The sequence below is a fragment of the Actinocrispum sp. NPDC049592 genome (assembly GCF_040675465.1).
In the GTDB taxonomy this organism is placed as follows: domain Bacteria; phylum Actinomycetota; class Actinomycetes; order Mycobacteriales; family Pseudonocardiaceae; genus Kibdelosporangium.
On the sequence record NZ_JBFAPA010000001.1, the window covers coordinates 57,672 to 111,358 of the forward strand.

The window sequence follows — 53,687 nt, forward strand, 5'->3', positions numbered from 1 at the left end:
GCACGAGTTCCGTCGAGCCACCACCGACGTCCATCACGAGGAACGGGCCGTCCTCGGGCTCCAGGTCGCCCACCGCGCCGGTGAACGACAGCCGCGCCTCCTCGTCGCCGGTGATCACCTCGGCGGGCTGGCCGAGCACGGCCGTCGTCATGCCGAAGAAGTCGTCCCGGTTGCTGGCGTCCCGGGTCGCCGACGTGGCCACCATCCGCACGCTCTCCGCGCCCTTGCGGCGCAGGATCGCGGTGTAGTCGACCAGCGCGACCCTCGTGCGCTCCAACGCCTCGGGCGCCAGCCGGCCGGTCGCGTCCACGCCCTGGCCGAGCCGCACGACCCGCTGTTCGCGGTGCACGTCCCGCAACCAGGACGTGCCATCGTCGCGTTTGGTCACATCCGCCACGAGCAGGCGGATGGAGTTCGTTCCACAGTCGATCGCGGCAACCCTTGGCATGCCGTCAATCTACTTGCAGTCGCCCTCGCCCACCGCTGCCGCGTTCGCACCCGCACCTGATGGGGTGTTGCCCGCCGACGCACCGCTCGAACCGGTCCCCGAGCCCGACGGCTGGTCGCTCGCCGGCGGGGCCGGCGTGGTCGTCGTCGGAGTGCACGACGGGGACGGCGGCGTTGTCGTGGTTGTCGTCGTCGTGGTGGTAGTCGTCGTTGTCGTCGTGGTGGTGCTCGTGGGCGGGCTACCGGGAATCGTCACCGTTGTGCTCGTCGTGGCACCGCCACCGCCGCCAGGGGTCTGCTGTGGCTGCGTCGTCGTCGTTGTCGTCGGCGTCACCGGGAACGACGGGTTGTTGTTCACCGGGGTCTGGCCCGCGTACGGGTCCGGGTTCGTCGTGCCGGTGCCCGGCGGGATCGACGTCACGTTGCCGGACGCGTAGGCCTCGGCCCAGATCAGCACGGTCCGCACGTAGCTCTCGGAGTGGTTGTAGCGGAACACAGCGATCCCGCGCTGCTGCGCGTTGCTCATGTCCAGGCCACCCGAGCACAGGTACTTCGCCGCGGTCGCCGTCGAGTCGTAGAAGTTGTTCGGGTTGGTGGCGCCATCGTGGTTGCCGTCGGTGGCGTACTGCTTGAACGTCGCCGGGATGAACTGCATCGGGCCGACCGCACGGTCCCACTGGGTGTCGCCGTCCATCGCACCACCGTCGGAGTCCGGCACCGCGGCGAACCCGGCGCCGTTGAGCACCGGCCCGAGGATCTTGTTGATCGTGTCGCCCCGGCTGTTCACCTGGCCGCCGTGGCCGTGGTTGGACTCGATCCGGCCGATACTCGCCAGCAGCGACCAGTGCATGTGGCAGTTCGGCATGAGCGCGTTGATGACGTCCGCGCCCTTCTTGTAGGCGTCCATCGCCGTACTGGGGATGTCGAGCACACCGCTCGGGGTGAGGATCGGGTCGCCGGTCGAGGCCAGCGCGTTCGGGTCGCCCGCGATCCGCAGCAGCTCGTCGGACAGCTGGTCGACGTCGGGCATCTGCCCGGTCGCGCCCAGGTCGTCCAGCTCGATGCCGAAGAACCCGCGGCCGAGGCCGTTGTTCACCGGGACGAGGGGCTTGGCCTCAGCGGTGATCCAGCCGAACGCGGTGTCGCCGGCCAGCGCGGCCGGCACCAGCAAGAGCGCGGCGATGACCGCCGCCACGCCTCGCTTGCGCCGTAAGAAGCGCAACACCTTACGTCGGGCAGCCCTGTTCAGCGGTGCTGACAACGACACGGACCCGGCCTCCCCGGCTCTCTCGGCTGTGCTCGTCCTGCATCCTGCGACCTGTGGTGGTCCGGTTCCCTAGCGTGCCCTATCGGCGCGTACTTTTCACGGGTCTTTAGTCCGTTCATCGCAACATCTCAGGAACCTGACAGTTACGGTTCACCCCTTGTCAGCCGCGTGACAATCTCCGGCGGGCCACTCGTCCGCGATCATCGCCAGGGTCTCGTCGCCGAACGGGTTCACCCCAGGTCCGCAGGCCAGGGCATGTGCCAGGTGGACGTGCAGGCACTTCACCCGGCCCGGCATGCCACCCGCGCTGACCTCGGTGCCGAGTGACTCGATTTCGTCACGCTGCGCAAGGTACGTGACGTGCGCCTTCCGGTACGCCTCGGCCAGATCCGGATCGGTTTCCAGCCGGGCGGTCATCTCTTTCATCACTCCACGTGCTTCGAGGGTACTGCAGAGTGACGTCAGGCGGGGACAGGTGAGGTAGTAGAGGGTCGGGAACGGGGTGCCGTCCTCCAGCCGCGGCGAGGTCTGCACGACCGCGGGGTGACCACTGGGGCAACGGGCGGCGACGGCGCGCAAAGCGCGCGGCGGGCGGCCCAGCTGGGCGGCGATGACCTCGCGGTCCTCGTCGGTGACTGCTTCGAACTCCACTAGCGACTTTCCACGACAGAGTCCCAGAGGCTCTGGAACCACGGCTGCTCCGGCCCCGGGGCCTGGGCCTGCTGGCGGCCCGGCTGCGTGCCGGCGTCCCCGGGCAGCTGCACCATATAAGGCGTCTCCCCCGGCATGACGTACCGCAGGCGGCGGCGGGCCTCGGCCTGGATCTGGGCTGGGTCGGCGAGCTGGGCCTTGCGCTCCTCCAGCTGCTGGACCTGCGCACGCAGCTCGGCCTGGCGCTTCTCCTGGTTGGCCACGTCGTCCCGCTGCGAGAGGTAGGTCTGCAGCGGGACGGCGATGGACAACGCGAGCGCAGTCACCACGGTGGCGAGCACCGCGGCCCGCCTCGTGGTGGTGATACCGGCGAGCCTGGCCATGAACCGGCCACGCCGGGACGCGGGCCGCCTGCGTGGGGCTGCCCGCTCCGGGCGGTCTTCGTCGCCGGTATCAGTCATCAGCTCTCAGGGTTGAACCGCGGGAACGCGAGGTCCCCGGCGTAGCGGGCCGCGTCGCCGAGGGTCTCCTCGATGCGCAGCAGCTGGTTGTACTTGGCGACCCGCTCGCTGCGGGCCGGCGCGCCGGTCTTGATCTGGCCGACACCGGTGGCCACCGCCAGGTCGGCGATGGTGGTGTCCTCCGTCTCACCCGACCTGTGGCTCATCATGCTCTTGTAGCCGAAGGAAGTCGCGAGCGACACGGCGTCGAGGGTCTCGGAGAGCGTGCCGATCTGGTTCACCTTGACCAGCAGCGCGTTGGCCGCGCGGCGGGAGATGCCCTCCTCCAGGCGCTCCGGGTTGGTGACGAACAGGTCGTCGCCGACCAGCTGCACCCGCTCGCCCAGCTCGGCGGTCATCCGCACCCAGCCGTCCCAGTCGTCCTCGGACAGCGGGTCCTCGATCGACACCAGCGGGTAGGCGTCGACCAGCTCCTTGTAGTACGCCGACATCTGCTCGGCGCTGCGCTTCTGGCCCTCGAAGGTGTAGGCGCCGTCGTCGAAGAACTCGGTCGCGGCCACGTCCAGGGCGAGCGCGATCTCCCGGCCGGGGCGGTACCCGGCCTTCTCGATCGCGACCAGGATCAGGTCCAGCGCCTCGCGGTTGTTGCCCAGGCTCGGGGCGAACCCGCCCTCGTCACCGAGGCCGGTGGCCAGGCCGCGGCTCTTGAGCACCGACTTCAGCGAGTGGTAGACCTCCGCGCCCCAGCGCAGCGCCTCCCGGAAGGAGTCCGCGCCGATCGGGGCGATCATGAACTCCTGGATGTCCACGTCGGTGTCGGCGTGCGCGCCACCGTTGAGGATGTTGAGCATCGGCACCGGCAGCACGTGCGCGTTCGGCCCGCCGATGTAGCGGAACAGCTCCAGCCCGCTGGACTCCGCGGCCGCCTTGGCCACCGCGAGCGACACGCCCAGGATGGCGTTCGCGCCCAGCCGGGACTTGTCCGGCGTGCCGTCCAGGTCGACCAGCTTCTGGTCGACCACCCGCTGCTCGACGGCCTCGATACCGGTCAGCTCCGGGCCGATCGTGTCGAGGACCGCGGTCACCGCCTTCTCGACACCCTTGCCGAGGTACCGGTTGGTGTCACCGTCCCGCAGCTCAACCGCCTCGTGCTCACCCGTCGACGCGCCCGACGGGACGGCCGCGCGGGCCAAGGTGCCGTCGTCCAGCGCGACTTCCACCTCCACGGTGGGGTTGCCGCGCGAGTCCAGGATCTCGCGTGCGCCGACCTGCTCGATGACCGCCACTGGTTTCCCTCCCAGCTCATGCTCTAGTCCGCGCCCAGCCTAGCCGTGCCCCGCTGAGCACCCGCTGAAAGGCACGCGGTCGCCCGGCCCGGCCCAACACCAGGCAAACCGCAGGTGACGGCTTTCTCCGAATCTTGATCAGTGAGAATGGCCGCTCGGCCCCGGCGCTGTCGTAAAGTGGAGTGTCTATGAGCGACATGGTCCAGGCGTTCCGGCAGGCAGAGCTGCTCGTCGCCATGCGCAGGCCGCTGGACGCGCTGGCGGCCCTCGCCCCGGTCCTCGAAGCCGAACCGGACAAACCAAGTGTCCAGCTGCTGGCCGGTCGTGCGTACCTCGGCTCGGCCCAGCTGCGCCGCGCGGAGGCGGCCTTCCGGCGGGTGATCGAACTCGACCCCACGGACCACTACGCGCACTTCGCTCTGGGGCGGGCGTTGCAGCGGCAGAGCAGGTTCGTCGAGGCACGCCTTCAGCTGAAGCTCGCCACGGCGATGAACCCCGTGCCCGAGTACCACGAAGCCCTCAGCGAAGTGAACGCCCGCATCGCCCTCAACGGCGACTCCTGACCCGCGTGTCCCCCGTTCCTCCAGGCCGTGTCCCCCGTTCGTCCGCGGTGTGTCCCCCGTTCCTCCGGGGATCCGTTGGGGTGTCGAACATCTGCGCGGTGGTCCGCCCCACAGTCCATAAACGACATTCGGCACCGCCGCCAACAGGATCGTGCCCAGCAGCGCGCCGATGCCGATCACGTCGCGTTCCGGGTTCCACTGCGGCTCGGTCAGGAATGCCCAGCCGTACCAGTCGAACGTGCGGCTGGAGTCAGACTGGGCGGGCCAGGCAATAACGTATGCGCATGATCGAGGACGAGTTCGACGAGGACGTGTTGGCCGAGCGCTTCGGCCCCACTCCGACGGCTGACCAGCTGCCGGAAATCCGTGCCCTGCTGGCGGCTGAGACCGCTCGCGGCATGGCGGCCAACACGCTGGCCATGAAGCTGTGGTGCACGTACCTGTTCCTGAACGGCTCCCCCGCGGACACGCTGCTCGTCTGGCAGGCCAAGGAGTCCGGGTTCGACGCGAGCATCTCCATCGACGGGCAACTGTTGCTGGGGGCGGGAATCGACGCGACGGTCGAGTACCTGACGGCGAGCGGCGACGAAGCGGCCCCCGCCGCACTGGCCTACATCCGGGAGTTCGCGGCCTCCGCGGACAGCGAGGACTTCACGCCAGAGCAGCAAGCCCAGTGGTACCGCGGCTACTACGGCTGGCGGGCGTAGGCGTCCTGGCCGTCGAACACGGCCTGCGCGTACTCCACTGAACTGTTGTATTTCAGGACCGCGGCCCACCAGCCCGCCGGGCTGCTCAGGTCTCCGCCGGTGGCACAGAGGTACCGGGCCGCCGTGAGGGCCGAGTCGTCCATGTTCTGCGGGTCCGGCGGCGCGCCGTCACCGTTGGCCCGCACGGCCCACTTCTTCCACGTGGCCGGCAGGAACTGCATCGGGCCCACCGCGCGGTCCCAGGTGTTGTCACCGTCCATCGCGCCCTTGTCGGTGTCCTGGATGGCCCGCACCCGCGCGGACCCGTCCAGCGGCACGCCGATGATCGGCTTGGACAGGGTGCCGTCGTCCAGCACCGTGGCGCCGCCGTAGCGGCCGTGCCTGGACTCCTTGCGGCCGATCCCGGCCAGCATGGTCCACGAGATCTTGCACTTGGGCGTGGTCGCCCGTGTCTTGACTTCGGCCTGCGCGTACGCCTGCAGGGCTCGTTGCGGGATGTCCATCTTGTCGGCCATCGCCGGAATCGCGTTGAGGTCCACGGGTTTCGCGGCGAACGGCACCCCGGCCCTCGGCTCCGCGCTGAGCGCCGGGATCGGGAAGTCCGGCTTGCGCGGCGGGGTGCCGCTCGTGTTGCGCAACACGAGGAAGACCGCCACGACCGCGCCACAGAGCAACCCGATGATCAACACCATGGCTCGGCCACGGCGGCGGGGCGGGGCGGGCGAGGGCGGCGATGGTGCGACTGGCGGCGAGGAAGACATCACGGCCAGGTTACGCATCTTCGCCGGGCGACGGCGGAAACGGGACTTATCCGGCCATCTGAGGGACCCGACTGGACATCAGAGGGGAGGCTTACCTAAATTCAATCGAGCCTAACCTAAGTAGCCGATGCGTGTAAGGACCTGCCGTGCTCTTCAGTAACGCCCTGTTGGGGCTCCGCGAAGGATTCGAAGCGGCACTGGTCGTCAGCATTCTGGTCGCGTTCCTGGTCAAGACCGGGAAACGGGACGCGCTGAAATGGGTCTGGACCGGCGTCGGCGCCGCCGTGCTGCTCTCCGTGACGATCGGAGCAGTGCTCACCTACGGCACCGAGAGCCTGACGTTCGAGACGCAGGAACTGGTCGGCGGCTCGCTTTCCATCCTGGCGGTCGCCCTGGTGACCGGAATGATCTTCTGGATGCGCGCCACGGCCCGCACGATCGCCGCCGAGCTGCGCGGCAAGCTGTCCGACGCGGTCGGCCTCGGCCCGCTCGCTGTGATCGTCGTCGCATTCCTGTCCGTCGGCCGTGAGGGCCTGGAGACCGCGGTGTTCTTCTACGCCGCCGTACAAACCGCGGGCGGCGGCACGACCCAGCCACTGATCGGGTTCGTCACCGGCATCCTGGTCGCCGTCATCCTCGGTTTCCTGCTGTACAAGGGCGCGGTCCGGCTCAACCTGACCAAGTTCTTCAAGATCACCGGCGTGCTGCTGATCCTCGTCGCCGCCGGGGTGCTCGGCTACGGGCTGCACGACCTGCAGGAGGCCCGGTTCCTGCCCGGTCTGACCACGCTGGCGTTCGACCTGTCCGGGCCGGTCCCCGAGGACTCGTGGTACGGCACGTTGCTCAAGGGGATCTTCAACTACTCCCAGCAGACCACCGTGCTGCAGGCGATCGCCTGGGTCGCCTACGTCGCCGTGGTGCTGACGTTGTTCCTGTGGCCCCGCAAGGGGGCACCGGTCGAGAAAAACACTGTCAAGCCGATTCCCGTGAGGTCCTCGTGAAGGTTCGCGCCGCACTCTATGTGGCTCCGTTAGTCCTGCTCGCCGCCTGCAGCGGGTCCAAGGACACCCCCGCCGCGGCGGGCGGGCCGATCACGGTGGAGGCCAGCGACGACGCCTGCAAGGTGGCGCGCAACACCGCGGACGCCGGCAACATCACCTTCGAGGTGTCCAACAAGGGCTCCAAGGTCACCGAGTTCTACCTCTACGGCGAGGGCGACCGGATCATGGGCGAGGTGGAGAACATCGGCCCCGGCCTGACCCGGCGGCTGATCGTCGAGGTGGCCGAGGCGGGCAAGTTCCAGACCGCGTGCAAGCCGGGCATGAAGGGCGACGGCATCCGCGGTGACTTCACCGTCGCGGGCGGCGCGGCCAAGGCCGCCGACGCGAACGCGCAGCTCGGCGAGGCCACCAAGAGCTACCAGCGGTACGTCAACTCGCAGGTGGACTCGCTGGAGACCAAGACGACCGAGTTCGTCAACGCGGTCAAGGCGGGCAAGGTCGACGAGGCCAAGGCGCTCTACCCGGTGGCGCGGATCTACTGGGAGCGCATCGAACCGGTGGCCGAGAGCTTCGGCGACATCGACCCGAAGATCGACTCGCGCGAGCCGGACCTGGAGCCGGGCCAGCAGTTCACCGGGTTCCACCGGCTGGAGAAGGACCTGTGGGTGTCCGGCCTGCAGGCCGACTCGCCGCAGATCGCCGACCAGCTGCTGGCCGACGTGAAGGACCTGGTGGGCAAGGCCAAGGCGGTCGAGCTGACCCCGGTGCAGCTGGCCAACGGCGCCAAGGAGCTGCTCGACGAGGTGGCCACCGGCAAGATCACCGGCGAGGAGGACCAGTACTCGCACACCGACCTGTACGACTTCCGCTCCAATGTGGACGGCTCGCAGGCGGCGGTGGCGGCGCTGCGGCCGGTGATCGACGGCAAGGACAAGGCACTGGGCACCACCCTGGACCAGAAGTTCGCCGCGGTCGACGCCCTGCTGGAGAAGCAGCGCAAGGGTGACGGGTTCAAGGCCTACACCGAGCTGACCCAGGACGAGATCAAGGAACTGGCCGCCGCGGTCGACGCGCTGGGCGAGCCGGTGAGCAAGGTCGCCGAAGTGGTGTCGGCGAAATGACCGTCTCACGGCGTGGCCTGCTCGGACTGGCCGGCGCGGGCGCGGCCGGGGTGGCCGCCGGTGTCGTCGGCGACCGGCTGCTTGCCCCGGGCCCGCAGATCGAGACCGTTTCCGCTGCGGCCCAGTCGGTTCCGTTCTATGGGGCACAGCAGGCCGGGATCATCACACCCGCCCAGGACCGGATGCACTTCGTCGCGTTCGATGTGACCACAAAGGACCGTGGCGAGCTGGTCTCGTTGCTGCGCCAGTGGTCCGACGCGGCAGCGCGGATGACCGACGGCATGGAGGCCGCCGACCGGGGCGCGGTCGGCGGACACCCGGACGCGCCGCCGGCCGACACCGGTGAGGCACTCGGCCTGCCCGCGTCGGCGCTGACGTTGACCATCGGGTTCGGACCGTCGCTGTTCGACTCGCGGTTCGGGCTCAGCTCGTTGCGGCCACCGGCGTTGATCGACCTGCCCGCGTTCCCCGGGGACAACCTCGACCCGCGCCGGACCGGCGGGGACATCTGCGTTCAGGCCTGTGCCAACGATCCGCAGGTGGCCGTGCACGCGATCCGCAACCTGGTGCGGATCGGGTTCGGCAAGGTCGCGGTTCGCTGGTCCCAGCTGGGTTTCGGGCGCACCTCGTCGACATCCCGGTCGCAGGCAACGCCTCGCAACCTGTTCGGGTTCAAGGACGGCACCCGCAACCTCAAAGCCGAGGACACCCAACTGCTGCAGGACCACGTCTGGGTCGCGCCCGGCGACGGCCCGGACTGGATGACCGGCGGCACGTACATGGTGGCCCGCCGGATCCGGATGCACATCGAGATCTGGGACCGGACCTCGCTGGCCGAGCAGGAAGGCATCGTCGGCCGCACCAAGGGCGTCGGCGCCCCGCTGGGCCAGGTGGACGAGTTCGACGAGCCCGACCTGCACGTCCGCGGCGCCGGTGGCCTGCCCACCATCCCGGACGACAGCCACATCCGGCTGGCGTCAGCGGAAAACCTGAACGGGGTGCGCATCCTGCGGCGTGGCTACAACTTCACGGACGGTTCGGATGGTCTGGGCCACCTGGACGCCGGGCTGTTCTTCATCGGTTTCAACCGGGACACCCGGTCGCACTTCGTCCCGATGCAACACGCCCTGTCCAGCAAGGACAAGATGATGGAGTACCTCGAGCACACCGGCTCGGGCCACTTCGCCGTCCCGCCGGGCCTCAAGCAGGGCGAGCACTGGGGCGAGGCACTGTTCGCGTAGTGCTTGATCGACAGCTCGACCCGCTGCCAAGATCGATGGCACGTGGGGGACTTTCCAACTCTGGGTCTCCCGCGTGCCAACCGATCGACCAAAAGGAGCAGCGTGGTAACGCGAAGAGGCTTACTTGTCGGCGCGGGTGGAACACTTCTGGGGCTGGGACTGGGGACCACACGGGCTTTCGCCGCCGACGAGCTCGGCGTCACGGAGATAGCCAGGCTTACCGCCGGTAAAGGCGCTTTGAACCCCACCGACACCCGCTGGGGCGTGTTCGGTGCCGATCTGGGGCACACTTTCTTACACCGCGGGAAGATCGCCATGGTGTTCGGCGACACCCTGGGCGGGCCGGCGGCGGACGACTTCTGGTCCGTCCCGCACGAGGACTGGCGCAGCAACACCATGGGCTGGATCACCCCGCCGTACTCGCCGGCTCGCGGCCTGGTGTTATCCAGCATGGTGACCGACAAACCCGGTCACGCCAAGGAGTTACTGGCGTCCAAGAAGGTCGACAACGACGAGCAGACCGTCATCCCGACCTTCGGCGCGTCGGTCAACGACACGATGTACCTGCACTACATGTCGGTGAAGCACTGGGGCCAGCCGGGCCACTGGGACCTGAACCACTCGGGTCTGGCCTACTCAGACGACCAAGGCCAGACCTGGACCAAGGATCCGGGCCTGATGTGGCCGGCGGACAGCAACTTCGGCCAGGTGGCCATCGTCGAATCCTTTGGACACCAGTATTTCTTCGGGATTCCCGGTGGCCGCTACGGCGGTGTCCAGCTGGCCCGCGTGCGTTCGTACCGCTTCTCGGACTTCTCGGCCTACGAGTACTGGAACGGAACCCGCTGGACGCCGTCCCGCGCGGACGCGGCGACCATCGTGCCGCCGAACGTCGGTGAGCTGTCCGTGCGGTGGAACTCCTACTACCGCCGCTGGGTGATGATGTACCTGGACGACCCCAACGGGTTGATCCTGCTGCGCACGGCGTCCCAGCTGACCGGCCCGTGGTCGGAGCCGCAGGTGGTCACCACCTCGAAGACGTACCCGTCGCTCTACGCGCCCTACATCCTTCCCTTGTGGAACGACGGGCCGGACATCTACTTCACGATGTCGGTCTTCTCCACCTACGGCGTCTTCCTGCTCAAGACCCGGCTATAGCGGTTTCATAGCGGCGGCAGGGCAGGCGGGGTAGCCGCGGGCTTCTCCGTCAACGCCGCCAGGGCCAATCGGATGGCGGTGTCGAGTTGCGGGTCGTTGCCCGCGGCGTCGTCCTGCGGTGTCAGCGGGACCTCGACGTCGGGGTCGACGCCGTGGTTCTCGACACCCCATTCGAAGCCCTGGATCCAGGTGGCGTATTTCGCCTGCGTGACAAGGGTTCCGTCGACGAGGTGGTACCGGTTGTCGATGCCGATCGTGCCGCCCCAGGTGCGCATTCCCACAATGGGGCCGATTCCGAGGGCTTTGATCGCGCCCGCGACGATATCGCCGTCGGAGCCGGAGAACTCGTCGGTGACCGCCACGATCGGGCCGCGGGGAGCGTCCTGCGGATAGGACTCCGCGGGATATCCGTCGCGCCCGGTCTGCCAGCCGACAATGCGGCGGGCCAGCTTTTCCACCACCAACTGGGAAAGGTGGCCGCCGCGGTTCTCCCGGACGTCGACCACGAGCGCGTCGCGCCGCATCTCGGTGCGCAGATCCCGGTGCAGCTGGGCCCATCCGGCCGCGACCATGTCCGGCACGTGCAGGTACCCCACCTTGCCGCCGGACTGGGCATGCACGTAGGCACGCCGGTCCGCGACCCAGGCGTGGTAGCGCAGCGGCGTGTCATCAAGCAGGGGAACGACAACGACCCTTCTCGGCGCCCCGCCCGCGGCGGGGCCGATGGTCAGCTCGACGGGTTTCCCCGCGCTGCCAGCGAGAAGCGGCGCCGGACCTTCGCGTTCGACCTGATGTCCGTCCACGGCGAGGATCGCGTCACCGGCTCGCACACCAACTCCGGGGGCGCGCAACGGGGACCGCGCGTCGGGGTCGGAGGTCTCGCTCGGCAGGACGCGAGTCACCCGCCAGACGCCTTCGGCGTCCGGTGCGATGTCCGCGCCCAGGAGACCTACGCGCACGCGGGAGTCCGGCGAGTCACCGGCTTCGACGACGTAGCAGTGTGAGGTGTTGAGCTCGCCCTGGACCTCCCAGAGCAGGTCGACCAGGTCGTCGTAGGATCCCAGTCGCGGCACCAGGAACCGGTAGCGGTCGAGTTGCGCCTGCCAGTTGATGCCGCCCATGTCGCTGCGCCAGAAGTGGTCCCGCATCAACCGGCCGGCCTCGTCGTATGCCTGTCCCCACTCGGTCGCCGGGTCGACGGTGATCCGGATCCGGGACAGGTCGATGTCGACGTTGTCCGAGCTGTCGTCGTCCGCCTTGTGCTCGGACGGCAGCACTTTCAGCGAGCGTCCATCGTGGACGACGATCCGCTTGCCGTCGCCGGTGACCCAGAACGAGTCCAGACCGTCCACAAGGGACTCGGTGCGGCGCTTCTCGAAGTCGAACCGCTCCAGCGTCGGCCGGGGCGGGCTGTCGTCGGTCTCCGCGAGGTCGTGTCCCAGTTCGCCGGACAGCGGCCGGGTCATCCACAGCACGCCACCCTTGGCCGGGTACAGCGAGGAATACCGCGCCGCCGCCACCGGGAACGGCACGACCCGCTCGGCAAGCCCTTCCACGTCAACGGCTACGCGGGGCGTGTCGTCGTCGTCCGATTCCTTGTCGTCGTCGGACTCGGTGAACGGCCGCCCCTGGGACTGCGGCGCGAACGGCGAAGGAGTCGTCGCCGACAACGGCACGAGATAGGGCCGCGATCCCCCTGAGAAGTACATGTCGAACACGTGCACGTCGTAGTGCGGGTCGAAGCTGCGCGCCGACAGGAACGCCAGGTACTTGCCGTCCGCGGTGAACACCGGCTCGTGGTCGTCGAACCGCAGCGGCGTAACGTCCACAATAGACAAGCTGGTGGTGTCGGCCATCTTGATGTGCCGCAACGGGACCGGCCCGGGGTGCGACCACGCGAGCCAGCCTGAGTCGGGCGAGAACTGCAGCCCGCCGGGGTCGCCGTCCTTGGTCGAGATCACCGTCCGGATCTCGCCGGACTCCACCTCGACCAGCATGACCCGCCCGTCGTGCGTGGTGAGGCCGACGTGCCGCCCGTCGGGTGCGGCGACCAGCTCCAGCACGCGGCCGATCTGCCCGGTGCCGATCCGCCGGGGAGCGCCGCCCTGCACGGGCACGACCTCGAGTGAGTCGTCGCCCTCGACGTCGGTCACCCAGATCACGTGGTCGGTCGTCCCCAGCACTTGCGGCATCCGCGCCCGGACACCCTGGCGCGCAACCAATGCCCGCGCCGGGCCGTCCCGATGGGTCAGCCAGTGCACTGTGCCGCGGACTTCCACGACGCTCGCCCGTCCACTGTGGTCAGTGCCGACGTCACCCAGTGACCATCGCGCGGAGATCGGGTACGGCTGCTTCGAGGCGCCCGCGCCGCCGAGTTTGATGTCCAGCATGCGCGGCGCCGAGTCCAGGTCGTCCAGGATCCAGATGTCGCCGGCCTCGTGGTACACCACCCGGGTACCGTCCGTCGACGCGTTGCGCGCGTAGAACTCCTGCTCGGTGTGCCGCCTCAGGTCCGTCCCGTCCGGGAGGCACGAGTAGAGGCTGCCCACACCGTCCATATCGGACAGGAACGCGATCCGCTCCCCCACCCACATCGGCGATACCAGGCTCGCCGTCACGTCGGCGAGGATGCGGGTGAACTCGCCCTGCCCGTCCCGGTCGACCCACAGCCGCCCGGCCGTGCCGCCCCGGTAACGCTTCCACCACGCTGGTTCCACCGAGATCCGCGAGCCCAGCACGACCGCGCCACCGGGTCCATACGCGACATCCCGGACCTTGCCGAACGGCAGCAGCCGAGGCGTCCCATCCAGCGGCACGGCGTAGGCCACGGTGCGACGGGACTGCGCCTGGCCGACCGAACTCACCGCGAGGATCTCGCCGTCCGGGTTCCAGCCCACCACCGACGTGCGGACGGCGCCCCAGTGCGTCAACCGCCGGCTCGGCCCACCCTCGGCCGGAGCGACGTGCACCTCGGGCTCCACGTCCCGCGTGGACGTCCAGGCCACCCACTGGCCGTCCGGGGAGATGCGGGGACTCTTGACCGGCACCTGGTCCGCGGAGACCCGCCAGGCCCGCCCACCCGCCACGGGGGCCAGCCACACATCATCCTCGGCGGCAAAGGTGACAAAGTCCCCATTCAGATGGGGAAAACGCAAGTAGGCAGAACCAGTCACTCGTCCCAACCTACCTCCCCCCACCCCCACCAAACCCACAAATAACCGCCACCATCCCCACGATCGCGACCGATGGCCGACGCCGGATCAGGCCCGCATGGCAGGAAAAGGGCATCAGTCCTCCGGACCAACAGCGACACTGCCACCGGAAAGCCCAGGCTCATCCCGACCCGAGCAGCTTCCCGGGAAGCACCCCACACACCGACACCGCACCGCCGCGCGAGCACCTACCCAGCGGAAACCGCCCTGGGCCGATGAATCACGCCAGCACGGCAATGCAGGCATACCACGCAGGTCGCACCACACCGAGACGCGAACACCTACCCAGCGGAAACAGTACGCGTTGCGGACGTGGGTGCCCCCGGCCGCCGAATCAGATAGCAGCATGGCAATGCAGGCATGTCATCTGGGTTACCGCACCGAGGTGCGAGCAGTTTCACCCGCCGCTCCCGCATGGCAACGTGGGCCCGCTACTGATCGCCAGGAACTGCGCTGGTCATCCGCACTGCTCCGGTTCCCGCGACCCGCTCACCGACCGCCCGGCATCGACAACCCAGCCGCGCCCTGCTCAGGACCGGTAGCCGTCGGGGCGATGTCTCCACAGAGCAGCACGGGCTCCACCGTGGCCAGACCGAGTGGGTTCGCGGGAACCGCGAGGTCGATGTCCGCGTGTGGGTCAGCGGGGCCAGAAGCGGTGCCAGTCTTCTTTTGTCATGGTGGTGGGGGTGGTGCCGGCGTCGCGGGCGGCGCGCTCGGCGGTGCGGATGTCCTCGGCGAACTTGCGGGCGACGGAGCGGACGTCGGCCTCGATGTCCTCGTCGCCGTTGAGGCGGGAGGTGGCGGCGAGGGTGAAGATCCGCTCCGCGGGGCTGTCGCCGGAGGGGAGGAGGTCCGCGGGGAAGTTCGCGCGGGCGGTGCGTTGGGCGAGTTTGGCGGCGAGCGCCACCGCGGGGGCGCCCATGGGGACGCCGTCGATGGACGACTCGCGCTTCTTCTCGTCCTGCTTGAGCTCCTCCCAGCGCTTCTGCTGGGTGGAGGCGTCGCGGACCTCGGGGTCGCCACCGGCGAAGACGTGCGGGTGGCGGCTCACGAGTTTGTCGATGAGCATCGCGGCCACGTCGTCGATGGAGAACGGGTCGTCCCGGTCCTCCTGGGCGACTCGGGCGTGGAACAGGACCTGCAGCAACACGTCGCCGAGCTCCTCGCGCAGCGCGGTGCGGTCACCGTCCTCGATCGCCTCGATCAGCTCGAAGCATTCCTCGATCAGGTACTTCCGCAGCGTCTCGTGGGTCTGCTCGGCATCCCACGGGCAGCCGCCGGGTGAGCGGAGGCGGTCCATGACCGCCACCGCCTCCAGCAGCTTCTCGCCCGGCGTCACTGCTGCTTCGCGCCGGTGTTCGCGGTGAGGAACATGCTGCCGGTCGCCGCCTCCTCGGTCGGGATGACCTTGAGCAGCACCGGGTCCCAGGCGCCGTAGCGCTGGTTCGGCTGCACACCGGCCTTCCACGCGTCGGCCAGCAGCTGGGTCTGGCCCGCGGCGACGAGCTGCGCCGGGTCGGCCTGGCTCAGGTCCAGACCATTGCCGGCCGGGGCCGCAGCACGCTTCTTGATGTACACGACCGCGTAGCCGCCCTGCTGCGAGTCGGGCAGCCGCCACATCACCACGGTGCCCTCCGGCGCGCCCATGAACGGCAGCGCCGCGTTCTCCAGGATCTGGCTGGTGGCCTGGGCCATCTGCTCCGGCGGGATCTCACCGGGGATCGCGCCGATGTTCTGGTCGGTGATCGGCTCCGGGATCTCCAGCTCGCCGACCAGCTTCTGGAAGTCGGCCGGGTTGGCCGCCAGGCCCCTGGCCAGCTTGCGCGCCTTGTCGGCGTCGGTGAGCACCGCGCCGTCGATGGTGACGATGGTCTTGCCGATCGACCGGCGGCCCAGCTCGCCCATGATCAGCCGGTCGCGGGTCAGGTCGTTCGCCGGGAACGCACTGTCCACGAGCGACAGGAACGGGTCGCCGCCGGTGGCCTTCGGACCGGTGAGCGCGGGCGCCAGGGCCGGCAGCATGCTCTCGTTGACCGTGATGCCCTCGGACTTGGCCGCGGCCGCGGCCAGCACGTGCAGCACGTCCTGGGTGACGATCCCACGGGCCACCAGGTCCAGCTTGTGCTGCTTGGCCACCTCCTGGGCCTGCGGGTTCTTTGACAGCACGTCATTCAGGCGCTGCTGCACCTGTTCGACAGTGGACGCGGTCGTCGAGCCGACGGTGGCTGCCACTTTCGGGTCACCCTGGCCGGTGCTGCATCCGGCCACGAACACTGTGGTCACGGCGATCAACGCGATGGATCGGCGCATGGCGGTCGTCACAGTACTTAGCCTCTCACAAGCCTCTGAGTCACCCGACTGGGGCCGGTGCGATCACCAAGGACTCCAGGAACTTGCCACACCAGTCGAGCAGATCCTGGTCGCGCAAGGCGGGTGCGCCGATCCGCCCACCCGCCGGGCCCTCGGTCGGCCGGGGCACGACCACGGTGTTCGTGACCGCCTTGTAGTTCGCCTTGGGGTACAGCCGCTTCAACCGGACCAGCTGGGAGTCGCGCAGGTCCAGCGGGGTGAACCGGATCGAGGTGCCCTGGGTGGTGACCTCGGTGACCCCGTGGGTGCGGCAGACGTGGCGGAAGGTGGCCACGGCGAAGAGCCGCTCGACCGGCAGCGGCGGCGAGCCGTAACGGTCCTTCAGCTCCTCCCAGACGTTGTTCAGCTCGGCGGCGTCCCGGGCCGCGGCGATCTTGCGGTACGCCTCCAGCCGCAGCCGCTCGCCCGGCACGTAGTCGTGCGGGATGTGCGCGTCGACCGGGAGGTCCACCCGGACGTCGGCCAGCTCCTCCTCGCCCTCGGGCGCGTCGGCCCTGGCGTGCTTGCGGAACGCCTCCACGGCCTCGCCGACCAGCCGGACGTAGAGGTCGAAGCCGACGCCCGCGATGTGCCCGGACTGCTCCGCGCCCAGGATGTTGCCCGCGCCGCGGATCTCCAGGTCCTTCATGGCCACCGCCATGCCCGCGCCCAGCTCGGTGTTCTGCGCGATGGTGGCCAGCCGGTCGTGCGCGGTCTCGGTCAGCGGCGACTCCGGCGGGTACAGGAAGTACGCGTACCCGCGCTCACGCCCGCGGCCGACCCGGCCGCGCAGCTGGTGCAGCTGGGCCAGGCCGAGCATGTCGCCGCGCTCGACGATCAGCGTGTTGGCGTTGGAGATGTCCAGGCCGGTCTCGACGATCGTGGTGGACACCAGCACGTCGTGCTCGCGCTCCCAGAACCCCTGGATGATCTTCTCCAGCCGGTCCTCGTTCATCTGCCCGTGCGCCACCACCACCCGCGCCTCGGGCACCAGCTCGCGGATCCGCTTGGCCGCGCGCTCGATCGACGAGACCCGGTTGTGCACGTAGAACACCTGGCCGTCACGCAGCAGCTCGCGCCGGATGGCCGCGCCGACCTGCTTGTCGTCGTAGCCGCCGACATACGTGAGGATCGGGTGCCGGTCCTCGGGCGGGGTCAGGATGGTGGACATCTCCCGGATGCCGGCCAGCGACATCTCCAGCGTGCGCGGGATCGGCGTGGCCGACATGGTCAGCACGTCGACGTGCGTGCGCAGGGCCTTGATGTGTTCCTTGTGCTCGACGCCGAACCGCTGCTCCTCGTCCACGATCACCAGGCCGAGGTCCTTGTACCGGATCCCGGTCTGCAGCAGCCGGTGCGTGCCGATGACGATGTCCACCTCGCCGTCCGCCAGGCCCGCGATCACCTGCTCGGACTCGCCCGGGTCGGTGAACCGCGACAGCCCCTTGACCACCACCGGGAACGACCGCATCCGCTCGGCGAACGTGTTCAGGTGCTGCTGCGCCAGCAGGGTCGTCGGCACCAGCACGACCACCTGCTTGCCGTCCTGCACCGCCTTGAACGCCGCCCGGACCGCGATCTCGGTCTTGCCGTAGCCGACATCGCCGCAGATCACCCGGTCCATCGGGACACCGCGCTGCATGTCCGCCTTGACCTCGTCGATCGCGGCCATCTGGTCGGCGGTCTCGGTGAACGGGAACGCGTCCTCCAGCTCACGCTGCCACGGCGTGTCCGGCCCGAACGCGTACCCCGGCGCGGACTGCCGGGCCGCGTACAGCTGCACCAGCTCGGCCGCGATCTGCTTGACCGCCTTGCGCGCCTTGGCCTTGGTGTTCTTCCAGTCCGACCCGCCGAGCTTGTTCAGCGTCGGCAGCTCGCCGCCGACGTACCGGGACACCTCGTCGAGCTGGTCGGTCGGCACGAACAACCGGTCGCCGGGCTGGCCCCGCTTGGACGACGCGTACTCCAGGACGAGGTACTCGCGGGTGGCCCCGGCGACGGTCCGCTGCACCATCTCGATGTACTTGCCGATGCCGTGCTGCTCGTGCACCACGTAGTCGCCGGTCTTGAGCGCCAACGGATCCACGGCGTTGCGGCGCCGGGACGGCATCTTGGCCGACATGTCCCTTGTGGACGTTCCGTGCCGGCCGCCGGTCAGGTCGGTCTCGGTGAGCACGACCAGGGCCGAGCCGGGCGCGATGAACCCGTCCTCGAGCGCGCCCCGCACGACCGTCACCACGCCCTTGGCCGGCGCCTCGACCAGCCCGTCCTCGGCGAACCGGGCCGGGACGTCGACCTCGGACAGTTGCTCGACAGCGCGCTGACCGGTACCGGAACCCGGCACGACAAGGACCGCCGCGCCACCGGACGCGGTGTGCGCGCGCAGGTCGGCGAACGCCCGCTGGATGTCGCCGCGGTAGGTCTCCACCGGCCGGATGCCCAGCGGGACAACGCCTTCCGCGCCGGTCAGCTGGCTCAGCGTCCACCAGCGGCGGCCGGTGTCGCGCGCGTGCGTCACCACGTCGCCCAGCTCGCGGTACGCGCTCGCGCCCAGGTCGATCGGCGCGCGGCCGCCGCCGGCCGCGGCCATCCAGGACGCCTCCAGGAACTCCTGGCCGGTGCGGACCAGGTCGTGCGCGCGGGTGCGGATCTTCTCCGGGTCGATCACCAGCACGTGCGACCCGTCCGGCAGCACGTCGGTGAGCAGCTCCAGCTCCCCGTCGCAGAGCACCGGGATGAGCGCCTCCATGCCCTCGACCGGGATGCCGCCGGACAGCTTGGTGAGCATCTCGGCCAGGTGCGCGTCCGACGCGTGGTCGGTGGCCAGCTCGGCGGCGCGGCGCTTGACCTCGTCGGTGAGCAGCAGCTCCCGGCACGGCGGGGCGACCACCTCGCTGACCTTGACCGGCAGCGAACGCTGGTCGGCCACCGCGAACGGCCGGATCTCGCTAACCTCGTCGCCCCAGAACTCCACGCGGTAGGGATGCTCCGCGGTCGGCGGGAACACGTCCAGGATGCCGCCGCGCACCGCGAACTCGCCGCGCTTCTCCACCATGTCCACACGCGTGTACGCGAGGACGACCAGCCGCTCGATGAGCTCCTCGAAGTCCTGCTCACCGCCCTGCACCAGCACCACCGGCGCCAGCTCGCCCAGCCTCGGCGCCATCGGCTGGATCAGGCTGCGCACGGTCGACACGATGACCTTGACCGGCGCGCCCTCCGGGTGGGCCAGCCGGCGCAGGACGGACAACCGCTCCGCGACCGTGTCCGCGCGTGGCGACAACCGCTCGTGCGGCAACGTCTCCCAGGACGGGAAGTCGGCCACGACATCCCGGCCGAGGATGTCGCGCAGGGCGGCGGTCAGCTCGTCGGCCTCTCTGCCCGTCGCCGTCACGGCCAGCACCGTCGAGGACGCCGCCAGCGTCGCGGCCACCACCGGGCGGACCGCCGGCGGGCCCTCCAGGTCGTAGGCGGGCGCACCGGCGGCCTCGGCGACCACCCTGGTGACAGGATCGCCTGCGAGACCGGCCAACAGACCAGCTAGCGGAGCTTGTGACACAACGGCATCCCCTTGGCCGACAGATGCGGGTCCGCGGACCCACGAATTTCAATCGGCCACCAGCTTACGTCCGGGGTCTGACAATTTTCGGATCGCCTGGTCAGAGCCCACTTCTACCTGGGACGAAGGCCGCAGGGCCCCAGCAGGTCCGGTGCGCCCCGAACGACGGGTCCACCCTCTTCGCCGGTCCACTGTAGACAGTTGTGCACGCGGTGACACCGAAGGGGGACTTGTCATTTTAGTATGCGCGCTTATAGTATGCGCACATGACAACTTACGAGTACGAGCACTCCGAGGTCACTGACGCGTCGACGGATGCGGTGTACGCATTGTGGGCAGACGTAACCAGATGGGCTGAATGGGACACATCGATTGTGGGCATCACGATCGACGGACCCTTCGCGGCGGGAAGTAGGGGGACGATGACGATCGAGGGCATGCCACCGATCCCGTACACGCTTACCGAGGTCACGGTGGGCCGGAGCTTCTCGGACGAGACCGCCATCCCCGGTGCGGTGTTGCGGTTCGGCCATGTCGTGGAGACCGTTGACGGTGGGCGCACGAAGGTCACCCACAGGGTTGAGATCGAGGGTGAGAACGCCGCGGAGCTCGGGCCGATGGTCACCGGGGACGTACCGGAGGCGATGCGGGCGCTGGTGAAGCTGGCATCCTCTGCGGCATGACCCCACGAACCCGTTGGGCCGGCCCCGAGCAGAGTCCCGGGTTCCTGATGTGGCAGGTGACGCTCGCGTGGCAGCGGGCGATGCGGGCCGCGCTCGCCCCGCACGACCTGACCCACGTGCAGTTCGTGCTGCTGGCGACCGCGTGGTGGCTGGGCAGGACCGAACCGCCGACCCAGCAGGCGGTCGCCACTCAGGCGGGGACCGACACGATGATGACCAGTCAGGTGCTGCGCAAGCTCGCCGACCGGGGCCTCATCACCCGGGAGGAGGATCCGGCGGACGCACGAGTCCGCCGGATCCGCGTCACCGATCCCGGCCTCAAGGTCCTCACGCCCGCGCTGGCGGATGTGGAACGCGCCGACGAGGAGTTCTTCGCCCGGCTGGGCGAACGGAGTACCGCTTTCGTGGACGGTCTGGGACTACTCGCCGAGTAACGCCTGTTTGTCGGGCTTCCCGCTCGCGGCGATCGGGACCGACGCGACGAACCGGAAAGACACCGGGACGCTCGCCGGGCCGAGCTCCGTTTCGACCAATGTGGACAGTGCCTCGACGGAGGGTTCCCTGCCCGCCACCGGGATCACGAAGGCGTGGATCTGCTCGTCCGCGCTGCCGACGACGTAGGCCTGGTCGACGTCGGGGTGGGTGGCGAGCACGCCTTCGACCGGGCCGAGGTACACCGGGTAACCGCCGACGATCACCACGTCACGCGCTCGTCCGGTCAGATAAAGGAATCCGTCATCGAGACGACCGATGTCCCTGGTCCGCAGCCAGCCGTCCACCAGCACCGCCGCGGTCTCGCCGGCGTTGTCCCAGTACTCCCGCATCAACGCCGGGTGCCGCACCCAGATCTCGCCGTCCCGGATGTCGATCTCCACGCCCTCCACCGGGCGCCCGACCGACCGGAGAACACCCGATGAGATGTCCGATGGTGTCAGCAGAGTGAGCGATCCGGCCTCGCTCTGGCCGTACCCTTGGAACACCACTGGGCCGAACCGTTCGACCGCTTCGGCGAGCCGGTGCGGGGCCAGTGGCGAGCCCGCGACGAGCATGCCCTTGAGGCTCGATGTGTCGACCGGGTTGTCCCGCAACGAGTCCAGCATCGCGTACAGCCGAGGCACGTTCATGATCGTGAACGTGATGCGGTACTTCTCAATCACCGCAGGGAATCGCGGCTCGTCGGCGATCACGATGACGCCACCCTGCAGCAGCGCCTGCTCCATGTAGTCGTACACAACCGCGCTGGCCAGGCTGCCGAACACCAGGTGCCGGTCCATCCGCCCGGCCAGTCCCGCCGCGTCCCGCCACTTCGAGCTGGGCGTCATGGACTCGTACGTGAAGACGCATCCCTTGGGCAGCCCCGTGCTGCCGCTCGTGTAGACCAGCCGTGCCACGTCCTGGGGCCGGGAGGTGACCAGCAGCGGCTCGCTTTCCGTGGCCAGCAACGACTTGATCTCATCGTCGGTGACCATCACGGTGACCCCGGCGGACCGGATGTGCTCCAGCTGCTTGGCGCTGAACCCGGGCCGGATGCCGACCACCATCGCGCCCAGGGCATACCCGGCCAGGTAGGCCGCGATCGCCTCGGGTGTCACGGAGGTGTCCATCGCGATCCCGGTGCCCCGCTTGACGCCTCTGGCCCGCAGGCCGCCCGCGATCCGCGCGACCATGTCGAGCAGCTCGGTGGTGGTGACCTGCCGGGACTCGTGTTCGACGACGACCCGCCCGGGTTCGTCGCGCAGCGCGGCGAAGACCGCGTCGGGGAACGTCATGCGCCAAGTGTCACACGCAGCAGTTTGTCGTTGTCCCCGTCCGAAGTCGTGATGTACAGGGCGCCGTCGGGGCCTTGGCGGGCCGCGCGCAGCCGGCCGAACTTGTCGTTGAACTCCGCCGGGATGGACACCGAGACGACGTTCGCGTTGTCGTCCAGCTTCATCATCAGGACCTTCGCGCCCTTCAACGCGGTCACAACGAGTGCGCCGTCAAGAGCACCCCATTGTGTTCCGGACAAGAACGTCGCCGCGCAGACCGCTTCGGTCGTCTCGCCGGACTCCCACTTCGCCTGCACCGCGTCCGGGAACCGCTTCAGGTCCGTCATCGGCACATCTTCGTCATATGAGGTGACTCTGCCGCCCTGCGACGGGTCCCAGCCGTAGTTCTTCCCCGGCTGGATGAGGTTGACCTCGTCGTTCTTGTCCGGGCCGTGCTCGGCGGTGATCACCTGGCCGCTGCCCGGCCGGATCGCCACGCCTTGGACGTTGCGGTGACCGTAGGTGTACACACGTTGCTCGTTCGGGTTCTTTGAGGACAGGAACGGGTTACCCGAGGCCGGGCTGCCGTCGCGCAGGTTCAGCCGCAGCACCTTGCCGCCCAGGCTCGTCCGGTCCTGCGAGATCGCGGGCTTGGCGGTATCTCCAGTGCCCACCAACAAGGCGCCATCAGCGGCGATCGCCGGGCGGCAGCCGGAGTGCCGGCCGCTCTGGTTCACCGGCAGGCCGGTCAACAAAGGACCGATCTTGGTGGCGGACCTGCCGTCGTCCGAGAGCTGCCAACGAACCAGCCGGATGTCGACGGCCTTGCCGTTCTCCTGGTGGTCCTGGCAGGTGATGAACTGCCGGGTGGTCTTGAAGTCCGGCTGGATGACCATGCCCAGCAGGCCACCCTCACCGGCCACGAGAACGTCCGAGAAATCCGCCTGCACCTGCGTGACCGTGGCGCCGGGCTTGGACGACGACAACAGCGCCAGCTTGCCGGGCCGCTGCGTGACCAGCACCTGCCCGTCCGGCAGGAACCCGATGTCCCAGCCGTGCTGGAGCCCGGATGCGACCTCCTCGACCTTCAGGCCAGGCGCTTTCGCTTGGCTGGCCGGGGTGGTGGCGGTACCCGAGGGGACCGGGACCTGCCCGGTCGAGGTGCTGGAGCACCCCGCGACCGCCGCGCCGATGAGGAGGAACATCCCGATCCGTCGCATGTGCCCAGAATGCGTCACATCACGTCCAATCACTGTGTGGCCGTGGCCGACAATGACCGGCATGCATCTGACCGTGGAGACGACCGGGCCGGTGGCGACGCTGAGGATCGACCGCCCGGCCAAGCGCAACGCGATGAGCTTCGAGATGTGGTCGGCCATCCCGGGCCTGCTCGCGTCGGTCCAGGACACCGCACGGGTGCTGGTGATCCGCGGCGGCGAGCACTTCTCCGCGGGCGCCGACATCAGCGAGTTCGAGACGCTCCGGTCAGGCGCCGACGGTGCCGCGCGCTACGGCGAGGCCGTACACGCCGCGGAACGCGCGATCGCGGACTTCCCCAAGCCGACCCTCGCGGTGATCAACGGGTTCTGCATCGGCGGCGGCTGCGAGATCGCGCTGGCCTGTGACCTGCGGATCGCCGCGACCAACGCCCGGTTCGGGATCACCCCGGCCAAGCTGGGCATCGTCTACAACTTCACGTCCACCAAGCAGCTGGTCGACGCGGTCGGGCCGGCCTGGGCGCGGCAGATCCTGTTCTCCGGCGAGATCATCGACTCGGCCACCGCGCTGCGGATCGGCCTGGTCAACGAGCTGCACGCGCCGGACGAGCTGGCCGGGCGGGCCAAGGAGCTGGCCGAGGTGATCGCGAGCCGGTCGCAGGTCAGCCAGGCAGGCGCGAAGCGGATCATCAGCATGATCACCGATGGGCGGCAGGAGGACGACAGCGTCCGCGCGCTCTACGACGACGCTGTCCACAGTGCCGACTATGCCGAGGGAGTGCGCGCATTCCTGGAAAAGCGCCCGCCGAGGTTCTGATGTCCACTCGAGACTTGTGACGTAGCCGGGACTCGAGCACCCGTAACGTCTCCAGATACTGGTAATTCCCTTGTGGCGGTGACTTTTTCGCGCCAGTGCGTTGCCCTTTTTACCAGTGCGGCCGGCGTAGCCGTTCGGGTAGCGTCGCCAGCGTTCGTTCGAAGTCGAACTTATCCACAGGTTCGGATTTGTCCACAGGGGAGTACCAGTCATGTCTCGTCATGCCGTCCGCCCAGGGTTCCCGGCCTTCGAGGTCAGCGCCGAGCTGCGCGGCCGACCGGCCCAGCACCGCAAGGGTGTCGAGAAGATGCGCGGCCGCCGCCCGGAGAAACAGCCGGCCGAGGAGCAACCTGCGGCCGCAGCCTGACGTCCAACGTGTCGGGGACCTAGGGAATTCCTTGGTGCCGTGGCCTTTTCCCGCCACCAACAGCCGCCGCGCGGCGCTGTCCGGTCCGGGAGCCACGGTGTAGCGTCCCCCGCAACTCGTTCGAAGTTGAAATTTCAAACACAGGGATACGCACAGGGGAGTCGGGGAAATGGCACGTCACTCAATCCGCCCAGGAGTCAAGCCGTTCCAGGTCAGTGCCGAGCTGCGGGGCCGCGGAGCCAAGCACCGCAAGGCCGAGGAGCAGCAGCCGCAGACCGAGCCGAAGCAGGAGCAGCCGGCCTCAGCGGCGGCGTGAACGCGGCTTGTGCTCCAGATGGGACAAGCCGTTCCACGCCAGGTTGACCAGGTGCGCCGCGACCTCGTCCTTACGAGGCCGGCGCACATCCAGCCACCACTGCCCGGTCAGGGCCACCATTCCGACGAGGGCCTGCGCGTACAGCGCCGCTAGTTTCGCGTCGTAGCCGCGGCTGCTGAAGTGCAGGCCCAGGATGTGCTCCACGTGACTGGCGATGTCACCCAACAGGCTGGAGAACGTCCCGGTCGAGCTGGCCACCGGCGAGTCGCGGACCAGGATGCGGAACCCGTCGGTCGACGAGTCCACGTAGTCCAGCAGCGCGAAGGCCGCTCGTTCCAGCAGCGCCCGGGGATCCATGCCCTCGGCCAGCGAGGCCGTGATCGAGGTCAGCAGCTCGTCCATCTCGCGGTCCACGACCACCGCGTAGATGCCCTCCTTGCCGCCGAAGTGCTCGTACACCACCGGTTTGCTGACCCCGGCGCGGTGCGCGATCTCCTCGATCGAGGCCCCGTCGAAGCCCTTCTCGGCGAAGAGAGCCCGCGCCACGTCCAAGAGCTGCTGACGGCGTTGGGTCCCGGTCATCCGGACCTTGGGCGCCGCCAGCTGTCTTGAAGCGTTCGCGCTCTGGTTGCTCCGTCTCACCCGGACAAGCTAGTCCTTGCCGGCCGCGAGCCGTTCCAGCCGCTGCGGCGTGGGCCAGCGCACGTCGTACACCCAGCCGAACTTCTCGAAGATCCAGATCAGCCGGGCCGAGGTGTCGATCTGGCCGCGCTGCACGCCGTGCCGGGCGCAGGTCGGGTCGGCGTGGTGCAGGTTGTGCCACGACTCACCGAACGACAGGATCGCCAGCGGCCAGAAGTTCGCCGCCTTGTCCCGGCTCTTGAACGGCCGCTCGCCGATCATGTGGCAGATCGAGTTGGTCGACCAGGTCACGTGGTGCAAGATCGCCACCCGCACGAAGCCGGCCCAGAAGAACGCGGTCAGCGCGCCCCACCAGGACATCGTGACCAGGCCGCCGATCAGCGCGGGCAGCAGGAAGGTCAGCACGGTCAGCGGCACGAAGAGCTTGTTGACCCGGACGATGTCCTTGTCCGCGATCAGGTCCGGGGCGAACCGCTGCTTGTTGGTCACGTCCCGCTCGAAGATCCAGCCCATGTGCGCGTGCCAGAAGCCGCGCGCGATGGCCAGCGGCGAGGTGCCGAACAGCCACGGTGAGTGCGGGTCGCCCTCGCGGTCGGAGAACGCGTGGTGCCTGCGGTGGTCGGCCACCCAGGTGATCGGCGGCGACTGGACGGCCATGCTGCCCATCACGGCGAGCATGATCCGCATCGGCCGCTTGGCCTTGAACGAGTTGTGCGTGAACAGCCGGTGATAGCCGACCGTGACGCCCAGCCCGGTGAAGTAGAAGAAGAAGATCCCGAGACCCACGTCCAGCCAGCTCAACCCCCAACCCCACAGCAGGGGAACGGCCGCGATGAGCGCCGCGAACGGCAGCACTATGAACGCGTAGACCGCGATCTGGGTCGCCAGGTTCCGCTTGCCTTCGAACAGCGGTTTGGGACCCGCAGCCTGTTCCTCGGACTTGTCGAGGGTAGTTGTCATGCGCACACCTCATGTCTGACTTAGGTCAGCCTTACCTACGATCACGTAACTTACGACAGGGTAGGTTGCCGGGGGCACCACGCGCCAGCCTCTGGATTGCCTAGCACGCATGTGGGATAGCCGTTATGTGACGCTGCTAACGCCCAAACGGGTAGTCCCGGAGAACAAATTCCGCCGGGGGTCTCTCGCTGCCCCGGCAGGGTCGTGCGACGATGTCCAACCGTGAGCCGTGCGGCTCGCGGTCCGCCGTGGTGTAAAGGCAGCACCTCAGATTTTGGTTCTGATGGTCCAGGTTCGATCCCTGGCGGCGGAGCGGGTCGAAAGCGTCAACGTTTACGGGCAGGGGGTGCACCGCTGCGCCAGGAGCCGGACGAGGAGCACCCGCCCGCGCTGGATGAGAAGTCCGACGCGTGGCTGGTGGGTCGTGCCAGCGAGTTGCTGGCCATCACCCAGAGCGCGGGTCACGACGAGCAGGTCCTCAACGTCGCCGAGGTGGACCACATGCTCGCCGAGGCCCAGCACCGGGGCGAGCCGCGGATGGTCGCCCAGTTGCTGAGGTCCGCCGTGGCCGTGCGCCTGGTCACCTCCGGCCAGGCCAGTACCGCGCAGCCGCTGCTCGACGAGATGCTCCTGCACACCGAGCGGCACGGCCTGCTGGTGCTGGAGGCCGACGCGCACGCGTTGCAGGGCCGGCTGCGGCTGATGGACGGTGCCGAGGACCTGGCGCTCAGCGAGGCCGCGATCGCGCTGGCGATGCTGGACGACGACCCCAACCCGGACGTGATGATCGGCCGGCGCAAGTGGGAGCTCCTGCTGGCCTCGACGCTGATGGACATCGGCCTCGTGCTCACCCAGCTCGGCGTGTACGAAGAGGCCGACGCGGTGATGAACCGGGCCAACAGCAGCATCAAGAACAGCGGCGGCCCGCACCAGATCTCGGTGCACATGATCAACCGCATCCGGATGCTGCTGGGCTGGGGCCTGCGGCTGGAGCGGATCGGCCAGGAGGAGTTGGCCACCACCAAGTTCGAGACCGCGGCCGCGATCGCCGGCGCGGTCGAGGGCCCGTTCGTGGAGTCGCTGTTCCCGCGCCGCTCGGACCTGAGCGCGGCCGAGCAGATGCACGTCGTCGCCGCGGCGCACGCGCTGGCCAGACCGTCGTCGGACCACGTCGAGCGGCTGTTCCAGCTGAGACCCAGCGCGCTCTACGCCCGTGAGCTGATCGTCACAGCGATCGCGTTGTCCCGTTGCCTCGAGTACACCGGCCTGGTCGAGGAGGCGGTGGAGGTGCTGGCGGAGGCCCGGGTCGCGCTGGAGGGCGACCCGACCGAGCCGACCCTGCGGCTGTGCCTGATCCGGGAGTTCGCCCGGCTGTCCGGCCCGGACGGCGGCGAACGGACGATGAGCGCGCTGGAGAGCTACGCCAACGAGCTGGAGATGCAGCTCTGGGAGATGCGCGAGTCCCGCATCGCCACCCTGAACACCCGCCGGGAGCATGCGCGGCTGACCCGCAAGCACGGCGTGATAGAGAAACAGGCCCTGCTCGACCCGTTGACCGGGTTGCCCAACCGGCGTGCGCTGGACGAGCGGCTGGAGGCGTTGTCCGCCTCGGCCGGGAGCCAGCCGCTGGCCATGGCGCTGGTGGACCTGGACGGGTTCAAGGAGGTCAACGACCAGTTCTCGCACGCCGAGGGCGACGACGTGCTGCGAGTCGTGGCGAGCACGGTGCGGGATGCCTTGCGCGGCGGGGACATGGTCGCCCGCTACGGCGGTGACGAGTTCGTCGTGTTGTTGCCGGGCGCGCCTTTGCACGCGGCGGAGGCGGCGCTCAAACGGGCTGTCAACGCTGTCAGCCGGTTGCCCGAGGACCTCGCCCGCGGTGTGACGTTGTCCTGCGGCGTGGTCGCGTTGCGCCCCAGGGAAACCGCGGCGCGTGCGCTGGCCCGTGCCGACGCGGCGATGTATGAGGCGAAACGCCGTGGTGGCAACGATGTCTCCGCTGTCGTGATGAGTACCGAGACCGCGCAGACCGCGCGGGTTGTCGACAACCCCGCGTGGGTCGGCCCCGAGGCAACGTAGGATCGTCACCTGGAGTTATCCGAACGGGTTCTCGAGGGAGATCGCTGATGCCCCAGGGCACGAACGCCCAGCTCAGCACCATTGTCCTGGCCGCGGGTGAGGGCACCCGGATGCGGTCGTCGACGCCGAAGGTGATGCACCCGATCGCCGGGCGCCCGCTGGTCGAGCACGCCGTCCGCGCGGCCGCCGGTCTGGGCCCCGACCATCTGGTGGTCGTCGTGGGACACAGCCGGGCGCAGGTCGTCGCCCACCTGGAGAGCCTGACCACCGCGCTGGACCGCAAGGTCGTGACCGCGGTGCAGGCCGAGCAGAAGGGCACCGGGCACGCGGTGTCCTGTGGTCTGGCGGAGCTGCCGGACCGCCTCACCGGCACGGTGATCGTCACGTACGGTGACGTTCCGTTGCTGGAAACCGAGACTTTGCGGGCGCTGCTGGCCGAGCACAACGAGTCCGGCAACGCCGTGACCGTGCTCACCTCGGTGGTGGCCGACCCGACCGGGTACGGCCGGATCATCCGGGACGCGTCCGGCTCGGTCACCGGGATCGTCGAGCACAAGGACGCCACCCCGCAGCAGCTGGAGATCGCCGAGATCAACTCGGGCATCTACGCGTTCGACGCCGAGGTGCTGGCCGACGGGCTGTCCCGGATCACCGCGCACAACGCGCAGGGCGAGCTGTACCTGACGGACGTGCTGGGCATCGCGCGCGCCGACGGCAAGCGCGCCGGGGCGCTCGTCTGCGTGGACACCTGGCAGGTGGAAGGGGTCAACGACCGGGTCCAGCTGGCCGGGTTAGGGGCCGAGTACAACCGCAGGCTGCTCGAGCACTGGATGCGGGCCGGGGTGACGATCACCGACCCGGCCAGCGTCTGGCTGGACGCCGAGGTCACGCTGGCCAGGGACGTCCTGCTGCAGCCCGGCGTCCAACTGCAAGGGTCGACCGCGGTCGGGGAGGGAGCCATCATCGGCCCCGACACGACGCTGGCGAACGTCACCGTGGGCGAGGGGGCGAAAGTCATTCGCACGCACGGTTCCGACTCGATCATCGGCCCCGGTGCCTCGGTGGGGCCGTTCGCCTATCTGCGGCCCGGCACCGAGCTCGGCGAGGGCGGCAAGATCGGCACGTTCGTCGAGACGAAGAACTCGCAGATCGGCGCGGGCAGCAAGGTCCCGCACCTGTCCTATGTCGGCGACGCGACCATCGGTGAGCACAGCAACATCGGCGCCGCCAGCGTCTTCGTGAACTACGACGGTGTGAACAAGCACCGCACCACGGTCGGCTCGCATGTCCGGACGGGCTCGGACAACATGTTCGTGGCCCCGGTCACGGTCGGCGACGGCGCCTACAGCGGCGCCGGCACGGTGATCCGGCGGGACGTCCCGCCGGGCGCGCTCGCCGTCTCCGGCGGGCCACAGCGAAATCTCGAAGGCTGGGTGGTGCGGCGACGTCCGGGCACCCCGGCGGCCGAGGCAGCCGAGCGGGCGCTCGCAGCACAGGATCCCGATCGCGAGGAGCAGTGATGAATGCCAAGTCCGGGACACCGAAAAAGCACCTGATGCTTTTCTCCGGCCGTGCTCACCCGGAGCTGGCCGAGCAGGTGGCGAGCGAACTGAAGGTGCAGATCACCCCGCAGGCGGCCTACGACTTCGCCAACGGTGAGATCTTCGTCCGGTTCAACGAGTCGGTGCGCGGCACGGACGCCTTCGTGATCCAGAGCCACACCACGCCCATCAACCAGTGGGTGATGGAGCAGCTGCTGATGGTGGACGCGCTCAAGCGGGCGTCGGCCAAGCGGATCACCGTGATCATGCCGTTCTACCCCTATGCGCGGCAGGACAAGAAGCACAAGGGCCGCGAGCCGATCTCGGCCCGGCTGATCGCGGACATGTTCAAGACCGCGGGCGCCGACCGGATCATGACCGTGGACCTGCACACCGCGCAGATCCAGGGGTTCTTCGACGGCCCGGTGGACCACCTGTTCGCGCAGACCCTGCTGGCCGACCACATCGCGCGGACCTACGGCGACCAGTCCGACATCACCGTGGTCTCCCCGGACTCCGGCCGCGTGCGGCTGGCCGAGAAGTGGGCCAAGCAGCTGGGTGACCGGCCGATCGCGTTCATCCACAAGACCCGCGACCCGCTCAAGCCGAACGAGGCGGTGGCCAACCGGGTGGTCGGTGAGGTCGCCGGCCGGCTGTGCGTGCTGGTCGACGACATGATCGACACCGGTGGCACGATCGTGAAGGCCTGCGACGCGCTGCTGGACGCGGGCGCATCGGACGTGGTGATCGCGGCGACCCACGGCATCCTGTCCGACCCGGCCACCGAGCGGCTGGCCAACTGCAAGGCGCGCGAGGTGGTGTTCACCAACACGCTGCCGATTCCGCAGGAGAAGCGGTTCGAGAACATGACCGTGCTGTCGATCGCGCCGCTGCTGGCGCGGGCGATCCAGGAGGTCTTCGACGACGGCTCGGTGACGAGCCTGTTCGACGGCAACGCCTGAGCTTTTCCCTTGTGGCCCCGGTCTTCGCCGGGGCCACAAGCGTGTCCAGGGACCCCCGGTGATGCGGGCGCGAAGCTGACGTAAACTATCGGGGTTGTCTCGGCGAGGCCCGGCTCACTCGAGCCAGGCGTGATCGACGCGGCCGGCTGGTCAGTCGCGTCCCGTCACGCCTGCCGCCGCCGCGATGACGACCCAACTTACCTACCCGGCAGGCATCACCCCGCCTTTGTCCTGAGGAGAGCATCACCGTGTCCGAGGTCCGTCTTGCCGCCGAGTCGCGTACCGAATTCGGCAAGGGCGCCGCGCGCCGTACCCGCCGCGCCGGCAAGATCCCCGCGGTGCTCTACGGCCACGGTTCCGACCCGAAGCACCTGGCCCTGCCGGCGCTCGAGTTCGCCCGTGTCGTCCGTGAGCACGGCCAGAACGCCGTCCTGACCCTCGACGTGGACTCCAAGTCCGAGCTCGCGCTGACCAAGACGGTCACCACGCACCCCATCAAGAATTACATCGAGCACGTCGACCTGCTGCTGGTGCAGCGCGGCGAGAAGGTCAGCGTCGAGGTCCCGGTCGTGCTGACCGGCGACCCGGCCGCGTCCACCCTGGTCACCCAGGACCTCACCACGCTGGCCATCGAGGTCGAGGCCCTGCACATCCCCGAGCAGGTCGAGGTGTCCATCGAGGGCGCCGCGGCCGGTACCCAGATCCTCGCCGCCCAGGTGCCCCTGCCGCGCGGCGCGACCCTGGTGACCGACGCCGAGGCCCTGGTCGTCGCGGTGAACGCGGCGCCGACCGCCGAGCAGCTCGAGGGCGAGAGCGCCGAGGCGCCGGCCGAGGACGCCGAAGCGTCCGACGAGGCCTGAGCACCAGCATGACCGAGGGGCCGGGGACCGAGCAGCTGACCGTCGTGGTCGGGCTCGGCAACCCCGGCCCTCGCTATGCCGGCAACCGGCACAACATCGGTTCGCTCGCGGTGGACGAGCTGGCCTCCCGTGTGGGCGGGGGGAAGTTCAAGGCCCACAAGGCGGGCGCGGACGTGCTGGAGGGGCGGCTGGCCGGGCACCGGGTGGTGCTGGCCAAGCCGCGGTCGTTCATGAACGTCTCCGGCGGGCCGGTGGCCGGGATCGCGAAGTTCTTCAAGGTGCCGGCCTCGGCCATAGCGGTGATCTACGACGAGCTCGACCTGCCGTTCGGCACGGTGCGGCTCAAGCTGGGCGGCGGCGAGAACGGCCACAACGGCCTGCGGTCGATCACCAAGTCGTTGGGCACCAAGGACTACCACCGGGTGCGCGTGGGCATCGGCCGTCCCCCCGGCCGGATGGACCCCGCCGACTTCGTGTTGCGGGACTTCAGCAAGATCGAGGCCAAGGAGCTCCCCTTCATCCTCGACCGCGCCGCGGACGCCACCGAAGCCCTGATCACCCACGGCCTCGAAGCCGCCCAGAACACCTTCCACGCGCTCAACTGACCTCGTGAGTGGTTGTCGACAACCACTCACGAGGAGTGAGCTGGGCTAGGGCTTCACCTTCATCCCCAGGGACTGGGCCAGTGCCGGAGCCAGATCGACCGCCTGCGTCAGGCTGATCGTCGCGCCGGCCATCGACGTGTAACCGTCACCGATGCCAAGGGACGCAGCGGTTGTCAGGTCGACGTTCTTGAGTTTGGCGTTGCTGAAGTGGATGTCTTCGAGGGTGGAGCCGGGGAAGGTCACCTTCGTCAGTTCGGCGGCGCCGAAGTCGACGTCGCGCAACACGGAGTTGGCGAAGGTGATGTTGGTCATCCGGGTGCTGCGGAAGTTCACGGAGATGAGCTTGCAGCCGATGAAGGTCACGCGGTTCATGGTGCTGTCGAACTGTTCCACGCCGGCGAGGGCGGTGTTGACGATCTCCGCGTCCAGCCAGGTGGTCTCGACCATGTCGGTGTCCACGATGTGCGCGCCGTGGATCCAGACGTCGTTGAAGTGGGTGCGGCGCAGCCTGCCCGAGGAGAACCGCACGCCCGACAACACCGACTCGATGAACCGGGCGTTGCCGGCCACGAAGCCGGTGAACTCGTTGCCGTCGAAGCGAACCGTGGTGTAGTCGCCCTCTTCTTCCAGGTCCCCGGCGAAGTCCTCCAGGAACTTGGCGTACGGCAGATCCGCGAGTTCGCGGGCCTTCACGCGGTCTCGCTCTTGCGGATGCTCTCGGCGAGCTGCTCCCCCGCCGCGGCCCGGCGCAGCTTGCCGGACGGCGTCTTGGGCACAGTTCCCGGCGGGAGAACAACAACCGCGACCGGACGCGCTTCAACGGCCTCGAACACCCGGCTCGCGACCTCGCGCTTGATCCGCGCCTCCGCCGAGGCATCACCGGCCGACTTGGACTCCAGCACCACGGCGAACCGCTCCCGCCGAGTGCCCGCATCCAGCCGCACGGCAACAGCATTCCCCGCCCGCACACCCTCGACGGCGCCCGCGGCGCGTTCGATGTCGGTCGGGTAGATGTTGCGACCGGCCAGGATGATCACGTCCTTGTTCCGTCCACACACGACGATCTGGCCGTCGATGGTGTAGCCGATGTCGCCGGTCATCATCCAGCCGTCGGCGTCCTGCACGGACACCGGACCGTCCACAGTGAAATACCCGGGCGTGATGGCCGGGCCGCGCAACCGGATCTCGCCGACCTCACGGTCGCCGAGCACATGACCCGAACTGTCCACAACGGACGCTTCGACATCCGGCAAAGGATTGCCCAGCACGGCGAACGACCGAACGCCCTCGGCGGGAGCCACCGGAACCGCCCGCCGCTCGACCTCCAGCGCGTGCGCGTCGATGTAGTCCAACGTCAACCCGGTGAACAGCGGCGCGAAAGACACCGCCAGCGTGCACTCGGCCATGCCGTACGCGGGGAAGACACACTCCGGCGGCATCTTGAACCGAGCCCCGGCATCGGTGAAGCCCTTGACAGCAACGGCATCGATCGGCTCGGCACCGTTCAGCGCCAGCCGCAACGTCGACAGGTCGTAGGCCCCGTCATCGGCGTTGCCCATCCGCCGGCCCACCATCGCGTAGGCGAAGTTCGGCGCGGCGGTGATGGTGGCGCGGTACCGGCTGATCAGGTCCATCCACAGCAACGGCGCGCGCAGGAAGTCCGGCGGCGTGACCTTGACCAGCTCGATCCCCAGCGTCATCGGCACGGTCAGGAACCCGACCATCCCCATGTCGTGGAACAGCGGCAGCCACGACACCATCGTGTCGTTGACTGTGTCCAGCTCCGCCCGGGCGGCCATCGCCATGATGTTGGAGTACAGGTTCCTGTGGGTGATCCGCACCGCCTTGGGGTCGGCCGTCGACCCGCTTGTCAACTGCAGCAACGCATGTACGTCCTCGCCCACCACAACCGGCTCGGCCAGGGGAGCGCTGTCGAGCTCGGAGAGCAGCCGGTACGGGATGTTGTGGTCGGCCAGCACCGGGGCTAGCGCGTCGAACGGCGCACCCAGCAGCACCAGCTTCGAGTCGATCATGTTCAGCACGCGCAGGGTGTCCTCGGCCCACACCGCGAGGTCGGTGCGCGGGGTCGGCTGGTGCAGCATGGTGACGCTGCCGCCGCACAACCACACCGCCTGGATGGCCGGGGCGATCAACGCCGGGTCGGCAGCCAGCACGGCCACCGAGCTCTCCGCCGCCAGCCCGCCCTCGACCAGCGCGCCCGCGACGCGCGTGGCCTGTTGGTGCACCTCCGCCCAGGTGCGCCGGACGGGTTGCGCCGGCTCCCCGAGAATGATGCCCTTGTCGCTGGTCCGCGCGGTGTCCAGCAAGACGTCCACAAACCGACTCATAGCGCCGACTCTAAATGGTCTCCACCAACGGTCAGTAACAAAACCCGCTATTGCGCGCTGTCCGCGACCTCCAACCAGCGTTCCTCGACCTCGTCCTTCTCCTTGACCAGCGCACGCAGCTGAGCGTCCAGTTCCAGCAGCCGGTCCGGGTTGGTCGCGGCCTCGGCCAACGCGGTGTGCAGCTCGGCCTCACGCTTGGTCAGCTTGTCCAGCGCGCGCTCCAGCCGCGCCAGCTCCTTGCTGGCCGCGCGCTGGTCGACCGCGGCCGACTTGGGCTTCGCCGCCTTCGCCGGCGCGGGCGCGACCGTCGCGGCCCGGCGTGACAAGTACTCGTCGATCCCGCCGGGCAGGTGCTTCGCGCGGCCGTCGCCGAACAGCGCGTACACCTCGTCGCAGACGCGTTCGACCAGGTAGCGGTCGTGCGAGACGACCACGAGGGTGCCCGGCCACGAGTCCAGCAGGTCCTCCAGCTGCTGCAGCGTGTCGATGTCCAGGTCGTTCGTCGGCTCGTCGAGCAGCAGCACGTTCGGCTCGGCCATCAGGATCCGGGACAGCTGCAGCCGCCGCCGTTCCCCGCCCGACAGGTCGGAGACCGGCGTCCACTGCCGGTTGGGCGGGAACCCGAACTTCTCGGCCAGCTGGGACGCGGACAGCTCGAGCTTGCCCAGGGTGACCCGCCGGGCGATCTCCTCGACCGCCTCCAGCACCCGCAGGTCGCCCGGCAGGTCCGCCAGCTCCTGGCTGAGGTACCCGAGGCGCACGGTCTGGCCCTGGATCCGCTTGCCGGTCTGCGGCTCGGACTCGCCCGCGAGCAGGCGCAGCAGCGTCGTCTTGCCCGACCCGTTCACGCCGACCAGGCCGACCCGGTCACCGGGGCCGATCCGCCACGTCACGTGGTCCAGCAGGTCGCGGTCGCCGACCGAGAGGCTGGCGTCCTCCAGCTCGATCACGGTCTTGCCCAGCCGCCGCTTGGCGAACGCGGTCAGCTCGACCCGGTCACGCGGCTGCGGCACGTCCGCGATGAGCGCCTCGGCGGCCTCGATCCGGTAGCGGGGCTTGGACGTGCGCGCCGGGGCGCCACGGCGCAGCCAGGCCAGCTCCTTGCGGGCCAGGTTGCGGCGCTTCTCCTCCAGCGTGTCGGCCAGCCGGGACCGCTCGGCACGCGCGTACACCCAGTCCGCGTAGCCGCCCTCGTACTGCTCGACCCGCCCGTTCTGCACCTCCCAGGTGCGCGAGCAGACCGTGTCCAGGAACCAGCGGTCGTGGGTGACCACGACCAGGGCGGACTTGCGGGCCAGCAGGTGGTCGGCCAGCCAGCGGACACCCTCGATGTCCAGGTGGTTGGTGGGTTCGTCCAGCACGATCAGGTCCAGCTCCTGGACCAGCGCGGCGGCCAGGGCGACCCGGCGGCGCTCCCCGCCGGACATCCGGTCCAGCGGCGCGTCCAGGCCCAGCGCGGTGATGCCGATGCCGTCGAGGATCGCGCGCACCCGCGCGTCCGCCGCCCACTCGTGGTCGGCGTTGAACCCCAGCGGGTCCAGCACGGCGTTGCGGACCGTGCCGCCCGCGGGCAACGTCGTCCGCTGCGTGACCACCGCGACCCTCAGGTCCCGCGTCCGGCTCACCCGGCCGCTGTCCGCCGGTTCGATCCCGGCCAGGACCTCCAGCAACGTGGTCTTGCCGCCACCGTTGAGACCGACGACGCCGATCCGGTCGCCCTCACCCACGCCCAGCGACACGGCGTCCAGCAACGGCCGGACCCCGTAGGACTTGCTCACCGACTCCAGATTGACCAGATTGGCCATCAACCCGCACTTTCCCGTATCGAACCCTCAACCGGAAAGGCTACCCACCGAGCCGCCCTTTCCGGCGCCCCGGCCAGCGGGCGCACTGACTACCGTCGCCACATGACCCAGCCAATGCCCCGAAACGCCCTGGGCCGAGCCGGTTTCGCCTGCGCGCTGGCCGGCGCCGTCGGCGGCCTGATCCCCGTCGTGGGGCTGTACAGCTGGCTGGTGGCGCTCACCGGCGTCGGCCTATGCAGTGCCGGAATAGGCAGGTTCCGGCGCGGGTGGTCCACCAACTACGGCCTGTGCGTGGGCGGGATCGTGCTGGCCGTGGTGGGCATGTTGATGAGCCTCGGGAACGGCTGGATCAGCATCCAGCGTTAGGCGTGCACCTCGGGCGGCGTGGGGCGAGGGGCCTCGTCGCCGCCGATCACCCGCGCGCCGGGCACGGGTCCATGCGCGACACGAACCGTCCGGCACACACCGGCGCCGGCCAGCTCGGCGGCCACCCGCAACGCCGATTCCCCGTCCGTGCAAAGGAAAGCGCAAGTCGGCCCGGACCCGGACACCGTGCCCGCGAGCGCACCCGCGTTGACGCCCGCTCGCAGGGTTCGCCTGAGCCCAGGGCGAAGCGAGATCGCGGCGGACTGCAAATCGTTGCCCAGCAACAAAGCCAGCTGCCGGGGGTCGCCCATCGCGAGCGCCTCGATCACCGGCTCGACGTCACCGACGCGCGGTGGGTCGCCCTCCTCGCGCAGCCGGTCCAGCTCCTCGAACACCTTGGGGGTGGCCAGTCCGCGCCGGTCGAACGCGATCACCCAGTGGAAGGTGTGCCGGGACAGCACCGGGATCAGCCGTTCGCCGCGGCCGGTGCCCAACGCCGTTCCGCCCTGCAGAACGAACGGCACGTCGCTGCCCAGCTTCGCGGCCACCGTGGACAGTTCGTCGCGCCCGATCTCCAGCCGCCACAACGAGGCCAGCCCGACCAGCACCGCCGCCGCGTCCGCGCTGCCGCCGGCCATGCCCCCGGCGACCGGGATGCCCTTGCGGATCACCACCCGGATCTTGGGTTCGGTGTGGTCCCGGCCGACGTGCTGCGCCAGCGCCTGCACCGCCTGCCAGGCCAGGTTGCTCGGCCCGGTCGGTACCTCGCCCGCGCCCTCGCCGATCACCTCGACGCCGGGTTCCTCGGCCACGGCGACGGTGACCTCGTCGGTCAGCGACAGGGCCTGGAACACGGTGTTCAGCTCGTGGAAGCCGTCCGGTCGCGCCTCGCCCACGGCGAGGTGCAGGTTGACCTTCGACGGCACACGAACCGTGACCGGGGGCGGAACGACAGCGAGCACACCTAGCAGCCTACGTGTGCCCACTGTCGTTCTTGCCACCTGCTACGCGGCCACGCTTCGCGGAGCGGCCGGCTGCTGGTGCACGATGGCGCCCCGCTCGCCCAGCCACCCCAGCGTGGTGTCGGCGCGCTCCCCACGCAGGCCGATCCGGAACCGGGCCACCGGGGTCTCGCCGAGCCTGCTCAGCCCGCCCCCGATGATCGAGACCTGCACGCCGAAGCGGGAGGCCGCCTCCGGCAGCAGCGCGCCGACCGCCGCGAACCCGACCAGCACGACGTCGGCGACGCGGTCCTGGTGGACGCTGGCGGCGCCTTCGACGGACGGCAGCAACGCCTCGATGGCCTGGCTGCGGGGGTCACGCAGGAGCGACAGCAGGTTGCCGTGCTCGATCAGCTTGCCCGCCTCGAGCAGGGCCACGTCGTCGCAGATCCGCCGGACGGCCGCGGTGTCCTGGGTGGCCAGCAACAGGGTCACGCCGAGCTCGGCGCGGGCCCGGTCGAGCACCGCGAGCACGCCCGCGGCGCCGTCGGTGTCCAGTTCGGCGGTGGGGTCGTCGGCGAGCAACACGGCCGGCTCGCCGACGAGCGCCCTGGCCACCGCCACCCGGCGGCGCTGCCCCTCGGTGAGGTCGTCGGGGTAGGTCGCGGCCTTGTCGGTCAGGCCGATCAGGTCCAGCAGGCGGCCGACCCGTGCGCGCCGCAGCGGACCGTCCACACCGGACTGTTCGAGCGGCAGGGCGATGTTGCCCGCGGCCGTGCGCTGCTTGAAGAGCTGGGTTTCCTTTGTCACGAAACCGATCTGCCGCCGGGTGGCGCGCAGCCTGCGGGTGTCGAGGGTGGCGGTGTTCAAGCCGTCCAACCGGACCACACCGGTGTCCGGGCGCTCCTGCAACGAAACCAAGCGGGCCAAAGTGGACTTGCCCGATCCGGCCGGCCCCACCACGCCGAGCGCTCCGCCCGCGGTCAGGTCGAGGGACACGTCGTCAAGCGCGACAACGGTCCCGTTGCGGTTCCAGAAGGACTTACTCAGGTTCTCTACGGTGATCACGGTTACTCCAGCGCAGCACAACGGCGACCGCGGTCGGCGGCCGTCCGGCGTCCGTCAGGGGACCGTCCTGGTAGGACGGAGGCGTTTTCGGGTCTGTCGAAGGGAATCAGGCGTCGTGGCTACGACACGCGGTAACGGACCGCCTGCCCTGATCGATGACCCGGCGCTGGGTGAGCAGTTTCGCGAACACGGATTCCTCCATCGCTCCTGGCGGTAGCACCTGCCTCGGCGAGGTGGTTGCTGCGGCGTCGCGGAGCCAGGTCTCTCGGCCGCTCGGGATGGATGCAACTGCATTCAAACCGAACAGGACGCGCGTACGCAAGGCCTAGACCATGGAATCGGGTGGTACATCACACCAACAGACGAACGTAAGGGCCTGCGGGTTCACAGATGGTGGTCGGCCGCTTCCAGAATGCGAGAAAAGTCGCGCACAGTGAGCTGCTCGCCCCGCAGCCCTGGATCGATCCCGGCGGCCCGCACGACCTCCGCCGCCCGGTCCGGGGAACCGGCCCAACTGGCCAGCGCGCCCCGCAGGGTCTTGCGGCGTTGCGAGAATGCGGCGTCCACCAGGGTGAACAACCGCTCACGGTCGACATCGGCCGGTGGTTCGTGGCGAACCAACCGCACGAGCGCCGAGTCGACGTTCGGCACCGGCCAGAACACCGACCTGGACACCGTCACAGAACGTCGAGCGTCGGCATACCAGGCCACCTTGACGCTGGGCACCCCATAGGCCTTGCTGCCGGGCCCGGCGGCCATCCGGTCGGCGACCTCGGCCTGGACCATCACCAGGACGGTCCGCAGGCTGGGCAGCTCGGCCAGCAGGTGCAGGACAACGGGCACAGCCACGTTGTATGGAAGGTTCGCCACCATCGCCGTCGGCTCACCCACGTCGGCTTTGGTGATCCTGAGCGCGTCCGCCTCGACGACCCGGAGCCGGCCGGCCAGCTCGGGGGCATGGTCGGCGGCGGTCTCGGGCAGCCGCTTGGCCAGCACCGGATCGATCTCCACGGCGACGACCTCACGGCACGCGGGCAGCAACGCGAGCGTCAACGACCCCAGCCCGGGGCCGACCTCCAGAACGACGTCTTCTGGGGACAGCTCGGCCGTGGCCACGATCCGCCGCACGGTGTTGGGGTCGTGCACGAAGTTCTGCCCGAGCTTCTTGGTCGGGCGGACGTCCAGCTCACTGGCCAGCCGCCGGACCTCAGCAGGCCCCAGCAACGCACTCACCCCGCAAGGCTGCCACACATCAGAACCAACCCCGCGGGTCACCCCTCGTGAGTGTTTTCGGTCGTTCTCTGACGACTGAACCCACTCACGAGCGTCTTGCTGCTGGTTTACGGCAGGCCGAGCTTCTTGCGGCAGGCGGGCCACGGGGCGTAGCCGCGGGCGTCACGGACCTTGGTGGCGATGGCGATCTGCTGCTCGCGGCTCGCCTGGTTCGGCAGCGGCGCGTAGGCCCCGCCGCCGTTGGACAGCCACGTGCCCTTGTCGAACTGCAGGCCGCCGTAGAAGCCGTTGCCGGTGTTGATCGACCAGTTGCCGCCGGACTCGCACTTGGCCAGGCGGTCCCAGACCTCACCGTCGGAGATCACCGGCTGCGGCGGCTGCTTGGTGCCGACCTTCACGGTCTTGGGCTTGGGCTGCTTGGTGACCTGCTCGCCCAGCTTCTCGCGGTTGGTCTCCTTGCCGTCCTTGAGCTGGATGCGGTAGGTGACGATCTTCTCGCCGGCCGCGCCCGGGTCCACGACCTGGGTCTGCCCCTTCATCATGGTGTCGTCGTTGATGTTCTGGACCGGCGGGTCGACCGTCTCGGTCTTGTTGATCACGGTCACGCCGTTGCGGGTGATCCGCACCTCGGCGCCGTTGGTGATCTTGACGTCCGCGCCCGGGGTGACCGAGTCCTGCGGGCCGATCGACGTCTGCAGCTCCTTGAGCAGCTCGTCGATGGTGACCGCGGTGGTCTGCACCTGCTTTCCGGTGTTGCCGCCGTCGTAGACCATGATGGTCTTGAGCGTCTGGATCTGGACGTTCATCCCCTCGGCGGGCATGGCCATGCCGAGGTCCATGGAGAACTTCGAGCCGTCCATCGGGGCGCCGGCCTGGCGCAGCGCGTCACCGACGTTGCGGGCGCGGACCCAGGACTCCTTCTGCTCACCGTCGACGGTGTACTTCAGCAGCTTGCCGCGCTGGACGACGATCTTGCCGTGGTCGCCGATGCTCGCGTTGGGCGAGGGGCTCAGCGAGTCGTGCTCACCGGTCTGGATGCCCTCGTTGGCCAGCACCTCGCCGACCGTGCCGGAGTAGGTGTGGACGTTGGTCTCGACACCGTCCACGTCGATCGTGACGGACTTGTTCATGGCGATCGCGGCGGCACCGCCACCGGTCAGCGACACGAGCACTGCGGCGATGCTGGCGCGCAGGAAGGTCCGCTTCCAGGTGCGGACCGCGGTGATCAGGCCGGACGGCGCCTGCTGGTTCTCGACCTCGTCCGCGAGCGTGTCGGGGACGTCGAGAATCGGCGGCAGCAGCGTGGTCTCGGCGTTGATCAGCCGGATCAGTTCGTCGACGTTGACGTCGACGGAGGCCATCAGCTCGTCGGCCTGGGGCCCGAGAGCGGCGTAGATGTCCTGCGGGACAACCGCCAGCTCGTCGGAGAACTCGGGGTACTCAGTGCGCCACTGGCCATCGTTGCGGTCCATCGTGCTGGTCGCTGCGGACGGCTGCTTGACCGGCGTGAACCAGTCGGTATCGATGTCGAACGCGCTGGTAGTTCTTATGTCACTGTCAGTCACGGGGTCGTTCCTCCTGAAGGGCGCAAGCCACACGGGGCGCGCAGTCGCTGATCCGGGTCGAGCAGCTACGTGCCTGGCCTTGCTCCTTCACCTACGTCCGGCGCGACGGGTCGCGCTGTGCGTTTCAGTCCGACGCCCTCAGCCACCACCACGCTTCCCGGATTGCTCCGGCCCCGACGCGCGTTGGCTTCGACTGCGGGCTGTACCCGTTCCTGACTACCTTTGGGTACGGTCACGGGACCGTAACGGGTCCAGTCAGGTTGCGCAAACACCCCCGTACATCTTGTGACTTGCGCCACAGCCCGAAGGATGCAGTCGCTCACCCAATCGGCGTACTCATTCACCCGTTGAATCGTGGGATGTCATTGTGGGTAGCCGAAAAGTGCGTTCCGCGGTCTCCCGGACGGCCCAAGCCACCTCCGAAAGGTCCTCGCCACGGAGTTCGGCCAGGTCGCGCACGGTGTACGCGGCGCAGTACGGCTCGTTCGGCCGGCCCCGGAAGGGGTGTGGCGTGAGGAACGGCGCGTCGGTCTCCACCAGCAGCTGATCCAGCGGCACGATCCGCGCAGCCGCACGTAGATCGCGTGCGTTCCGGAAGGTGACCGCGCCGGCGAAGGACAGCACGAACCCGGCGTCGACACACTTCCGGGCGAACTCCGCATCGCCGGAGAAGCAATGGAAAACCACCCTTTCGGGCGGACCTTCGGCATGCAACACGCGCATGATGTCGTCGTGCGCGTCCCGGTCGTGGATCATCAGCGGCTTGCCGGCGCGTTTGGCCAGGTCAATGTGCCAGCGGAAGGCTTCCTCCTGCGCCTGCGGCGGTGAGTAGTCCCAGTAGAAGTCGAGACCGGTCTCGCCGACCGCCACGACCCGGTCCCGGCCCGCCAGCTCCTCCAGCACGGCCTTGTCCTCGTCGCCGAACGTCGACGTCCGGGTCGGATGCACCGCGACAGCCGCGAAAACCCGCGGATCCCAGGTGGCCGCCTCGGCCGCCCAGATCGCGGAGTTGAGGTCGTCGGCGACGGTGATGACGCGTTCGACGCCCACGCTTGCCGCTCGGTCGACCATTGTGGACACGTCCGCGGCGTCCTTCGCGCCGCACGCGTCCAGGTGCGTGTGCGCGTCGACGATCGGCGCGGGCAGGGGCTCGGGCAGCGGCGGCCGCTCACCTTTACGAGGCGTCATAGCCTAATAGTGTGTCGGCGACCCGTTTGCTAGTTCTCGGTGTGGTCCGGATGCGTGGCGAAGCCCACGGCTACCAGGTCCGGCAGGACCTGCTGATGTGGGCCGCGGACCGGTGGGCCAACGTCAAGCAGGGCTCGATCTACCACGCCCTGAAGAAGCTGACCGCCGAGGAACTCCTTGAAGAGGTGCACACCGAGGAGAGCGGCCTGGGCCCGGACCGGGTGGTCTACCGGATCACGCCGCAGGGCGAGGGCGACTTCTTCTACCTGATGAGCAAGGGCCTTGGTGAGGGAGACAGCGGACCCGCCATGTTCAACGCCGCCCTGCCGTTCATCACCGCGCTGGAACGCAAGACGGTGCTGTTCCTGCTGAAGTCGCGGATCCGCCAGGCCGAGGGCCAGATGGCCACCACCCAGCACCTGATGGACACCACGATCGCCGAGAAGCCTGGTGACATCGGCAAACCCGCGCACATCCGGGAGATGTTCCGGTACTGGAACGCCAGCGTCGAAGGCGTCGTCGAGTGGTTGCGTGACTTGGTCAAACGGCTGGAGGACGGCGAGTACGAGTTCGCCGACGAGAACCCGGCCGCCTTCGGCGCACCCCCGGTCCGCTAGCTAGTCAAGTTTGACTACTACTGCGATCCATGCCATTCTCCCACTAGTCAAACTTGACTAGCCAGCGGGTTCGAATGACGACTGGGAGGAACCCAAGTGATCAAGGCACGCGGTCTCGCGCGCCAGTTCAAGGTCCGCGGTCACACCATCGACGCGGTCCAGGGAGCCGACATCGACGTCTCACGCGGTGAGCTCGTCGGTTTCCTCGGCCCCAACGGCGCCGGCAAGAGCACCACCCTGCGCATGCTCACCACGTTGCTGCGCCCCACCGCCGGCGAGGCGGTCGTCGCCGGTTGCGACCTGCTGACCGACCCAGCCGGTGTACGCAAACGGATCGGCTACGTCGCCCAAGGCCATGGGGCAGGCGACGACCAACGGCTGATCGACGAACTCGTCCTGCAAGGTCAGCTGTATGGCTTGGCAGGCAACGAATCCCGCCGACGCGCGGCCACGCTGATCGAGAAGTTCGACCTCCCCGCGGATCGCCTCGTGGGCAAGCTGTCCGGCGGCCAGAAACGCCGCCTGGACATAGCGATGGGCGTCCTGCACGACCCCGAACTGCTCTTCCTCGACGAGCCGTCCACCGGCCTTGACCCACAAAGCCGAAGCAACCTGTGGGAGCACATCCGGGCGCTGCGCGCGGCGGGCACCACTGTTTTCCTTACTACGCACTACCTTGACGAAGCCGACGCGCTCTGCGACCGGATCCTCGTCGTCGACCACGGCCGGATCGTCGCCGAAGGAAGCCCGGACGCCTTGAAAGGTCAAGTGGCGGGCGACCTGATCACCCTGTCGACCGACGCACCGTCACAGGCGGCAACGGTGGCCAAGAACCTCACTGGGGCACAGGAGTTCCACGTCGACGGCGACACCGTGCGGTTCCGCATCTCCCACGGCGACACGGTGCTGCCGGGTCTGCTGCGCGACCTCGACCAGGCCGGAGCGCACCTGCTGGCCGTCCAGGTGCAGCGGCCGACCCTCGACGACGTCTTCCTGACACTCACCGGCCGGTCCCTGCGAGAGGCGGAATCGGCGCTGCCCCAAGGAGGTTTCCCCTATGCGTGACACCTGGCTGGTGTTCGTCCGCTCGATGCGGCCGTTGCTGCGCAACCCGGCGGTGATCATCTTCAGCCTGATGACCCAGCCGGTGCTGTTCCTGGTGTTGTTCGGCCCGTTGCTGGGCGGGGCGGGTTCCTGGCAGTGGTTCGTGCCGGGACTGATCGTCCAGATGGGACTCTTCGGCACGGCCTACGCGGGCTTCTCCCTGATCCCCGAAATCCGCTCGGGTGCGCTGGAACGCATGCGCGTGACCCCGGTCAGCCGAGTCTCGTTACTCCTCGGTCGGGTGATGCGCGATGTCGTAGTGCTACTGGTGCAGTGCGTCCTGCTGCTGGCGTTGTCGACCGCCTTCGGGTTCCGCGCGACCATCCCCGACGTGTTGCTGGCCCTGGTTTACGCGGTGTTCCTCGGAGTGTCGATCGGCTCGGTGTCGTACACCCTCGCGCTGAAACTCAAGCACGAGTACGCCTTCGCCCCGGTGCTGTCGTCGACCGTGATGCCGCTGATGCTGCTGTCCGGAGTCCTCCTGCCGATGGACCAAGGTCCCCGCTGGCTGTACACGATCTCGCGGATCAACCCGTTCAGCCACATCGTCGACGCCGTCCGAGCCGTCATCGCGGGCGACCTCACCTCCAGCTCAGTCCTGGTCGGCGGCATCATCGCCATCACCCTCGCGGCCCTCTGCCTCCTCTGGGGCACGAACACCTTCCGCCGCACCAACGCCTGACACACCCCTGGGGGTGCGGAAGGCGGCCACCCCGCCTTCCGCCCACCTCCCCTCACTCCCAACATCACCCCAAAACCTCTCCCACCCCAACCGCCACTCCTCCAACCCCACCACCCAACCCTCGCTCACCCCAAATCTCACCCACCCCGAACCTGTCCCGCGCGAATCCCATCTCCCCAACCCTCACCCCAAAAACCTCACCCCCGCCGAAACGATCACGCCCTGGGACGTTCCCGGGGCGGGCTGACCACCAAGATCCACGCGCTGGCCGACGCGGCCTGCGATCTGCTCGCGGTGCGACTGACCGCCGGAGACAACCCCCAGTTGCTGCCCCTGTTGGATGGCTACCTCGCGCCTCCGGCTACACCGACGCCGGACCATGGGACATCCGACTGCTGGCCGACAAGGCCCACTCCCACCCCTCGACCCGCCGGAGCCGCACCGACGCCGGATCAAACACACGATCCCCGAACGACGTGACCAGATCGCCGCCCGCAAGGCCCAAGGCTCGGCTGGTGGCCCGCCACCAGCCTTCGACGCGGAGATCTACAAGCAGCGCAACACAATCGAGCGGGGGTTCAACCGCATGAAGCAGTGGCGAGGCCTTGCCACTCGCTACGACAAGTACGCCCTGACCTTCCTCGGCGGTGTCCTACTCGCCGCGACAATCATGGTCTCTCGCACCGCTTCCCGAAACTAGGAGACGCGGCCAAGACACTCACATGATCAGCTAGAGACCGTGCCTGCTCTCACGCGGGTGATCAACTTTGACGGAACCCCCACCCTCCCGGGGGCCGGCCCCGAGGCCAGTCTACCGGGGGTGGGGGCTCTGAACAGGGGTTTTGCCGTGCGAACGGCCCGTTCGCACGGGCTTCACCCCATCGGGGCCTTATGGCCGGTTGCGGTAGACCTTGCGCATCTCCTTGTGGATGGTCTTCCACTGGCGGGCGCGTTCCTGCCGCAGCCGCCAGTCGGTCCGGCTGGCCACCCACTCCGCCTCGCGCAGCAGCTTGAAGTAGCTGTCCAGCCTGCGCTGCGGAAGGTCGCCCCGCTCGATCGCCTCGATCACCGCGCACCCGGGCTCGCTGCGGTGCGCGCAGTCATCGAACCGGCAGTCCTGCGCCAGGTCCTCGATGTCGGTGAACACCGACTCCAGGCCTTCTCCGCCTTCGGCGAGGCCGATCCGGCGCAGTCCTGGTGTGTCGATGATCAGGCCGCCACGGTCGAGCACGATCAGCTCGCGGTGCACGGTGGTGTGCCGCCCTCGTCCGTCGGACGCGCGAACCTGTTGTGTCTCCATGACATCCACGCCGCTGAGCGCGTTGACCAAAGTGGACTTGCCCGCGCCGGACGGGCCGATCAGCGCGGCGGTACGGCCCACGCCGAGGTAGCCCGCGACCGTGTCGACGCCGTCACCGGTCAGGGACGAGATGGCGTGCACGTCCACGCCGGGCGCCGCGGTCATCACGTCCGCGACGATCTCGCCGATCCGAGCGCCGACGAGGTCGGACTTGGTCAGCAGGACCACCGGCATGGCCCCGCTTTCCCATGCCAGTGCGAGCAAGCGCTCGATCCGGCCGAGGTTGGGGTCGCCCCGCCGCCCTTCCAGCGACGACGGCTCGACCACGAAGATCACATCCACATTGGACGCGAGGACCTGCGTCAGTGAGTCCTGAGCCACGCCGCCGCGGACCATGGCGGTGCGCCGCGGGAGCACGGTCGCCAGCTCCCACCGGTTGTCGGGCAGGCCACGCAGGCCCACAAAGTCGCCGACGCACGGCAGTTCGATGTGCGGGCCGAACTCGACCTGTTGCTCGCCCCATTCGGCGAGCACGACCGCGCCACCCTTGTGGACGCGGGAGACACGGGCGGGCAGCTGCCCGCTGGGCAACTCGGTGGTCTCGTGCCAGCCGAGCGTGTCAAGCGAAGTCAACGTGAGAGAACCCTTCGGGAGAAGAACCGGGAACTGGCCGTGCGGAAGCGACAAAGACACCCATTCCAAGGCCACCTCCCTCTCTCTCGAAGTTGCGCGCACTCTAACCACAGCGCCGCGGCACGCGCACCTGATTTATGCGCCGAGGTCGGTGCGCATCAGCCAGATGTTGTACGGACCCCATTGGGACAACGTGAAGTACACGCTCGTGCCGTCGTTGGCCCACGGGTGCAGGTAGCCGCCGTAGAGCCCCGGATAGTCCTCGCCACTGACCACGATCTGGCCGTCCGCCCACGGCCCGGTCAGCTCCGGCGCCGACCTCAAGACGATCGCCGCCCGGGCCTCATCGAGGTGCAATGCGAGCCAACGGCCGAAATAGTCGTTGTACGCCAACGACATCTCACCGACAGGCCCGGTCATCACCGGGGTCGCCCGACAGGGGTCGCCCTTGATCCACTTGCCTGCCGCCCAGTACTCGTAGGCGGGTGGGTCCAGGACGTCGAACCGACGGCATCTGCCCAGGTAGGCGTCGTCGAAGCGGCCGTTTGTCGTACCCATGAGGTAGACATAGTCGTCGGCTTGAGCGAACGCACAGATCTGGAAGGGGTGATCGCCTTTGGGTGAGTTAGGCCAGCGCGCGCCCGGCGGTTTGACCCAGGTCTTGCCGCCGTCGGCGGATACAGCGATGCCCGCGTAGTTCGTGTCCCACCGGCCCGCCGGACCCCACTTCCGCACGGACATGTAATGCAGGTAGTTGTAGCCGCCCACGGCGATACCCGAGTTCGGGATCACGGTGTTCTCGTCAGCACCACGGTCCCGCTCGAGGATCTGGGCCGCCATGCCGTCCGCGCGCGGGACAACTGAATCAAGGCGCAGCCCGGACTCCAGGTCCTTGCTGGTGGACAACGCGAGGGCGTTGCACCGCCAGTCCGAGCCACGCGGCGGCCCGGCCCCGAACCCACCCCAGCCGAGGCCGTAGGTGTCCCCGAAGGCGACGAGCAGTGTGCCCTGCCCGTTGTCCCAGAGGATGCCGAGGTCGGTCGCGTGGATGCCGAACCGCCGGGTGACCGCGCCGGTCACCGGTGCGATCTCACGCGTGCCCAGCACCCGGATCATGAGGCCAAGCTACGTCGCCAGCCGCCGTCGTGCATGCGCAGCTGGTTGCCCGGCACCTCGCTGGAGGAACTTCAGCGAACAGCGCCGGTCTTGAACCAGCCCGAACCGAGAACGCGGGCGGACCGGCCCGGGGTGCTGGAGTACATGACCGCCTCGGCCATCAGCAGCGGGACAAACGGCGTCCGGCGACTCGCTCGCGCGACTCGTCAACGGCGCCAGTGCGGCCTACGCACGCGATATGCGCGGCGGTTGAATGTGGAGGTCGCTGTCCCGGCGGTGGAATCGAGCCGCCGACGCGGTCGCGCGGCTGATGGTCGAGCGAGCCCGCACTGTCCGAGCAGGCACGCTCGGTTCGGGCACGCTCGGGTCGGGCAACGCTCGGGTCGGGCAACGCTCGGGGCAGGCACGCTCGGGGCACCGACGGCTGTCGGCCACGCGGGTATGACCGAGTCAGTCGCCACGGGCGCGGTCGAGTGAGTCGGGCGCCACGGGCGCGATCGAGTCGGGCGGCACGAGTGCGACCAAGATGAGCGGCACAGGTGTGACCTTGCGGTGCACCGCGAGTGCGACCGAACCAGACGCAACGGATGCGACCGAGTCGGGCGCCGCCGGTGGAACCGCGCGGGGCGCTGGAGATGTGACCGAGTCGTCGGCACGGATCTGACTGTGTGGGGCGCCGCGGGTGTGAGCCCCTCGGGCGCCGCACATACAGCCGCGTCGGCCTCCAGTTTGGCCCAAGTCGGTCAACGCGGGTGCGACCGAGCTAGGCGCCGCGGAAGTAGGCGCGCCGCGCGCCGCCGATGCGGCGGTGTAGACGCATCGGCGCGGTGGAGCGGGGCACCGTCGGCACAGCGGCGGCGGCACAGCGGCATCGGTGTCGGCACGGCAGTGTCGGTGCCGCGTCGGCGCAGCGGCATCGGTGTCGGCACGGCAGTGTCGGTGCCGCGTCGGCGCAGCGGCATCGGTGTCGGCACGGCAGTGTCGGCGTCTGCGCGGCGGTGTCGGCGTCTCGTCGGTGTCGGCGCGGCGGTGTGGCGCGCAGTTCTGGTGGAGGTTTGGGGTGGGTTAGGTGGGTGGGTGGGGGGTGATGCTGGCGTTGTAGAGGTCTTTTTTGCTCATGCCTGCTGCTTCGGCCAGTTCGGCGACCACGGTCTTCATGCGTTCGCCTGCCGCTACGCGGGCTTGGACTTGTTCGACCAGCGCTGGGATATCCGTCTCTGTGGCTTGTTTGGGTGGGGCGGGGGCTAGGACGACGGTGATCTCGCCGCGCGCGCCGTCGACGGCCCAGTCGGCGAGTTCGCGCAGGGTTCCGCGGCGCACCTCCTCGTAGGTCTTGGTCAGTTCGCGGCAGACCGCGGCTTGGCGGTCATCGCCGAGGACCTCTGCTGCGTCTGCCAACGTTGTCGCCAGGCGGTGCGGGGATTCGAAGAACACGGCGGTGCGCGGTTCGGACACCAGCGTTGTGAGCCAGCGGTTTCGTTCGCCCGGTTTCCGGGGCGCGAAGCCTTCGAAACAGAACCGGTCGCTTGGCAGCCCGGACACCGCGAGGGCTGTTGTCACCGCGGAAGGCCCAGGCAGGCACGTAACGGTCAAATCCTCCGCGATGCACGCCGCCACGATCCGGTACCCGGGGTCCGACACGCTCGGCATCCCCGCGTCGGTGACCAGGAGCACGGTGTCGCCATCGGCTATCGACGCCACAAGTGCGGGGATGCGGCTGTTCTCCACCGCGTCGTAGAAGCTCACGACACGCCCATGTGGCGTCACGCCGAGCGCGGCCGACAGCGCGCGCATCCGCCGGGTGTCCTCCGCGGCGATGACATCCGCGCTGGCCAGGGCCTCAATCAGGCGGGGCGAGGCGTCCCGGGCATCGCCGAGCGGGGTGGCGGCGAGGACCAGTCGACCCGCACCGGATACGGGGTTCACATCGCTCACCCTACGATCGGGCGCGTGACAGCCCTCGTGACCCGCCAGGCGGACGACCAAGTGGAGGAGGCCGCCCAGGTGTCCGCGCCGGGTCCCGACCCGGCGGAAAGCGTGCTGGGCCGGCCGATGCCGGCCGACCGGCTGCGCGGGTGGGTGACCGCCGGGGTGATCGCGCTGATCGGCGGGATCATCCGGTTGCAGAACCTCGGGTTCCCCACCCACGACGGCACCCCGGTGTTCGACGAGAAGCACTACACCCCGCAGGCGTGGCAGATGCTGCGCAACGGGTTCTACGAGGACAACCCCGGCTACGAGCTGACCGTGCACCCACCGCTGGGCAAGCAGCTCATCGCGTTCGGCGAGTACCTGTTCGGCTACAACGGCTGGGGCTGGCGGTTCGCCTCGGCGGTGCTCGGCACGCTGATGATCCTGATGATCGTGCGGATCGCGCGGCGGCTGACCCGTTCCACCCTGCTCGGCGCGATCGCGGGCATCCTGCTGATCTGCGACGGTGTGCTGCACCTGATGAGCCGCACCGGGATGCTCGACATCTTCATCGCGTTCTTCGTGCTCGCGGCGTTCGGCTGCATGCTGCTCGACCGGGATCAGATGCGCCAACGCCTGGCCACCACCGTCCGCGAGGGCTGGGTCAACGACTCGATCTACGGGCCCCGCCTCGGCTTCCGCTGGTGGCGGCTGGCCTGCGGGGTCTGCCTCGGCCTGGCCACCGCCTCGAAGTGGGGCGGCCTGTACTGGATCGCCGGGTTCGGGCTGCTCACGGTCATCTGGGACGCCACCGCCCGGCGCTCCGCCGGTGTCCGCCACCCGTGGCTGGGCATGCTGTGGCGCGACCTGCTGCCCGCGTTGTGGGCGTTGCTGATCATTCCCATCCTGGTCTACCTGGGCACGTGGTGGGCATGGTTCGGCAGCGAGACGGGCGTCGACCGGCACCTGGTCACGACCTGGTGGGGCCCGTTCGGCCCGGCGCTGCGCTCGCTGTGGACGTACTCCGGCAACGTGCTGAACTTCCACGAGCACCTGGTCACCAAACCCGGCGAGCAGCACCCCTGGGAGTCCAAGCCCTGGACGTGGCCCATGGGCCTGCGCCCGATGCTCTACTACTGGGACAGCACGACCACCGGCTGCGGCGAGGCGCAGTGCGTGAGCGCGACGATGCTCATCGGCACGCCCGCCATGTGGTGGCTGGCCCTGCCGATGCTCGCGTGGGGCTTCTGGCGGGTCATCGCCCGTCAGGACTGGCGCTACGCCGCCGTGCTGGTCGCCTACCTCGCCGGCCTGCTGCCGTGGTTCCTCAACCTCGACCGCCAGATGTACTTCTTCTACATGACGCCGGTCTCGGCGTTCCTGGTCCTGGGACTGGTCCTCCCACTGGGTCAGATCCTCGGCAAAGCCAAGGACGGGTACGAACGAAGAGGAACGGGCCTGCTGGTCGTCGCCCTCTACGTGGGTCTGGTCGTGGCCAACTTCATCTGGCTCTGGCCGCTGCTGAACGGCGACTCGATCACCAACGCCCGCTGGCAGGCCGAACTCTGGCTCCCCTCCTGGCGCTGACCCACGCGGGACGCGGTCCCGGCGCTGATCCCCGCGGTCATCCGGTCCAAGCGCTGACCCACAGGCGATGCGGTCGTCCGATACCGGCACCGATCCTTGGCGGTCATCCGGTCCAGGCGCTGAGTCTCGCGGTCGTCCAGCCCAGGCGGCGCCCCGGCAGCCATCCGGTTCAGGCGGTGCCGTACACGGGATGCGGCGGCCGATACCCAGCACCGATCCTGGGTGGCCAACCGGTCCAGGCGCCGAGTCTCGCGGTCGTCCGGCCCAGGCACTGACCTCCACAGGGATGGGATCGTCGGTCTCGGCGCTGATCCCGGGCTGCCATCCGGTTCAGGCGCTGGTCCACGCGGTGATGCGGTCCCGGGCTGATCCTGTGCGGCAATCCCGTCCAGGCGCTGAAACTCGCGGTCGTCCGGTTCAGGCGCTGATCCTGGGCGGCCATCCGGTTGGGCGCTGATCCACGGAGGGATGCGGTCGTCGGGTTCTGACGCTCACCACCTCCGTTATCCGGCGCGGTGAGCGTCCGCGGCTGTCTGGATCTTGATGAGGTACGCCTTCCACCAGTCCTGGTCGCCTGCGTCGTCGTGGTCCTTGCCGCCACGGCCGTCGATCATCTCGCGGACGATGTCGGCGTGACCGGCGTGGTGGGCGGTCTCGGCGACGACTCGCACCAGCACCGAGCCGAAGGTCGTGTGCCGCTTCTCCTGGGACCACCACTGCACCTCGGCCGGGGCGTCGAGGGCCACCTCGGCGATCGACTGGTCCGAGTACCGCCAGACCTCCTTGTACAGGCCAACGATGTACTCACGGCTCTGGTCGGCGGTCGCCCACATGTCCGCGCTGTCCCACACCGAGTCGTCCTCGATCCACGGCAGCCGCACGGGCGCCGGGCGGCCGACCGACTCGCATAAGTACCCCGACTCGACGCCGGTGACGTGCTTGACCAGGCCGAGCAGGTTCGTGCCGGACGGCGTCATCGGCCTGCGGACGTCGTACTCGCTCAGGCCGTCGAGCGACTTCAGCAGGTTGTCGCGGGCCTCCTGCAAGTACCGGTACAGATCGGCGGCCACACCAGTGGGGGTCATGGTCGCCAAGCTATCGCCCACCACCGACAAAAACCCGTCGCGAGGCCGCTGACCTGCACAAACGCCGGGATCGGCTCAGAGGTCGAAGCGGCGGGTGGGTGGGTTCTTCTTGGTGGGGCGGGTGCGGTCCGGGTCGGGGACCGGCTGGACGTTGGGGTTGTCCTGGGGGCGGGCGACCTGGGTGCGCTCCGGGTCCTGGCGTGGCTGGTCCGGGCGGGCGACCTGGGTGCGGTCTGGGTCATCCGCGGGGAACGTCTGGGGGCGGTCGGCGTCGGGGCGCGCCGCCTGCGTGCGGTCCGGCTCCGGACGGCTGAGCTGGGTGCGCTCGGGATCCGGACGGCCGCCGACCTGGGAGTCCTGACGGACCTGGTCGGGACGTCCGACCTGGGTGCGGTCAGGATCCTGACCGGGACGGTCCGGGCGACCAGAGTCCAGCCGGACCTGATCAGGGCGACCGGCCTGCGCCTGGTCCGAGCGGCGGTCGGAGTCCTGGCGGGCCTGGTCGGGACGGCCGCCCACCTGGGTCCGGTCAGGATCTTGGCGGACCTGGTCCGGAC

Annotated in this window: 46 protein-coding genes, 1 tRNA gene, 3 pseudogenes and 1 riboswitch (1 of these 51 only partly in view); of the genes and pseudogenes, 23 read left to right on the forward strand and 27 right to left on the reverse strand. The window is 69.0% G+C overall.

What is annotated here, in order from left to right; translation table 11 throughout:
- From AB0J95_RS00270 to eno, 5 genes are all read right to left on the reverse strand, one after another.
- On the reverse strand, positions 1-448 hold the 5' portion of the coding sequence (locus AB0J95_RS00270) for a Ppx/GppA phosphatase family protein (RefSeq protein ID WP_364750160.1). It extends 497 nt beyond the left edge of the window; only the first 448 of its 945 coding nucleotides appear in the window; it begins with the start codon at positions 446-448; the stop codon falls past the left edge of the window.
- A 9-nt stretch (positions 449-457) separates the two neighbouring features.
- Positions 458-1,669 (reverse strand): lytic murein transglycosylase, encoded by a 1,212-nt coding sequence (locus tag AB0J95_RS00275; protein ID WP_364750163.1) that lies wholly within the window; start codon positions 1,667-1,669, stop codon positions 458-460.
- 195 nt (positions 1,670-1,864) lie between these two features.
- A complete protein-coding gene (locus AB0J95_RS00280; protein ID WP_364753362.1) occupies positions 1,865-2,392 on the reverse strand; it encodes a DUF501 domain-containing protein in 528 nt (175 codons plus the stop codon).
- The gene (locus AB0J95_RS00285; RefSeq protein ID WP_364753364.1) at positions 2,365-2,748 is read right to left on the reverse strand and encodes a septum formation initiator family protein; all 384 of its coding nucleotides are present in this window, start codon (positions 2,746-2,748) and stop codon (positions 2,365-2,367) included. Before AB0J95_RS00285 ends, AB0J95_RS00280 begins: the two co-directional genes overlap by 28 nt.
- A 77-nt stretch (positions 2,749-2,825) precedes the next feature.
- Positions 2,826-4,112, reverse strand: coding sequence for a phosphopyruvate hydratase (eno, locus tag AB0J95_RS00290; protein WP_364750166.1), 1,287 nt, complete (start codon positions 4,110-4,112; stop codon positions 2,826-2,828).
- Positions 4,113-4,300: 188 nt separating this feature from the next.
- Between eno and AB0J95_RS00295 the strand changes: the two genes are divergently transcribed.
- Together AB0J95_RS00295 and AB0J95_RS00300 are read left to right on the forward strand one after the other, a co-directional pair.
- Positions 4,301-4,675 carry a tetratricopeptide repeat protein gene (locus AB0J95_RS00295; protein WP_364750168.1) on the forward strand — a complete coding sequence of 125 codons (375 nt, stop codon included), beginning with the start codon at positions 4,301-4,303 and terminating at the stop codon, positions 4,673-4,675.
- A gap of 284 nt (positions 4,676-4,959) precedes the next feature.
- Complete coding sequence (locus tag AB0J95_RS00300; RefSeq protein ID WP_364750171.1) at positions 4,960-5,382, forward strand: hypothetical protein; 423 nt, start codon at positions 4,960-4,962, stop codon at positions 5,380-5,382.
- Here the strand turns inward: AB0J95_RS00300 and AB0J95_RS00305 are convergent.
- Positions 5,364-6,074, reverse strand: a complete 711-nt coding sequence (locus AB0J95_RS00305; protein ID WP_364750174.1) for a murein transglycosylase — start codon at positions 6,072-6,074, stop codon at positions 5,364-5,366. The two genes, AB0J95_RS00300 and AB0J95_RS00305, sit on opposite strands and share 19 nt — an antisense overlap.
- Positions 6,075-6,289: 215 nt before the next feature.
- On the opposite strand from AB0J95_RS00305, the gene efeU reads away from it, so the two are divergent.
- The 4 genes from efeU to AB0J95_RS00325 all read left to right on the forward strand — a co-directional run bounded on the left by efeU (position 6,290) and on the right by AB0J95_RS00325 (position 10,664).
- Positions 6,290-7,144 (forward strand): iron uptake transporter permease EfeU, encoded by an 855-nt coding sequence (efeU, locus tag AB0J95_RS00310; RefSeq protein WP_364750177.1) that lies wholly within the window; start codon positions 6,290-6,292, stop codon positions 7,142-7,144.
- Between the two features lie 20 nt (positions 7,145-7,164).
- Entirely contained in the window at positions 7,165-8,265 is a 1,101-nt protein-coding gene (efeO, locus tag AB0J95_RS00315; RefSeq protein WP_364750180.1) for an iron uptake system protein EfeO, read from the forward strand.
- Complete coding sequence (efeB, locus tag AB0J95_RS00320; RefSeq protein ID WP_364750183.1) at positions 8,262-9,506, forward strand: iron uptake transporter deferrochelatase/peroxidase subunit; 1,245 nt, start codon at positions 8,262-8,264, stop codon at positions 9,504-9,506. Before efeO ends, efeB begins: the two co-directional genes overlap by 4 nt.
- Before the next feature lie 102 nt (positions 9,507-9,608).
- Positions 9,609-10,664: a DUF4185 domain-containing protein gene (locus AB0J95_RS00325; protein WP_364750186.1), complete on the forward strand. Its 1,056-nt coding sequence runs from the start codon at positions 9,609-9,611 to the stop codon at positions 10,662-10,664.
- 5 nt (positions 10,665-10,669) lie between these two features.
- On the opposite strand, the gene AB0J95_RS00330 is transcribed toward AB0J95_RS00325, so the two are convergent.
- The 4 genes and pseudogenes from AB0J95_RS00330 to mfd all read right to left on the reverse strand — a co-directional run bounded on the left by AB0J95_RS00330 (position 10,670) and on the right by mfd (position 19,784).
- On the reverse strand, positions 10,670-13,750 hold the full coding sequence (locus tag AB0J95_RS00330; RefSeq protein ID WP_364750188.1) for a S41 family peptidase: 3,081 nt from the start codon (positions 13,748-13,750) through the stop codon (positions 10,670-10,672).
- Positions 13,751-14,513: 763 nt separating this feature from the next.
- Positions 14,514-15,197: pseudogene (locus AB0J95_RS00335) on the reverse strand (MazG family protein); the annotation flags it as partial.
- Between the two features lie 14 nt (positions 15,198-15,211).
- Positions 15,212-16,186 carry a hypothetical protein gene (locus tag AB0J95_RS00340; RefSeq protein ID WP_364750190.1) on the reverse strand — a complete coding sequence of 325 codons (975 nt, stop codon included), beginning with the start codon at positions 16,184-16,186 and terminating at the stop codon, positions 15,212-15,214.
- Positions 16,187-16,226: 40 nt separating this feature from the next.
- Positions 16,227-19,784, reverse strand: coding sequence for a transcription-repair coupling factor (mfd, locus tag AB0J95_RS00345; protein WP_364750193.1), 3,558 nt, complete (start codon positions 19,782-19,784; stop codon positions 16,227-16,229).
- A gap of 266 nt (positions 19,785-20,050) precedes the next feature.
- Between mfd and AB0J95_RS00350 the strand changes: the two genes are divergently transcribed.
- Both AB0J95_RS00350 and AB0J95_RS00355 read left to right on the forward strand, forming a co-directional pair.
- Positions 20,051-20,467, forward strand: a complete 417-nt coding sequence (locus tag AB0J95_RS00350; RefSeq protein WP_364750196.1) for an SRPBCC family protein — start codon at positions 20,051-20,053, stop codon at positions 20,465-20,467.
- Positions 20,464-20,901 (forward strand): MarR family transcriptional regulator, encoded by a 438-nt coding sequence (locus tag AB0J95_RS00355; protein ID WP_364750199.1) that lies wholly within the window; start codon positions 20,464-20,466, stop codon positions 20,899-20,901. Before AB0J95_RS00350 ends, AB0J95_RS00355 begins: the two co-directional genes overlap by 4 nt.
- On the opposite strand, the gene AB0J95_RS00360 is transcribed toward AB0J95_RS00355, so the two are convergent.
- The gene (locus tag AB0J95_RS00360) at positions 20,887-22,236 is read right to left on the reverse strand and encodes a long-chain fatty acid--CoA ligase (RefSeq protein ID WP_364750202.1); all 1,350 of its coding nucleotides are present in this window, start codon (positions 22,234-22,236) and stop codon (positions 20,887-20,889) included. The two genes, AB0J95_RS00355 and AB0J95_RS00360, sit on opposite strands and share 15 nt — an antisense overlap.
- Positions 22,233-23,435 carry a PQQ-dependent sugar dehydrogenase gene (locus AB0J95_RS00365; protein ID WP_364750205.1) on the reverse strand — a complete coding sequence of 401 codons (1,203 nt, stop codon included), beginning with the start codon at positions 23,433-23,435 and terminating at the stop codon, positions 22,233-22,235. Before AB0J95_RS00365 ends, AB0J95_RS00360 begins: the two co-directional genes overlap by 4 nt.
- Positions 23,436-23,496: 61 nt before the next feature.
- Between AB0J95_RS00365 and AB0J95_RS00370 the strand changes: the two genes are divergently transcribed.
- The 3 genes from AB0J95_RS00370 to AB0J95_RS00380 all read left to right on the forward strand — a co-directional run bounded on the left by AB0J95_RS00370 (position 23,497) and on the right by AB0J95_RS00380 (position 24,932).
- A complete protein-coding gene (locus AB0J95_RS00370; protein WP_364750208.1) occupies positions 23,497-24,249 on the forward strand; it encodes an enoyl-CoA hydratase-related protein in 753 nt (250 codons plus the stop codon).
- 211 nt (positions 24,250-24,460) lie between these two features.
- Positions 24,461-24,616 carry a hypothetical protein gene (locus tag AB0J95_RS00375; RefSeq protein WP_364750211.1) on the forward strand — a complete coding sequence of 52 codons (156 nt, stop codon included), beginning with the start codon at positions 24,461-24,463 and terminating at the stop codon, positions 24,614-24,616.
- Positions 24,617-24,785: 169 nt separating this feature from the next.
- Entirely contained in the window at positions 24,786-24,932 is a 147-nt protein-coding gene (locus AB0J95_RS00380) for a hypothetical protein (protein WP_364750213.1), read from the forward strand.
- Here AB0J95_RS00380 and AB0J95_RS00385 read toward each other — a convergent pair.
- The gene (locus tag AB0J95_RS00385) at positions 24,918-25,514 is read right to left on the reverse strand and encodes a TetR/AcrR family transcriptional regulator (RefSeq protein ID WP_364753366.1); all 597 of its coding nucleotides are present in this window, start codon (positions 25,512-25,514) and stop codon (positions 24,918-24,920) included. The two genes, AB0J95_RS00380 and AB0J95_RS00385, sit on opposite strands and share 15 nt — an antisense overlap.
- 69 nt (positions 25,515-25,583) lie before the next feature.
- Positions 25,584-26,534, reverse strand: coding sequence for an acyl-CoA desaturase (locus AB0J95_RS00390; protein ID WP_364750216.1), 951 nt, complete (start codon positions 26,532-26,534; stop codon positions 25,584-25,586).
- Positions 26,535-26,776: 242 nt separating this feature from the next.
- On the opposite strand from AB0J95_RS00390, the gene AB0J95_RS00395 reads away from it, so the two are divergent.
- The 6 genes from AB0J95_RS00395 (at position 26,777) to pth (ending at position 32,581) form a co-directional block, all read left to right on the forward strand.
- Positions 26,777-26,847: transfer RNA gene (locus AB0J95_RS00395), tRNA-Gln, on the forward strand.
- 104 nt (positions 26,848-26,951) lie between these two features.
- Positions 26,952-28,613, forward strand: a complete 1,662-nt coding sequence (locus tag AB0J95_RS00400; RefSeq protein WP_364750219.1) for a GGDEF domain-containing protein — start codon at positions 26,952-26,954, stop codon at positions 28,611-28,613.
- A gap of 47 nt (positions 28,614-28,660) precedes the next feature.
- Positions 28,661-30,133, forward strand: a complete 1,473-nt coding sequence (gene glmU / locus AB0J95_RS00405; RefSeq protein ID WP_364750222.1) for a bifunctional UDP-N-acetylglucosamine diphosphorylase/glucosamine-1-phosphate N-acetyltransferase GlmU — start codon at positions 28,661-28,663, stop codon at positions 30,131-30,133.
- The gene (locus AB0J95_RS00410; RefSeq protein ID WP_364750224.1) at positions 30,133-31,116 is read left to right on the forward strand and encodes a ribose-phosphate diphosphokinase; all 984 of its coding nucleotides are present in this window, start codon (positions 30,133-30,135) and stop codon (positions 31,114-31,116) included. The genes glmU and AB0J95_RS00410 overlap by 1 nt, the downstream gene beginning before the upstream one ends.
- Positions 31,117-31,364: 248 nt before the next feature.
- Positions 31,365-31,976, forward strand: a complete 612-nt coding sequence (locus tag AB0J95_RS00415; protein ID WP_364750227.1) for a 50S ribosomal protein L25/general stress protein Ctc — start codon at positions 31,365-31,367, stop codon at positions 31,974-31,976.
- An 8-nt stretch (positions 31,977-31,984) separates the two neighbouring features.
- On the forward strand, positions 31,985-32,581 hold the full coding sequence (gene pth / locus AB0J95_RS00420) for an aminoacyl-tRNA hydrolase (protein ID WP_364750230.1): 597 nt from the start codon (positions 31,985-31,987) through the stop codon (positions 32,579-32,581).
- Between the two features lie 45 nt (positions 32,582-32,626).
- Here pth and AB0J95_RS00425 read toward each other — a convergent pair whose 3' ends face one another.
- From AB0J95_RS00425 to AB0J95_RS00435, 3 genes are read right to left on the reverse strand one after another with little or no spacing between them, the layout of a single operon-like run.
- The gene (locus AB0J95_RS00425; protein ID WP_364750233.1) at positions 32,627-33,274 is read right to left on the reverse strand and encodes a pentapeptide repeat-containing protein; all 648 of its coding nucleotides are present in this window, start codon (positions 33,272-33,274) and stop codon (positions 32,627-32,629) included.
- Positions 33,271-34,929: a fatty acyl-AMP ligase gene (locus AB0J95_RS00430; protein ID WP_364750235.1), complete on the reverse strand. Its 1,659-nt coding sequence runs from the start codon at positions 34,927-34,929 to the stop codon at positions 33,271-33,273. The genes AB0J95_RS00425 and AB0J95_RS00430 overlap by 4 nt, the downstream gene beginning before the upstream one ends.
- 47 nt (positions 34,930-34,976) lie before the next feature.
- Complete coding sequence (locus tag AB0J95_RS00435; protein ID WP_364750238.1) at positions 34,977-36,734, reverse strand: ABC-F family ATP-binding cassette domain-containing protein; 1,758 nt, start codon at positions 36,732-36,734, stop codon at positions 34,977-34,979.
- Between the two features lie 102 nt (positions 36,735-36,836).
- Here AB0J95_RS00435 and AB0J95_RS00440 point away from each other — a divergent pair, with 102 nt between their 5' ends.
- On the forward strand, positions 36,837-37,100 hold the full coding sequence (locus AB0J95_RS00440) for a hypothetical protein (RefSeq protein WP_364750241.1): 264 nt from the start codon (positions 36,837-36,839) through the stop codon (positions 37,098-37,100).
- On the opposite strand, the gene AB0J95_RS00445 is transcribed toward AB0J95_RS00440, so the two are convergent.
- The 5 genes from AB0J95_RS00445 to AB0J95_RS00465 form a co-directional block, all read right to left on the reverse strand.
- Complete coding sequence (locus AB0J95_RS00445; RefSeq protein ID WP_364750244.1) at positions 37,097-38,062, reverse strand: 4-(cytidine 5'-diphospho)-2-C-methyl-D-erythritol kinase; 966 nt, start codon at positions 38,060-38,062, stop codon at positions 37,097-37,099. The two genes, AB0J95_RS00440 and AB0J95_RS00445, sit on opposite strands and share 4 nt — an antisense overlap.
- A gap of 42 nt (positions 38,063-38,104) precedes the next feature.
- On the reverse strand, positions 38,105-39,109 hold the full coding sequence (locus tag AB0J95_RS00450; RefSeq protein ID WP_364750247.1) for an ATP-binding cassette domain-containing protein: 1,005 nt from the start codon (positions 39,107-39,109) through the stop codon (positions 38,105-38,107).
- Positions 39,110-39,304: 195 nt separating this feature from the next.
- Positions 39,305-39,394, reverse strand: a riboswitch (SAM riboswitch).
- A gap of 99 nt (positions 39,395-39,493) precedes the next feature.
- Positions 39,494-40,342, reverse strand: coding sequence for a 16S rRNA (adenine(1518)-N(6)/adenine(1519)-N(6))-dimethyltransferase RsmA (gene rsmA / locus AB0J95_RS00455; protein WP_364750249.1), 849 nt, complete (start codon positions 40,340-40,342; stop codon positions 39,494-39,496).
- A gap of 107 nt (positions 40,343-40,449) precedes the next feature.
- Positions 40,450-41,907, reverse strand: a complete 1,458-nt coding sequence (locus AB0J95_RS00460; protein WP_364750251.1) for a transglycosylase family protein — start codon at positions 41,905-41,907, stop codon at positions 40,450-40,452.
- 336 nt (positions 41,908-42,243) lie between these two features.
- Positions 42,244-43,095, reverse strand: a complete 852-nt coding sequence (locus AB0J95_RS00465) for a TatD family hydrolase (RefSeq protein WP_364750253.1) — start codon at positions 43,093-43,095, stop codon at positions 42,244-42,246.
- A gap of 11 nt (positions 43,096-43,106) precedes the next feature.
- Between AB0J95_RS00465 and AB0J95_RS00470 the strand changes: the two genes are divergently transcribed.
- The 4 genes and pseudogenes from AB0J95_RS00470 to AB0J95_RS00485 form a co-directional block, all read left to right on the forward strand.
- Positions 43,107-43,712, forward strand: coding sequence for a PadR family transcriptional regulator (locus tag AB0J95_RS00470; RefSeq protein WP_364750255.1), 606 nt, complete (start codon positions 43,107-43,109; stop codon positions 43,710-43,712).
- Positions 43,713-43,808: 96 nt separating this feature from the next.
- Positions 43,809-44,777, forward strand: a complete 969-nt coding sequence (locus AB0J95_RS00475) for an ATP-binding cassette domain-containing protein (protein ID WP_364750258.1) — start codon at positions 43,809-43,811, stop codon at positions 44,775-44,777.
- On the forward strand, positions 44,770-45,498 hold the full coding sequence (locus AB0J95_RS00480) for an ABC transporter permease (RefSeq protein ID WP_364750261.1): 729 nt from the start codon (positions 44,770-44,772) through the stop codon (positions 45,496-45,498). Before AB0J95_RS00475 ends, AB0J95_RS00480 begins: the two co-directional genes overlap by 8 nt.
- A 219-nt stretch (positions 45,499-45,717) precedes the next feature.
- Positions 45,718-46,224 (forward strand): annotated as a pseudogene (locus AB0J95_RS00485) (IS5 family transposase); the annotation flags it as partial.
- Positions 46,225-46,387: 163 nt separating this feature from the next.
- On the opposite strand, the gene rsgA reads toward AB0J95_RS00485, so the two are convergent.
- The 3 genes from rsgA to rsmI all read right to left on the reverse strand — a co-directional run bounded on the left by rsgA (position 46,388) and on the right by rsmI (position 50,473).
- On the reverse strand, positions 46,388-47,431 hold the full coding sequence (rsgA, locus tag AB0J95_RS00490) for a ribosome small subunit-dependent GTPase A (RefSeq protein ID WP_364750264.1): 1,044 nt from the start codon (positions 47,429-47,431) through the stop codon (positions 46,388-46,390).
- Positions 47,432-47,566: 135 nt separating this feature from the next.
- Positions 47,567-48,547, reverse strand: a complete 981-nt coding sequence (locus AB0J95_RS00495) for a DUF4185 domain-containing protein (RefSeq protein ID WP_364750267.1) — start codon at positions 48,545-48,547, stop codon at positions 47,567-47,569.
- A 1,065-nt stretch (positions 48,548-49,612) separates the two neighbouring features.
- Positions 49,613-50,473 carry a 16S rRNA (cytidine(1402)-2'-O)-methyltransferase gene (gene rsmI / locus AB0J95_RS00500; protein ID WP_364750269.1) on the reverse strand — a complete coding sequence of 287 codons (861 nt, stop codon included), beginning with the start codon at positions 50,471-50,473 and terminating at the stop codon, positions 49,613-49,615.
- A 24-nt stretch (positions 50,474-50,497) separates the two neighbouring features.
- Here rsmI and AB0J95_RS00505 point away from each other — a divergent pair, with 24 nt between their 5' ends.
- Entirely contained in the window at positions 50,498-52,045 is a 1,548-nt protein-coding gene (locus AB0J95_RS00505) for a phospholipid carrier-dependent glycosyltransferase (protein WP_364750271.1), read from the forward strand.
- A 503-nt stretch (positions 52,046-52,548) separates the two neighbouring features.
- Here the strand turns inward: AB0J95_RS00505 and AB0J95_RS00510 are convergent.
- Both AB0J95_RS00510 and AB0J95_RS00515 read right to left on the reverse strand, forming a co-directional pair.
- Positions 52,549-53,130 carry a DinB family protein gene (locus AB0J95_RS00510; RefSeq protein ID WP_364750274.1) on the reverse strand — a complete coding sequence of 194 codons (582 nt, stop codon included), beginning with the start codon at positions 53,128-53,130 and terminating at the stop codon, positions 52,549-52,551.
- Positions 53,131-53,205: 75 nt separating this feature from the next.
- Positions 53,206-53,687: pseudogene (locus tag AB0J95_RS00515) on the reverse strand (hypothetical protein); the annotation flags it as partial.

What these genes read in the sequence shown, in the direction of transcription:
- AB0J95_RS00285 (WP_364753364.1), bottom strand. Translation starts at nt 2,748, where the DNA reads ATGGCCAGGCTCGCCGGTATCACCACCACGAGGCGGGCCGCGGTGCTC.
- AB0J95_RS00295 (WP_364750168.1), top strand. Translation starts at nt 4,301, where the DNA reads ATGAGCGACATGGTCCAGGCGTTCCGGCAGGCAGAGCTGCTCGTCGCC.
- AB0J95_RS00300 (WP_364750171.1), top strand. Translation starts at nt 4,960, where the DNA reads ATGATCGAGGACGAGTTCGACGAGGACGTGTTGGCCGAGCGCTTCGGC.
- AB0J95_RS00305 (WP_364750174.1), bottom strand. Translation starts at nt 6,074, where the DNA reads ATGGTGTTGATCATCGGGTTGCTCTGTGGCGCGGTCGTGGCGGTCTTC.
- efeB (WP_364750183.1), top strand. Translation starts at nt 8,262, where the DNA reads ATGACCGTCTCACGGCGTGGCCTGCTCGGACTGGCCGGCGCGGGCGCG.
- AB0J95_RS00340 (WP_364750190.1), bottom strand. Translation starts at nt 16,186, where the DNA reads ATGCGCCGATCCATCGCGTTGATCGCCGTGACCACAGTGTTCGTGGCC.
- AB0J95_RS00350 (WP_364750196.1), top strand. Translation starts at nt 20,051, where the DNA reads ATGACAACTTACGAGTACGAGCACTCCGAGGTCACTGACGCGTCGACG.
- AB0J95_RS00355 (WP_364750199.1), top strand. Translation starts at nt 20,464, where the DNA reads ATGACCCCACGAACCCGTTGGGCCGGCCCCGAGCAGAGTCCCGGGTTC.
- AB0J95_RS00360 (WP_364750202.1), bottom strand. Translation starts at nt 22,236, where the DNA reads ATGACGTTCCCCGACGCGGTCTTCGCCGCGCTGCGCGACGAACCCGGG.
- AB0J95_RS00365 (WP_364750205.1), bottom strand. Translation starts at nt 23,435, where the DNA reads ATGCGACGGATCGGGATGTTCCTCCTCATCGGCGCGGCGGTCGCGGGG.
- AB0J95_RS00370 (WP_364750208.1), top strand. Translation starts at nt 23,497, where the DNA reads ATGCATCTGACCGTGGAGACGACCGGGCCGGTGGCGACGCTGAGGATC.
- AB0J95_RS00375 (WP_364750211.1), top strand. Translation starts at nt 24,461, where the DNA reads ATGTCTCGTCATGCCGTCCGCCCAGGGTTCCCGGCCTTCGAGGTCAGC.
- AB0J95_RS00380 (WP_364750213.1), top strand. Translation starts at nt 24,786, where the DNA reads ATGGCACGTCACTCAATCCGCCCAGGAGTCAAGCCGTTCCAGGTCAGT.
- AB0J95_RS00385 (WP_364753366.1), bottom strand. Translation starts at nt 25,514, where the DNA reads ATGACCGGGACCCAACGCCGTCAGCAGCTCTTGGACGTGGCGCGGGCT.
- AB0J95_RS00390 (WP_364750216.1), bottom strand. Translation starts at nt 26,534, where the DNA reads ATGACAACTACCCTCGACAAGTCCGAGGAACAGGCTGCGGGTCCCAAA.
- glmU (WP_364750222.1), top strand. Translation starts at nt 28,661, where the DNA reads ATGCCCCAGGGCACGAACGCCCAGCTCAGCACCATTGTCCTGGCCGCG.
- AB0J95_RS00410 (WP_364750224.1), top strand. Translation starts at nt 30,133, where the DNA reads ATGAATGCCAAGTCCGGGACACCGAAAAAGCACCTGATGCTTTTCTCC.
- pth (WP_364750230.1), top strand. Translation starts at nt 31,985, where the DNA reads ATGACCGAGGGGCCGGGGACCGAGCAGCTGACCGTCGTGGTCGGGCTC.
- AB0J95_RS00430 (WP_364750235.1), bottom strand. Translation starts at nt 34,929, where the DNA reads ATGAGTCGGTTTGTGGACGTCTTGCTGGACACCGCGCGGACCAGCGAC.
- AB0J95_RS00435 (WP_364750238.1), bottom strand. Translation starts at nt 36,734, where the DNA reads ATGGCCAATCTGGTCAATCTGGAGTCGGTGAGCAAGTCCTACGGGGTC.
- AB0J95_RS00440 (WP_364750241.1), top strand. Translation starts at nt 36,837, where the DNA reads ATGACCCAGCCAATGCCCCGAAACGCCCTGGGCCGAGCCGGTTTCGCC.
- AB0J95_RS00465 (WP_364750253.1), bottom strand. Translation starts at nt 43,095, where the DNA reads ATGACGCCTCGTAAAGGTGAGCGGCCGCCGCTGCCCGAGCCCCTGCCC.
- AB0J95_RS00480 (WP_364750261.1), top strand. Translation starts at nt 44,770, where the DNA reads ATGCGTGACACCTGGCTGGTGTTCGTCCGCTCGATGCGGCCGTTGCTG.
- AB0J95_RS00495 (WP_364750267.1), bottom strand. Translation starts at nt 48,547, where the DNA reads ATGATCCGGGTGCTGGGCACGCGTGAGATCGCACCGGTGACCGGCGCG.
- AB0J95_RS00510 (WP_364750274.1), bottom strand. Translation starts at nt 53,130, where the DNA reads ATGACCCCCACTGGTGTGGCCGCCGATCTGTACCGGTACTTGCAGGAG.